Here is a 57469-nt window from a genome sequence, read left to right as displayed (position 1 = left end):
AGATGCCGGCGTAGCAGTCAAGATAGACGATTGTCATGTTAGGCCCTGTTGATCAGCGAAGCCGCGCAGGCCGCGCCGAAACCGTTGTCGATGTTGACCACCGTAACCCCGGCGGCGCAGGAGTTGAGCATCCCGAGAAGCGCCGCGATGCCGCCGAAGGCTGCTCCGTAGCCGATGGAGGTCGGCACGGCGATGACCGGCTTGTCCACCAGCCCGCCCACCACCGTGGGCAGCGCCCCCTCCATGCCGGCCACCACGATGATCACCGAAGCGGCGGCAAGCTCTTCGTGCCGGGCCAACAGGCGATGGATGCCTGCCACGCCCACGTCGTAGATATGCTCGGCCTCGTTGCCCAGAAAACGAGCCGTGACCAGCGCCTCGGCCGCCACCGGCAGATCGGAGGTCCCGGCCGAGACCACCAGGATCGTTCCCCTCCCCTTGGCCTCCGCCGGCCTCTGCTCCAGGGTCAGGCACCGGGCATTGGCGTGGTACAGGGCGCCGAAAAAGGTTCGTTGAATCCGCTGCGCCTTGTCCGCATCGATCCGCGTCACCAGGACGTTGCTGCCGTTTTCCGCCATGGCGCCCATGATGGCGATGATCTGCTCGTCTTTTTTCCCTTCGCCGAAGATGACCTCGGGCATGCCCTGGCGCAATTCCCGGTGGTGATCCACCTGGGCGCACCCCACGTCCTGGAACGGCAACTGCCGCAGCCGCTCAAGGGCCTGCTCGACCGGGACGGTACCCTCTTTGACGGAATCCAGCAATAGTTTGAGTTGATCGGGGGTCATAGTCATTTTACCTCTCGAACCTCGTTTATACACCACGCCCCCAACGCTTTCCACCTGAAATTTCCGTGAATTGCGACAAGGGGAAATCCGTATTATTTGCAAGGACAGAGGCTGTGGATAAAAATTGTTGTTGCAGGTCGGGATATTGGTTTACTGTTATGCCCGATCCAGGGAACCGGGCGGCCCAGGCCGCCGGGAATAGAGCGGACCAGCGAGACACCATGATTATCGACCCCTTGTCACTCAAACTGTTCGTCGCCATCGTGGAAGAGGGCACCATCGCAGGGGCGGCGGAACGGGAGCATATCGCCGCGTCGGCCGTCAGCAAGCGGATCAGCGAGTTGGAGGAGGGCTTCGGGACCCCCCTGCTCCACCGGACGAACAAGGGGGTTGCCCCGACCGATGCGGGGATTACCCTGCTGCAACTGGCGCGAGGGGTCCTGCACGACATGAACAACCTCTACGTGCAGATCAGCGAATACTCCAGCGGCGTGCGCGGCCATGTCAGGTTGTGCGCCAACATCTCGGCCATCAACCAGTTCCTGCCGGCGGAGATCAGGTCGTTCATGGACCTGCACCCCCAGATACACGTGCACCTGGAGGGGGCGATCAGCGAGACCATCATGAAATCCGTGGCCGAGGGGGCTGCGGACGTGGGCATCATCACCATGGGGACCTACCGCCAGGATCTGGAATTCCTGCCGTACCACTCGGACCAGCTCATCGTCATCACCCCCAAGGATCACCCCCTGGCCCAGCGGAGGTCCGTTTCATTCCAGGAGACCCTGGAGTTCGATTTTGTCGGTCTGACCGTGGGGAGCGCGCTCCACAACCAGGTGCTGCGGGCCGCCCAGGAACTGGACCGGACTCCCAAGCTGCGTATCCAGGTGAACAGCTTCGATGCCCTCTGCCTGATGGTGGAGGCCGGCCTGGGCATCGGGATCGTCCCCAAGGGTGCCGCCAAGCCTTATTTCAAAGGACTGCGCATCCGCCCGGTGGCCCTGGATGAACCCTGGGCCCGCCGGGAGTTGAAGCTCTGCGTCCGCTCTTGCGATGCCCTGCACGCCGCCGCCCGGCTCCTCGTCGATCATCTCAGACAACCGGAAACATAGGGGGTTGCCATCGCCGTTCACGATGGCAACGTCACCATATACTGCTTTTATTGGCGAAAAGAATAGGGTATACAGGGAACCATTACAGATTGAAGCGAGGTATGAACCCATGGGTAAAACCACAGCGGAAAAGATCTTTGAGGCGCACCTGGTCGAGGAGCCCTTCCCCGGCACCAAGGTGCTGAAACTGGACGTGGTGCTGTGCCACGAAATCACCACCCCCATCGCCATCGACGACCTGATACGGCGCGGCAAGGACCGGGTCTTCGACCCGTCCAGGATCAAGGCCGTCATCGACCACGTCACCCCCAGCAAGGACAGCAAGACCGCGACCCAGGCCAAGATTCTGCGCGACTGGGCCCGTCGCCACGCTATCCGCGACTTCTTCGATATCGGCGCCAACGGCGTCTGCCATGCCCTGTTCCCGGAGAAGGGCTTTATCCGCCCCGGCAACACGGTCATCATGGGCGACTCCCATACCTGCACCCACGGCGCGTTCGGCGCCTTTGCCGCCGGTATCGGCACTACCGACCTGGAGGTCGGCATCCTGAAAGGGGTCTGCGCCTTCCGCCAGCCCAAGACCATCAAGTTCAACGTCACCGGGACCCTGCCCAAGGGGGTCTACGCCAAGGATGTCATCCTGCATATCATCGGCAAGATCGGCGTCAACGGCGCCACGGACCGGGTGATGGAATTCCACGGCGAGACCATCAGCGCCATGACCATGGAGTCCCGCATGACCCTATGCAACATGGCCATCGAGGCGGGCGGCACCTCCGGCATCTGCCAGCCCGATGCGACCACCGTGGAGTTCCTCTGGCCCTTCATTCAGGGGGAATTCGCCTCCAAGGAGGCCGCGCTGACCGAATATTCCAAGTGGGCCGCCGATGCCGACGCAGAGTACGACCAGGTGATCGAAATCGACGTCGCCACGCTCCAGCCGATCTCCACCTTCGGCTACAAACCGGATCAGGTCAAGTTCGTGGCCGACCTGCCGGACACGCCGCTCGACCAGGTCTACCTCGGTTCCTGCACCAACGGCCGCCTGGAAGACCTGCGCATCGCGGCACACGTACTGAAGGGGAAACGGATCGCCCCCACGGTGCGCGGCATCCTCTCCCCCGCCACGCCGAAGATCTATCAGGAGGCCCTGCACGAAGGGCTGATCGACATCTTCATGGAGGCCGGGTTCTGCATCACCAACCCCACCTGCGGCGCCTGCCTCGGGATGAGCAACGGCGTGCTGGCCGAGGGCGAGGTCTGCGCCTCCACCACCAACCGCAACTTCATGGGGCGCATGGGCAAGGGGGGCATGGTGCACCTCATGTCGCCGGCCACCGCGGCAGCCTCGGCCATCGAAGGCAAGATCGCCGATCCGAGGAAGTACCTGTAAGGGCACAGAAAAAAACCTGCCACAGAGACACAGAGACACGGAGAAAAAAGAAACCGTGAATAGTGAAAGGTGAATAGTGAAAGGTACAAACCACGAAGCCGCCAACTGCTCACTTTTCACTGCTCACTTTTCACTGCTCACTTTTCACTGCTCACTTTTCACTGCTCACTTTTCACTATTCACTATTCACTATTCACCTTTCACGTTATGTTAAAAGGAGTTGACCATATGAAGACATTCGGAGGCCCGGCCCTCTTCCTCGACCGTTCCGACATCAACACCGACGAGATCATCCCGGCCAAGTACCTGACCGAGATCACCAAGGAAGACCTGAAACCCTACATACTTGAAGACCTGAAGCTGCCCGGCTTCGACCCTAAGGGGCCCCGAACGAAATCGGCCCGGGTGGTCGTCTCCCGCGCCAATTTCGGCTGCGGCTCGTCCCGGGAGCATGCACCCTGGGTGTTCGAGGTCAACGGCATCACCGCCGTGATCGCCGAGTCCTTTGCCCGCATCTTCCGCCAGAACATGTTCAACTGCGGCATGGCCGCCATCGAGCTGCCCAAGGCGGACCTGGACCAGCTCTTCTCCCACGCAGGCGACGCTGACGCCGCCATCAGCATCGACATCGAGGCCCAGAGCCTGACCATGAGCGGCGGCGGCAAACAGAAGACCTTCAGCTTCAGCCTGTCACCGTTCGACAAGGCCCTGGTGCTGGCCGGCGGCTGGGTCGATTACGCCGACAAGAACTACTGATCCGGCGAGACAATGTTCCCCACAACGCAAAAAGCCCCGCCGAAAGCGGGGCTTTTTTACGACAGAAACGCAGAACGCCCTGTTAACAGGCTGTTGAAAAACTCAGGTTGTTCAAAAATAGTCAGATCGCCGCACCCGCAGAAAGCCCCGCGGAGGCGTAGCAGCGCTACGCCGCACAAAAGGGCTTTCGAGGACGGCGGCGAGATGGCTGTTTTTCAACAACCTCTTAGAACTGTTTGCTCACCCCCAGGTGAAAGGCCACATCCGGTGCGGTGGCAACCGCCACATCCTCGGAAACGCCGATGTCGAGCCGGTAATCGCCGGGGAGCTTGATCGCCCCGCCGGAAACCAGCATCAAAGACGGCTTGGAGAGTTCGTCCAGGGTACTTCCCCGGTAGAAGGCCGTATGGGCGTTGAGCTGGAACTTGAAGGATACCCGCGACCATGGTCCCCATCCCAGGCCGACGGTGCCAAAGCCGACCAGGTGCTGCTGCTGGTCGCGCAGCACATCCCCATCGCTCATGGCCATCCCTCCCAGGGAGCCGAAGACGCCCAGGGCCCCCCATTCGGTGAAGTTGTTCATGCTGCCGCACAGGGCCAGGGTGGCATCGGTGCTGCCGCTGCCCCGCAGGGAATTGCTGTCGCCGCTGGGCAGCTTGAGGGATGCCCGCAGCGCCAGGCTGTCGTGGGATTCGCCATCCCGGGCCTCGTAGAGTTGCATCCCACCCGTCAGGCTGATATCGCCGAGGCCGGAATCGGCGTGGTCCATCTTGAGCTTCTGTACGCCGTCCTTGGTATAGCTGAAGTGCAACCTCCCCTTCGGGGCGCTGTCCCGCCCCCCCTGGGGCAGGCCGAAAAACTTGTGCCATTCGACGATGAAGCTATCCAGAAAGCCGCCGCCGTAGAGCACATAGGGGATCTCAAAACCCGCATCGAAACGTCCGCCAAAACCATAGCGGGCCGCCAGGGTCCACCGGTAGGATTCGCCGTCCAGATGGATCTGCTCACGGGACGTGGAACTGACGGTGTAATCGCTGGCCACATCCTGCACAAGGCTGACAACGGTCTTCCCGGAAGGGGCGACCGTAGCCTCCGACTGAGGGGGAAGTCCGAAGATCTGTACCAGCGGGCTCTGGTTGACGGTGCGAAAAGGGGTGATCTCCATATCTTCTGCCGCCGCCGGACCGGCCATGGCGAGCAGGAGGAGCAGGGATAGCGGCAGCATCCTATTCATAGCGGATCGCCTCCTCGCCTTCACCGGCTTCGGCGCCCGTCTCGCCGCGGTGCAGGTCGATCACGCGCGTCAAAACCGTAACAGCCCCCAGGATCTTCCGGGTTTCTACGGTATTGGCCGAGATCATGTCGTCCACCTTGCACACGGCTTCTACCGCATTTTCCGCGACGACCAACTGGCGGTAAACGTTTTCCTTCAGCCCCTTGGTCCGCTCGTTGTGCTCGATGACGCCCTGCAGATACAGGCGGTTCTCCTTGGCCTGCTCCTGGGCCGTCATATTTATGCGATGGGCCAGATCCCGCATGTGCTCCAGATTTCTGACGATCAGGTTGGCCCCGTCCTGTTGGTTCTCCGTGCTCTGGGTGATCTGCTGAACCCGTTCGAGGTTCTTCTCGGCCTCCTCGGTGATACGCTGGATGCCGACCGTCTGCTCCGCCGCTTCGGCGGCAATCCGTGCCACCATGTGGGAGGCCTCGTCGGCGCTCTTCTCGATCTTCACCAGTGCTTCGTTGGCCAGAGAGGATATCTTCACCCCCTCTTTGACCTTGTCTTTTCCCTGGGTCACCGATCGCTGCACCGCGGCGGTTTCCTTCTGGATATTGCGCACCAACTCCTCGATTTCGCGCGTGGAGGCCGATGTGCGGGAGGCAAGGGAACGGACCTCCTCGGCGACAACGGCAAACGCCCGCCCCCGCACGCCGGCCTGGGCGGCAATGATCGAGGCGTTCAGGGAGAGGAGCTTGGTCTGCTCCACCACCTCCTGGATGACGTTGAGGAACTCACCCACACGGGCCGAATGCCGTGAGAGTCGGTTGATGGCATCGAAGGACTCCACGTTGCTCTTTTCAATCTCCTGCATTGCCCGCAGCGTGGCGGCCATGTTTCGCAAGCCGCTCTGGGCCTGTTCGCGGACGTTTTCGGAAGCCAAGGCGCCGCGCTCGGCATTGTTGCGCACCTTGGCCTGGGAAACGCTGATCTGGTTGATGGAGGACACGGTTTCTTCGGTCGAGGCGGACAGCCCACGGATGTTTTCGGCGATCTCCCTGATGGCGCGGACCATCTGCTCGATGGAGCTGGAGGTTTCGATGACAAAATCGGAGTACTGATTGATATTGTCGGCAATGCCGTCGGTGGTCGTACTCATTTTGGTTGACAGGGTTTCCTGCTCGGCGCTGCGCCCCGACAGTTCGTCGATATCGCCGATCACCGTGGCAAAGGCGCCGTCCATGCTCTCCATGGCGGTCACGGCATTGCGCACCTGGACAAGCTCCTTCTCGTCGCTGATCGACAGGCTGTGCATGACGACCTTGAGGTTTTCCTCCGCCGCAACGATCTGGGCCAGAAGCTGCCGATGCTCACGCAGCCGTGCGTCCAGCACCTCCATGATAAAGCCGCTACGGGACAGAAGGGATCTCAGGTCGTCGTTTTCTTCCACATAGCCGGATAACTCACCGGACAAACCGAGCTTTTCCACCATGGCGAGTTGTTCGAGGCGGGCGGCGGCAACGCCCCTGGCAAAGATCCTGGCACACGCCAGCGAACTAAAGAGCGCCGTCACAACGACAGCGGCAATGGCCGGGATACCGCCGTCTCCGGCCACCATCAGGCCGCCCGCCGCCATGATCGCTATAACCAGCGAAACGGCCACCATCTTGCTGTTGAGTGCCGACAAGCTTGCCTGCCGTTCGTTTGCCATACATGACCACCCTTGCGAAACGATGTGAAGTTCACCGTTTTTATCATGCCGACCACAGGCTGTCAACGAATGAGGGGCAAACAATATCTTTAATTTCAAAGACATGGAATAAAATCAACTCCGTGCGCCCTCACTGCCGGACAAGCCAACAGGGAGACATCAGCAATGCTTGATTTTTTTGCTCGCCAGTGCGATACTGGCAAAATTATTTACCGAATGTTTTAGGAGGATCACATGTTTGGATTTGGCATGCCCGAACTGATAATCATATTAGTCATCGTTCTGGTCGTATTCGGTGCAGGGAAACTTCCTGAAATCGGCGGTGCGCTGGGCAAGAGCATCCGCAATTTCAAAAAAGCATCCGAAGGGAAGGACGAGATCGAGATCAAGCCCAAGAAGGACGGCGAGGACGACAAAAAAGCCTGACTGGGGTTTGTCAATCCCGGATGAATTACCAAGGGGGAAAGGCGTGATGCCTTTCCCCCTTTTTTTCACTCTCCGCAGTGAGACCGGGCTACGACGCCAGGTATTCGCTGATCTTCTCCGCAAGCGTGCTGTAGATCCGGCGGCACTCGTTCTCGTCCTTCTCCAGCAGTGTGACGCGGAAGCCCTGCAACGGGGTGGAGAACGAGGAGAGCGGCACGACGCAGATACCGGTTGCCGCGAGGATGTGGTAGACGAAACGTTTGTCCGGGGAGACGCCGGGCTGGTTGACCAAGCCGTTCACCAAGTCGCGCACCTCGCTGTTGGCGATGGGGATCGACTGGCGGTTGGTCAAGAGCCCAGCCTTGAACGCAACGGCCATGTAGAATGCGCCGTTGGTGCGGTTGACCTGGAGCTGGGGTACCTCTTTGAGAAAATCGTAGGTAATATTGCTCATCTTCTCGTAGCTGGCGATGCGCTCCGCCAGGTATCCGGCGTAGCCGGGATGCTGCATGATGGCGGGAATGACGGTCTGGGGCAGGGTCGTGGAGCAGACCTCGTTCATCTTGCTGGTCAGGATCAGGTTGACGTACTTCTGGAATTGCGGGTCGTCGTGGCCGTTATACACCTCGATCCAGCCGCAACGCGAACCTGGCCAGGGGAATTCCTTGGAGATCCCCCGCAACGAGATGGCCGGGACGTCGCCGATCACATCGCTGATGGGAACGGCGGTTTCGCCGTTATACACGATGTTCGTGTAGACCTCGTCGGCAATGATGAACAGGTTGTGTTCTTTGGCCACCGCCACGATCTCGCGCAGCGTCTTCTCGGTATAGACCATGCCGGTGGGATTGTCGGGGTTGATGATCATGATGGCGCAGATGTTGGGATTATACTTGATATGGTTGCGCAGGTCATCCAGGTCGGGGTACCAATTTTCCTCGGGTTTGAGCCGGAAAAGGGCCGGGGCGGCATGGGCATGGCCGATCTCCCCCAGGGTATGGGTCGTGTAGGAGGGGGATGGCATCAGCACGCGGGCCTCGGGACGCAGACAGCCATAGATTTTGGCAATGGCATCCCCCAGGCCGTTGAAGAAGATGATGTCCTCCGGGGTGATCTGGGCCCCCCCGCGACGGTTGGTCATGTCGCAGATGAACTCGCGGGTTTCCAGTACGCCGCGGGTGTGGCAATACCCCCAGGTGGCGTCGTCCGCGGCGGCATTGGCCACGATCTCCTTCATCCAGCCAGGGATGACCTCCCCCTTGACGATCGGATCGCCGATATTCTCCCAGTTGATCTTCACGCCGTACTTTTGCAGTTTTTCAGCCACGTTGACAATATTGCGGATCTCGTAGGTCAACTCCCCCGTTCCGGGGCTTACCAGATCGATACGCATAGCCGTCTCCTCTCACTATATAGATACATGCACCCTATCTTTTCCGCTATTCCCCCGCCGGACCGGAAACGGAGCGACGAGAGCGTCGTAAAAACAAAAAAGCCGCGGGCTTCTCTGCCCACGGCTGGTAAAGGTATTCTGATCATACAATGATCACCGGGCAGAACTCACTCCAGCGGCGTCGTTCGCCGCGGCGCTGATAGCTCGTGCTGCTGCAATGGCGGTAATCATCTTAGTAAACATAGGTTTTTTTCTATACCACATCCGACATGTCGGCGTCAATGTTTTTGTGCGCCGGGGTCCATCCCCACGGAGATCAGCAGCCGGCCATCCTCGTCTCGCCAGCGCAGCCAGCCGAGCGTACTCTGGTCCGGCATGGCCAGCGCCCAGTCGCCGTCCAGCTTGACAACCCTGAACGACTGCTTCGCCAATGCCGGCAGCGCCAAGGGCGTCTTGCCCGGCTGCCGGAATATCTGGTAATACTGCTTACGCAGGCCGGGCAGCAACCGGCACGGCTTCCCTTTCAACAAGGCGCTCCATGGCTGAACCTCACCCCGGTGCCGCGGTTCCAGCCACCCCAGGCGGCCCGCATCGTCATAGGCCACCTGCAGCCACTCCCCCTTACGGGCCGTCACGATCAGCGGCACCCTGGAAGTGTTTCCCGTGAAGAGCCACTCGTAGGGGGGCGTCCGGCCGCTGTCCAAGACCCCGATACGCTGGACGGCCGGTTCCTCGTACAGGTAAAACGGCTCCTGCTGAACGCTGCTCTCACCATGTTCCACCGCCAGGAGTAGAACGCCGATGCCGCTGTACGGGCGCATCGGCTGTTGGGAAACCGCTGGTGCGGCCATCAGGAGCAGCAGGGTGATCGCCAGTGCGTAAATCTTCATCGTCGTGACCGCCTCACCCCTGAAAGAGTTCTCTCAGCCGTTCCAGGTACGCCGTTGCTCCGGGCTCATCGTCGCCAGGCGCCCACGCCGCCTTCTCGGCATCGCCGAGCGGCAGGTAGGGCCCGGCCTTGGCCTCGTAGAAGACCGTTCCCGGCTCGAGGCTCACCGCCGTGTGATAGGTGCCGGAGGGGATGTCGGCGGCGAGATGGCCCTGTTCCCGCGAGAGCAGAACCGTTTCCGCAACAGCCCCGTCGTCGGCAAACGTGACAATGCCCAGTTTGCCGTTCATCAGGATGAAGGCCTCATCCTTTTCCGGGTCCAAGTGACGGTGGGGGCGAATGTACGAGGCCGGTTCGACGGCATTCAGGAGGCGATGGCAACGAGATTCGTCGCAGCGATGGATGTTGTGATTTTTGCGCAGACGGGGGGAGGTGCAGGCTTGTTCGGAAAGCTGGCGCAACAGGTCGGTGGTTACTATCTTCATCTATCCCATTCTCCATGATTTACACGACGGACAATCTGCCGCAGCGACAGGGGCGACGAAAAAACCGGTCAAGTGGAATGAAGGGGATAAACGGGATAAAGAAATCACCCAGCTCATCCCCTTCCCCTTGTTGCATGCCGCGTTTTTTATCTTGCGCCCCAGCGACGGTTCTTGAGAACTATGGATCAGCGATCCACCAGGGCTAACTGGTTCCCGTCAAAGTCGGCGATCACCGCCATTTTGCCCCACGGGCTCGACTCCAGCGGTTCCACGAAGGTAACGCCGCCGACCCGCAGGGATTCGCACAGCGCCTCGATCCCCTCAACCCGCAGGGTGATGCCGGTATGGCGTCCCACCAGTTTGCGGGCATCTTCGTGGAGCGCCAACGATACGCCGAGGGTGGTCGGTGTGCCGGGAAAGAACTCCATCACCATCTCGCTCTGCCCGGCGACCGGCAGGCCGAGCAGCTCGGCATAGAACCTCTTGGCCTTGGCCAGGTCGGTGACGAAGATAACCACGTTTTTCATCGATACGGTCATGAAGCCCCATTCTCCAATCGATTAATGTGCCGCTTTTTGCGACAGCCGGTGTACGCACTCGACCATGTGGATGGCGTTCTCGGGGGAAACCGTCGGCAGGATGCCATGTCCCAGGTTGAAGATATGCCCCGGCCGGCCGGCGTTTTCGTCCAGAACCCGCTTGACCTCCGCCTCGATGACCTCCTTCGGCGCGTAGAGTACGGTGGGGTCCAGGTTTCCCTGCACCGCCATCCCCTGGCCGATCAGATCGCGCGCCGTGCCCAGATTGACGTGCCAATCCAGCCCCATCACGTCGCCGCCGGCCTTCTTGACCGAGTCCAGCATGGCGCCGGCACCCTTGACGAAGTGGATCACCGGCGTCTCCATCCGGTTGAGGCCGTTAATCAGTTTGGTGGTATAGGGGAGGACATAGGTCTCGTAATCCGATGGCGCCAGAATCCCGCCCCAGGTGTCGAAGATCTGGATGGCCTGGGCTCCGGCCTTGATCTGGGCGTTGAGATATTCCATGTCCATCATGGTGATCTTTTCCATGAGAGCCGCGTAGACATCGGGCGCAGAGTACATCATGCGCTTGATCTGGGCGAAATCCTTGGAGCCTTTGCCTTCCACCATGTAGCAGGCCAGGGTAAAGGGAGCGCCGCCGAAACCGATCAACGGCACCTTGTTGGCCAGTTCACGGCGGAGGATCTTGATGGTCTCCAGAACATAGGGCACGTCCTGCTCCATCTGTGGGATGCGGAGCTTGTCCACGTCGGCCATGCTTCTGATGGGGTGTTCGAAAACCGGTCCCGGCACGAAATCCAGCTTCATTCCCATCGGTTCCACCGGTGTGAGAATATCGGAAAACATGATGGCGGCGTCAACGCCCAGGATATCCACCGGTTGAATGCTCACCTCGGCCGCAAGCTCCGGGGTTTTGCACAACTCAAGGAAGGTGCATTTCGAGCGCACCGCCATGTATTCCGGCAGGTAGCGGCCCGCTTGGCGCATCAGCCAGACCGGCGTACGGTCCACCGGTTTACCCCAACAAGCATCGAGAAAACGTGTGTTCATATCATCTCCCAGGACGTGATAGCTGCATGTAAAATAGCAAAATAGAGGGGGATTTTAGTTCGACACCACCGGAAAAGTCAAATCAATTTGAGGTCCGGCCAACGCCGGGGCTCACCAAACGACGCCGTCACTCCACCAGAAAGGCATGGCCATCCAGTTCTACCCGGTCGCCGGGACGGAGCTTGCGCCCCCGGCGCAATTCGACGGCACCGTTTACCCGCACATGCCCCTCCCCAATGATCAGCTTTGCCTCTCCGCCAGAACCTACGACATTGACCGCCTTGAGAAAACTGTCCAGCTTGATATGCTCACTCGTAATCTGAAACGACATGCATCCCTTTCCTTTCACTTCGGGCCGGGCGCCCGACAGGCCGTCCGGCGAGAAACAGCCGAAGCCCTGTTGGAGCACTTTCACGAAAACCTGCCGGGAGGTATAATGTATGGGCGTTGTCGGTGTTGGACACAGCATACCGTTGTTTTCGCAAAGAGTACAGTATTCAATCGCCCAGATCGGGACGTAAAAAGGCTGCGCGGCATTTCGCCGCACAGCCTTTCTTTTTCGCGCTACATCCGGGTTGCAGACATCCCGCCACTACCCCTTTTAACCGCCGCCGTTTTCAATGATAAGTTCGAATTGCCTGTTGTAATCATTCACCTGATCTTGAAGCTTTTTCAACTCTTCCGGCGTGTACACGTCCGTTCCCCGGCCGATTTCAGCATTCAGTCGATCAATCCGTTCCTGAATAGAGTCAACGTCTTTCCCACAGTTCATTGCAACCAGCAGACATTCATCCCTCGTCCCTTCCTGCGCCTGCGGAACCTGCGACTCCATTGATCCCATATTTCCTTCATCGGCAAGGATCGGCACGGCCGAAAAGAGCATAGATGCCGCGATTACCGTCATCGTTCTTGCTATGCTGTTCATGGCTTACCTCCTCTGAATTTTTGGTACTACTTATGGTTGTATAGTACCCAATCCGATTTTAAATGTAAATGATTTTGATTATTATTTTCAATTAACCCGATCAGAACCACCTACAGACTAACGTGCCGCCCCTCCCCTATCGCTTGCTGCCACTGCGGTAGAAGTATCGACGCCCCACGAACATCCGGCAGCGGAGCCCTTGCCAATTTTTTCAGTATACTCTTTATGATTATTTAAAAATAGACTATTATTTAAACACATTAATGTTATAGTAGTATCAGCAGCAAGGCAGTACAAACCAGGCAAAGGAGGCTTACTAATCTATGGAAGACACTCCGCCGTGCTGGTTCCAGAAATAGAAGGCGCACGTGGCCCGATGGCAGTACGCATCGGGAAACCGCTTGAAAAGCAAACAAAGAGACACAAAAGAAAAGAAGCCCACCGAACGACTTGGTGGGCTTTTCATATGCCGCGAGAACTCCCCGCGCAAAAACAAAGAGAGCCACGTCACGCGACATGGCTCTCTCTATTTGAACTGCTGAAAAGTGAATTACTTGGCAGCAGGAGCAGCTTCAACAGCAGGAGCGGCTTCTTTCTTTTCGGCTTTAGCTTTTTTGGCTTTCTTTGCTTTTTTGGCTTTTTTCACTTCTTTTTTGGCGGCAGGAGCGGTTTTTTCAGCAGGAGCAGCAGGAGCGGCCGGAGCAGCAGCGTCAGCAGCGAAAACAACAGCAGAGAAAGACAGGGCAACGATTGCGGCTACGATAGTGGAAAGAACTTTTTTCATTTTGAATCTCCTTGGTCGAAGGTGTGTTGATGCTATGCCAAGTACAATGCAGAACTGGTGCCAATAAAAATATTTTTACACATTGCTGTAATTACACTGTATTTTCATTGAGCCGCCAAACGCTCGGCACAAATGCACCTCGTATAAGCCTGCCGCCACCTTGAATGAGGTATTGGAAGGATGTGATGGCTTCAGCCGTGTGGCACTTGGTATATATCTTTGCGATATGCCGGGGGACCTGCTGGCAACGGCAGACGCCGAGGCCGCCAGGCTGATACCGACAGCCGTGGCGGCGACGAACGCACTGGGGAGAAGAGGCTTTGCAGCTATGTGACTCGAGGTGGTTAGTCTAACATCCTGCCGTTTTCTTGAAGATCTTGCTGCTATTCTTGCCGCCCGCCTTCTCGAACTTGCAGCGGATCTCATCACCCTCGACGATGCGTTTGTCCTTGAACTTGTCGAGGGTCAGGTCGTCGGTAATGATGATGGTCACGCTTTCCCCGCTTTTGCCGTCCTTGAGGGTTGCCGTAGCCGACTTGCCGTCTGCCGCCATTTCGATCTTGGAGATGACGCCGACCATCTTCACATCTTCCGCGCTGGCGGTTGTAACGACCGCCAGGGAGGTGAACACCAACAAGGCCGCCATAACGACGGCAGAGAGAATCTTTTTCATGTGCTTGCTCCTTTTTTTACAGTGTAGGTGTGTTTTTTTCCGTCCCCCGGCGGGAGGCGAAAAGGATTCGGACCGGTAAAAAACCGGGGGAGCGGGAGGCACGGTTCCACTCCCCCGGCGTACTGTCCGCATCACGAAAGCGGACATTTCAAACCTGCTAGAAATGCACCTCGAAGGTCGCGTACACGTTGTGCGCGTATTCCAACGGGGTGGTGGTCATCATCTGCCCCTTTACATCGGAGATCTTGACCGGTGCGCCGACCCAGTTATTGCTGCCGGTGTATTCGAAGTCATAGAACTGGTAGCCGAGACGGAAGAAGGTTTTGCTGAAGTAGGAAGAAATCGGTTTCAGGTTCAACTCCTGGATGACGTACCCTTCATACACATTGCCGCGGGTTCCAACCTTTGAGGTCCACATGTCGTCGGCGGCAGGGGCAAAGGTGATCCAGTCCTTGGAGCCGTGGTTGTACTCGAAGCCCAGCTTGGTCTTGGACGGCAGGTCGTACCGAACGCCGGCGGATACGGCCCAGCCGGTCTTGCTGGTCGGAGCTTCCGGATTGAAGAAGCCGCCGGTCATGAGGCCCTGGAAACCGAATTGTGAGGAAACATTGCTGTTGGGATGGGTTACGCTCAGTGCCGCGTCGGTGAAGAAGTTCAGATCGCCCGGGCCGACCTTCTTGAGCGTGCTCATGGCGCCGGCGCCCCACCAGTCGATATCGCCCAGGTTGGTTTTCGGAGCGGTGTTGCCGAAGTAGGTGTTGCTCATGCTCGGAGCATCAAAGATATTGAAACCGCGGTTCCACTGCAGCCAGACGCGCAGCGGGTCGGTGTCGACCGGGATCACGGCGATGCCGAGCATGTCGGTATCGGCGACGGAGTTGGTCGGGGTTGAACGGAAGCCGCTTTCAAAGCCGCGGCCATAGCACACCTTGGCATAGGCGCCGGGGAGCATTTCGATGTCCGGGGCATAGCCGAGGGTCATGCCGTCAAAGGCGTAATCCACCAGGAGCGACGGGGTTCCCCCATTGCCGGGGCGTTCGTTGTTGAGGCGCAGGTTGCTGGGGGCGCCGTTGGTGGAGGGACGACGGCCGACCGAAAACCAAAGCGGCTGATCGGCGATATTGCTCCAGGTGGCGTAGGCCCGGTCCACATCCAGGTAGCTGCTGGAGGGAACATGGCCGAGGGTGCCGTCGAACACGCCGACGCGGTCGGCGAAATAGGGGGCGGAGTTACCGTTGGTGACGGCCTGGTCATCCTGGGCGCCGAAAACCTTGTACATGACGAGTCGGGTATTGACGGTGACATCCTGGGTGGCCTTGGCGTGGAGGTCCAGGCCGAGCCGGTTGGTGTAGAGGGTGGCGTTCTCCGGTTTGTAGGAGGGGACCTGTACGGCAAAGTTTTGCAGGGAACCCAACAGGGCCTGATTAGCCCCCAGAAACGCGTTGGCCTGATTATACGTCTTTACCTGTGCCATCTGTTGTGAAAACGTCATCATCTGGGAAAGGGCCCCAGCCCACTGGGCTGCGGAATATCCATTAACAGGGGCCCCCGAAGCGCTCGCTGAGAAAAAGCTCGATTGCATCTGGTTTTGGGCGTTGCTGAAGGTGGCGTTCACATCGGTAAACGGTTTGGTGCGGCCACTCAGGTAATCGTACCGGAAACGGTAATCCCCGCCGATGGTCAGCCATCTGCCGATGGATTTGTCCTCCACCTTCTTGACCGAGCCCTTCAGGGTTTCAATCTCTTTGTACAGTTTGTCGACCTTTTGCAGCAGTTCCTCATCGGCGGCCTGTGCCGATAGGGGAAGATTCATCCCCGCAATCAACCCGACCAAAAGCATGGACAGCATTCTGTTCTTCACGGTCTCCTCCTTTTTTTGTTTATTCTGACGGCATGCGACCTGCCGCCATTTTCCCGTTTCAATGTTGGTTTACGGCCAGTTTCGCCATTTCCTCCTTTCCGGGCGTCTGACCACCTTGAACTTTTTTTGTCATACGCTATCATATTATCGTAATAATGAAATATTACTTTAAGCACATATATAAGAAATTGAATTAAGCAAGAAAAATGCCCACGATGTGGACGTATTTTCAATATATTGTAACATGCTGATTTTTGAATATTTACTATGGCACTGCTGCTGCAATCTGCGTATCATCGCCGGACAATGTCCCGTGAAAGCACTGCGCGTTTTCCCCGCTTCCAGTGAAACCACCGGTGCCTTATCCATAACTTGCCGAGGGAGGTACGTAATGAGCGCGTCCACAATCCGTTTGGTGTTTATGTTCTGCATCTGCATCCTTGCCCCCGTAATCGCTTGGCCGTTGGACAGCTGCCGGGAGTGTCACGAGGACGGCCAGACGATGAAGAAGCTGGGGTATCCCGGTTTTACGGTCACCCAGGGTGAGGTGGAAACACAAAGCGGCATGCCGGCCACCTGCAGCGATTGCCATCGGGGCAACCCGTCCGCCCGCGTGCCGGGCGAGGCCCATCGGGGCATGGGCCGCCTCATGCCGGTGGCTCGAAAAGGTTTCGCCGTCATGACCTCCCCCCGCAGCTACCCGTTGGAATTCGGCACCAATCCCGCTGCCCGCCTGATCATCAGTACCGACAAAGAAGGAAAGAAGGTGAGGGATGCCTCGGTTACCGCGATCCTGTACCATGACAAGCGGGGTGACACCCTGTCGCAGAATTTCGCCATGATGGAACAATCGTGTGGTAGCTGCCATCGGCGGGAATTCGCCGAGTTCAGCCGCAGCACCATGGCGCAGAACGGCAAACAGAGCCAGTACAAGGGGTGGCTTGACGAACAGCGCGGGCCGCACAACTGCGGGCCGTGGTTTGAGGGGAACGTAACGGCGATGCGGGGCGCAACGGCCCAGTCATTCAGCGACCAAGCCGCTGCCTTGGGACAGAAGAGTTGCAGCGTCTGCCATGTGGGGTGCCTTGACTGCCACTACGCCCCCCAGCCCAGGAGTGGGACCGATCCGACCAAAGGTATGCACACCTTTGTGAAGACCCCCTCGCCGGAGAGCTGTTACGGCAACGGCCGCAGTTCGGTCTGCCATGCCGGACCCGAGGACCGGCGCCGCGGCGCGGGATACTTCGGCGGCAGCTTCTCCTTCCCCGAAGGGGGAACGCCGGATGTCCACGTGGCGGCCAAGGTCGGCTGTCTCGATTGCCACGAAAGCACCAAAAGCAACCCCGCCATCGGCCACGCCATGGTCAGGCGCCAGGCCCAGGACTCCTGCGCCCGCTGTCATGGGGAGATCGTCAGGAACCATGCCGCCTCCCTGCACAAAAACCTGACCTGCGAAGCCTGCCATATCCGTAACGTGGGGGGCTACCAGGGGACCTACTGGGGGCCGGGCAAACTGGCCGGCGCAGCAACCCCCTATTTCAAGTTCAAGGCCTACTACGGGATCATGGCCGAGCCTTTTTTGATCAAAGACCAGAAGGGACGCTGGATCCCGGTCAAACCGTTTCCCATGGCGGTCATGAACCAGACTTCGTCTCCCTTCAAGCCGGGGCTCCACTGGCGCTTCCCCGCCGACCTTCCCGACCTGAAACGCACAGACGACGCTTGGGCCTATGTGGGGCTCTTCGACGGCCTGCCGGAGAACAACAAAGCCCTGCTCTGGATCCAGTTGGACAAGATGTCCCACAAGTACGGCCCCGGCCGCGGCTGCGACTCCTGCCACGGCGACCCCCAGGGGAGGCAGCGGCAGCAGGTTGCCTGGGAGTACGGCGACCCCGGCGCGCTGCCGTTCAACGGCAGCCATGAGGTGGTAGCCGACAAGAGCGGCCTGTTCATCCGCGCCATCCGCTCAGAAAAGATCGAACTTGAACCGGGCTACACCCTGTCGGCCCTTGCCCCTTGGGTCTATCTGAAGGACGCGTGGCAGGTAAAGGGAGATTTTTCCCTCCCTCCCCTCAGGGACCGGAAGGGATATGCCGCGTTGAAGAGCGTTCCTAAGGGCCCCGGAAAGCAGCACATCATCCACTAGATCATTATATATAAATTTATATTGACATATATATTGTATTTTGTATATTTATGAAAATTTCTGTCTCGGAGGGGATCATGAATCTAAACTTGTTGGCAACGGCGGCATTACTACTGTGTGGGCTATCCGGCATCGTCCAGGCGGCGGAGCATCCCGGACGCGACTACATCGAGAAAAACGGATACAAAGGCCCCGGGACCTGTGAAGAGTGCCATCAGGGGACCGCCCACAAGTTTCTTGAAACGGTCCACTGGAAACACGCTTCAAAGGTTGACAATGTGGACAATCTGGAAGCGGGCAAAGAATACGGGATGAAAAACCGCATCTACACCATGTGCAACGGTAACGACATCGTCAACAACCTGAAAGAGATTCCGATGAACGCCGCCGGCAAGACCAAGTATACGGGGTGCAACACCTGCCATCCCGGCAACAACGTGAGTGATGTCGGGAGCACGGGACCCGAGGCAGAGGCGGCCATCGACTGTCTGATCTGTCATTCGTCGGCCTACGACTTCAGCAACCGCAAGCCGTACAAGGATGGCAAAGGGCGGATCGTCATGGGGCAGGACCGCAGCACCAAGGCGGCGCTGGCCATTGCCAAGCCCAAGGTCAAAAACTGCATGGTCTGCCACGAAGCGGCCGGCGGCGGTGTCTACATCAAGCGCGGCTTCGCATTTACCGCGGCGAACGATGTGCATGCCGCAAAGAAGATGGAATGCTCGGACTGTCATAAGGCCAAGGATCACCGTTTCCCCACCGGCTACGACCCCAACAACTGGGCCAATGACGGTACCCGGTTGACCTGCACCACCTCCGGCTGCCACCCGGAGCGCCCCCACAAGGATGACGCCTACAACCGCCATACGGCGCGGATCGCCTGCCAGACCTGCCACATTCCCAGGACCGGGGGGGCGAGCGCCAAGGACTTTACCAAGTGGGAAAAGCAGGCCAACGGGTTCTACGAGCCCTCGACCTTGAAGAAGGAGGCCAACGAAACGATCCCGGTGTACGCGTGGTACAACAGGACCGTCCGGAACGAGCCCCATTTCATCGGCCCCAAGGGGAGCCGGGGGGATGCGGCCAGCAAGATCTACCCCTTCAAGATCTTCCAGGGTAAGGCCTATTACGACAAATTGACCGGCAACCTGCTTGCCATGGACTTTGCCCAGCCCATGGCCAACGGCGATACCCTGGCCGGGGTAGCCTCGGCGGCCAAGACCCTGGGGATAAAGAAGTACCAGGCGGAGCCGGGCTGGCAAACCATCTACTTCTCCAGCAGTCACCTCGTGACGAAGACAAAGGCCCTCAGTTGCGAGAATTGCCACATCGTCAACGGCGTGTTGAACTTCCGTGCCCTCGGTTACAACGAGGCGGAAGTTGCGAAGCTCACCTCACCGGAATTGTATCTGGAAAAGATGCTCAAAAAACAACGCGAGAATGACGATTTTTAGGACGGGACGGCATCCCGTGAAACATGCGGAGGAGACGTTGTAAGGGGGACAGGCGGGGCGGGGCACGCCCCACTGATCCCATGGTTCACCACCGTTTTCCCGGAGAAGGCCCTGAGCCCCCGTGCGACGCACCAATGCGCAGGGGTATCAGGGCCTTTTTATTCGGCCACAGCACCGGGCAGAGGTGGAGGCCCAAACCTTTTAGCAGGTTCATTCGAAAACGGTTTGGCTTGGGCTCAAGACGGCAAAAATGGGGAAACATTGTGCAAATCCTTGTTGCGGTTGACTTCTGCCGCGCCCAGTGTCATGTTTTGCCATCCTTCATGTGTGTGATGCACCGGCCCCCCAGGCGATGAGACTGCTTGGGGGGTTTCCTATTGCGTAAAAGACTCTGATCGTAGCGAGGCCGCATCTCTGTGACCATTAATCAACTTGTAGAACTGATCCGGCATATAGAGGAAGAACACAACTTTTTCAATCGAAAGCCTGGGCAGCGGGTGGTGAAACAGATAACCCCGCACATCAATACGCGTGGCGCCGGCAGGGTGATTGCTGTGGATTTGCAGGGTTACGGCTGGGACAAGGTTTTTGCTCCCCCAAAAGGCCATAAGGAGTTGCCCGTTTCAATGTACCATTCGATCATGGATTTTCTGGACACCCCCGTGGAGGACCGCTGAAATTTCAGCTTCTGAAATGCGGGATGACCGAGCGCGACAACCACGCATTGACGAGGAGGGATACGGTTCTTAAAACGCTGCTTCGTTATTCTCATGCATGTCCTGTGGCATGTTTCATCCCTCTTCCTTTAATTGTGTTTTGATGTACCAGCCCCCAGGGGGATTCCCGTCCCGAAGGGCCGTCTCTTTTCTGCTGAAAGCAGGCAGCTGCGGGCCGTTCCCTTGCCCCGCTCGCGGTAACTTCCCATGACACCCTCCCCGCCTTGCGAGGTCCAACACGACGGCCATTGCCTCGCCACGGCGGTGAGCATTGTGGAAAAGGCCGGATCGACGACTTCCGACAGAAGGTTTTCCACCCCATACCGCAGCCAGTATCCGCAACCACCGGCTAGATATATGAACCGCCATCGAAGCCTTCGTCCAGCCAGCCGCGAGACGACCTGGTTCGCTCTCTTCAAAAGCAGCGCATTGGCCCGCAGACCCAATGGTGGAGCGAGTGCGACAAAATAACTCTTGCAGACAAAACTGTGTATTGTTATTGTGTATTCAAACGAACGTTCGATGTACGAACATATCACGCGAGCCCGCGACCCTTTTGGGAACGGGCCATCATGGGGCCTTAGAAAGCAACCATTACACCATAAGGAGAATGAAGGAAGATGTCAGAATTGCTCAAGAGAATCAGAAAAACCAATCTCCACTCCAGGATCAAAAAGGTCGAGGATGTTATTCCCCTGTTCAAAACCGGCATGAACATCGGCTGGTCCGGTTTTACCCCCGCCGGCTACCCCAAGATGGTGCCGATCGCCCTGGCAGACCATGTGGAGAAAAACGGGTTGCAGGGCAAACTGAAATTCAACCTGTTCATCGGCGCCTCGGTCGGCACCGAGACGGAGGACCGCTGGGCCTCCCTGGACATGATCGACCGCCGCTGGCCCTACCAGACCGGCAAAAATATCCAGGCCGGCATCAATGAAGGGCGCATCCGCATGGGGGACAAACATCTCTCCATGTTTGCCCAGGACCTGGGGTATGGCTTCTACACCAAGGATAACGGCGGCCGCCTGGATATCGCCGTCATCGAGTGCTCCGCCATCACGGAAAACGGTGGGCTGGTGCTGACCGCCTCCTGCGGCGCCGTGCCGGAGATCGTGCAGATCGCCGACAAGATCATCATAGAGATCAACACCTCCATACCGAGCTTTGAAGGGCTGCACGATATCATCGAGCCGGTGAACCCGCCCCACCGGCAACCGTATCTCATCAGCCGGGTGGACGACCGGGCCGGTTCCCCGTACGTACGGGTGGATACGGACCGGATCGTGGCCATCATCGAATCGGATCGCCCCGATAACGGCCGTTCCTTCAGCGAGCAGGACGAGACCTCGGAGGCCATCGCGGCCCACATCATCGACTTCTTCTCCAACGAGGTGAAGATGGGGCGCCTGCCCAAGAACCTGCTGCCGCTCCAGTCCGGGGTCGGCTCCATCGCCAATGCGGTTATCGGCGGACTCGCGAAAGGGCCATTCACCGGCTTGAATGTTTGGACCGAGGTGTTGCAGGACACCATGCTCGACCTCTTTGATTCAGGGAAACTGGATTTCGCCTCGACGGTCTCACTTTCCTATTCGGTCGACGGTTTCAAACGTTTTTACGAGAACTGGGACAAGTACAGCAACAAGGTACTGATGCGCCCCCTCTCCATTGCCAACCATCCCGAGCCGATCCGCCGTCTGGGGTGCATTGCCATGAATACCCCGGTCGAGTTCGACATCTATGCCCATGCAAACTCCACCCTCGTGGGGGGCTCCAGGATGATCAACGGTATCGGCGGTTCCGGAGATTTTCTCCGCAACGCCTACCTCTCCATCATGCACACGCCATCGGCCAGGCCGACCAAGACCGATCCCACCGGCATCACCTGCGTTGTGCCCCATGTGCCCCACGTGGACCATACGGAGCACGACCTGGATGTGCTGGTGACAGAGCAGGGGCTGGCCGACCTGCGCGGCCTGGACCCGAAAAGCAGGGCACAGCTCATCATCGACAAATGCGCCCATCCGGACTACAAACCGCTGCTCCAGGAATATTTTGACGTGGCAAAGAAAGAGTGCCTGGCACGCAAGACGGGCCACGAACCGCAGATGCTCGACCGGGTTTTCAAGATGCAGGTCAATCTGGCGAAAAATGGTACCATGAAGATCGACAACTGGGATATCTGAGCCCGACCAGGCGGCAGAAGCCCCAGGGCGCGGTAAAAAGGCCACGCGGGCTGGAAAAACCAGGGAATTCCGCTTTACGTACCTCATGGGCCGGTAGCTGCAGGATCGGGCTACCGGCCCGACATATCTCGCGCAGATTGGAATTGCCATGGTAAAAGCGGACTGCCGCCGCAGACTGATGGAGGTGGGAACACGACTGTTTGCAGAGCGCGGTTTGCACGGCGTCAGCGTCAGGGAATTGTCTCGGGCGGCAGGGGCGAGCATCTCCATGATCTCGTACTACTTTGGCAGTAAAGAAGGCTTATACAGTTCGGTGTTACAGGAGCAGTTTGCCTGTTTCGACCAGATTGGCGATATCCGGCAACAAGGGGCCAGCCCTCTGGCAGTGATAGAGGGCTACCTTCGCTGGACCATCCAGCGGCACCGCAGCAACCCGTACCTCCTGCGATTCTACACCAGCGAGCTCACCAATCCCACGGCGTATTTCGCGACGCTTGTCGCGCCCCCCATCGGCAACGTGATAAAAATCCTTGCGGATGTGATTGAAGAAGGGATGCAACAAGGGCAATTCCGGCCGGGCATCGATGCCGTGAACGCCGCTCTGGCCCTTGCCGGCATGATCAATTATTTTTTCCTCAGCACCCTGGCCACCGAGTCCCTGACCAATCATTCACCCGCTCAGGATGAGCAGTTGGTCAGCCAGTATGCGGCCATCTTTACCCAGGGAATTATTGCCGCTCCGTAAAAACTCCCCTATCGGCCATCTCGGTATAACGAACGCACCTGCCGAATAATAAAAGTCCTAGCGCAACAATCATATTCAGCAAAACGCCTTACTGCGCGGTCAGTACCGAATTAAAATACATCTGCATCGGTTACCGACAAGGGCCCGGCGGTTCAGTCCCGCAACATCTTCAGCCGTCGGTTCAGGGCCGGTTGGGATATACCGAGGAGACGCGCCGCCATGGTCTGATTACCATTAGCCCGATGCATGGCTTCGGCAACAAGAAAGCCAGCCGCATCGCTGAATGTGGGAAGGTCGACAAAACTGGCAAACGGGTTCTGCTTGGGTCGGGAGGCCGTTTCTTCATTAGCAGGTTGGGATTGTCCGACGGCATTGATAAATGAGTCCATAGAAAGCATGCGGCCGCGATGCAAACTAACGGCATCATAGACCATTGCCTTCAGTTCGCGAACATTGCCGGGGAAGTTATAAGTAGTCAGAAACTGAGCCAGTTCCCTGGGAGGGGTTGGTTTCTTTTTTCCCAGTACTTGGGCGGCTTCTCCCATAAAATGGTCTAGCAGCAGGGGGATGTCATCCGGTCGTTCCCGCAATGAGGGCACATACACTTTATGGGTACGGAGGCGGTAGAAGAGATCACGGCGAAACGTTCCCGCCGCTTCCTTTTCCACGAGATTCTGGTGGGTGGCCACTATGATGCGCGCTTTGAGACACTTGGGTTGGTCGCTGCCGAGGGGGAAAAATTCACCCTCTTGCAGCAGTCGCAGTAATTTGATCTGAGAAGCGATTCTCAAGTCGCCAATTTCATCGAGGAAGAGTGTGCCATCGGCTGCCTCTTCGACCATTCCGCGCCTGGGTTGGTCGGCACCCGTGAAAGCACCGCGGACGTGACCAAAGAGGGTATCGGCAAAGACTGCGTCGTCAAGACCGGCAACATTGACCGTCACCAACTTGCCGCAACAACCGCTCAACCGATGGGCAGCCTGCGCTATAAGCTCCTTGCCCACGCCGCTCTCACCGGTGATCAGCAACGGCTGCGGGCTTTTCGCCACCGCCTCCACATAGGTAAAGACGTTCAACATTGCCCGATTTCTGGTGCCGATGGAGGCGAATGCTTCCGGATGACACAATTCGCCGGATACCAGGCGGGTCGAAACCTCCAGGTAATCACGTTGCATCTCCTTCATCCGGACGGCCCGCAGCACTCCCCCCACGATCCTGTCTTCCTCATCGGTTTTGATAAAATATTCGAACGCACCAAGTTTCATGCAACGAACCGCGGTTTCCAGCTGGTTGAGGCCACTAACAACGATGGTGGTAACCTCGGGGTGCTGTTCACTGATCTGTTCGAGGAGTTCTTGCCCGGACAGATGCGGCATGGTGAGGTCGAGAATGACAAGACCTATGTCCCCCCGAGCAAGCAGCCCCAGGACTTCCCGGCTATCCTGGCAGGTGCGGACATTGTTGAGCCCTGCGCAACTCCGCAGGACAAGGGAAAGAGATTTAAGCCAGGCAGGCTCATCATCGACCAGGAGAACACCAAAGGCGGGATAGTTTTGCTGGGTCACGTCATCTGCTCCTCTTCAATTACGGGTATCGACAGGGTCACGGTGGTGCCGGAGCCAATGGTTGATTCAAAGTTAAGATGGCCGCCATGCTCTTTGATGATACCGTCGGATACCGACAAACCGAGTCCCGTTCCACCGCTCTCCCGCTTGGTGGTAAAAAAGGGATCCGTCAGGCGTGGCAAATTTTCCGGGGCTATACCGACACCTTCGTCACGGACCATAAGGATGGCACTCATGGTCGCATGGTTGTACCGGGTAGTGATCGAAATCCCCCTGTCCGCATCCGGCAGGGCCTGACAGGCGTTGAGAATCAGGTTGACAACCACTTGTTCGATCCGCTGGCTGTTGCCCAATATCGGCGGCATCTCTTCAGTATAATCGACATGCAGACGGTTCGTCGACTTGCGGATCGTCGGATCAACGAGCCGTAGCGCCGTTTGAACAACCATATTAAAATCGATGCGCACTTTGTCGGCCACATCATCCCGCCGGGCGAAATCAGTCAAATCACTAACTATCCGCTTGATACGTTTTGCTCCATCCTGCATCGCGTCCAGAATTTTTGGGATCTCATAGCGCATTTCGGAATAAGGAAGTCCGCCGATGGTGAAATCGCCATGCGCCGCGTAATACCCTTCAAGGATGCGCTCCGTATCGCTGTTTGCTCGTTTCAGGATTGGAACGTCGAGCAGGATCAAGCCGGTCGGATTGTTAATCTCGTGGGCTACTCCCGAAACAAGGACTCCCAGTGCGGCCAACTTATCGGCCTGGACAAGCTGTTGCTGATTAATGCGCAACTCCTCCTCGGCATGTTTCCGCTCGGCAATCTCCCGCGTCAGATCGGCAGTACGCACGGCAACCTGCCGGTGCAGCGTTCGCGACCAAAGGGCAAACCCTCCCAGCAACGCTACCAGCGGGACAACGACTAGTGCCACATACTTGGAAATGGTCCTCCAATCGACATGCTCCGGCTCCATCACGCCGAGCCATTTATTGTAAATCAAATCATACTGGCCAGTCTTCCTAAGGATGGCCAAGCCCTCGTTGAACCGGGACAGCAGTTCATCATTTCCTTTTTTAGCGGCATAGCAGAAACGTTGCGTTGCCACATTACGCACCGCCGGAACGAGATTGGACAGTTTCAATTCGCGGATAATATACATGCCTGGCACGATGGCGACGATGGCATAGTCGGTAGTCCCTGCTGCCAAAAAACGCAGGGCATCGGCGGGAGTTGGTGTGAGCTGAAGCCGGCCGGTAAATCCTTCCCGCTCCAACAGGTCGTGCATGATCCCGCCCCGGATGACGGCAACCGACCTCCCAGCCAGCTCAGCGAGTGAGTTTACTCTTGGTGAATCACGACGGGCAAATACTGCGTGGTTGATCATGGCATAAGGCAGAGAAAAATCGACCTCTCTGGCTCGCTCTTCCGAATATGACGTCCCCTCCAGAACATCTACCTGGCCACTCTGCAGAGCGGAGCGCATCTCTGACCATCCGCCGAGCCTAAACGCTACTTTCATCCCCATAACATCGGCAATGGCCTTGGTAAGATCAACGTTAAACCCTGCCGGTTGGCCATTCTTGTCAATAAATTCATACGGGGGGTAATCCCGGTCGCCACCGATGATAATAACCTGGTGTCCATTGGGCGCCGAGAGGCCGTCTGCCTCGGCTTCACCGGCAATGATCGCAATTGAGAACGAAACCATAATGAAAAGGTGGAAAAACCTTTCCACGAAGGGGCACATTCCCGTTCGATGTAAAATTAAGTCATGAAGACGCATAGTTCCATCCCGTACCAAAATAGCAATCCCCTCCACGCATACCTTGCATTGTCGTCATATCACCAGTGAATCCGTAGCAGGAGATAGTGCTCGAATAACGTAGTAGAGCTCGAACAAACACCCATATTGAAAAGTTCGCAGTGCGTTGGTGAGGGGGTGACAAATCATGATAGCCGATTTTGCCATGAGATCGGTCTAACTGAACAGGTATAACGTAATGTTATAAATATAATCTTTAATTATAACAAACTCAAACTATAGAAATAATTAAGCAAAATCAATATTCTTTTACACAGGCTATAGCAGCACGTTATAGAGGCAAAACTCGATACTCCCTGTTTTTATGAATAATATTAGCCATTTATCCGTTTTAACGACTTTGGCACACTCGATGCTCATACAGGGCAAATACAAACGTGAGCTATCAGGCTCATCAAACACAAGGAGGTTGGTATGAAAAGGTTGGGCGTTTTGCTGGGGGTGGCCCTGATCGCGGCCCAGGCTGGCCCTGTTTCGGCGAAGAGCCTTGAGGACGTGCTGAAGGAGAAGGGTGTCATCACCGAGGATGATTACAAGAATATTCAGAAGAGCAGCCCGATTAAATACAAGCTGGGCGATGGGTTCACCTTCACCTCGGCCGACGGGAAGTTCAGCACTTCCATTGGGGGGGTGTATCAGCTCCGCTACACCCTGATGGATCTGGACGATGTTAACAACACCGCCGCCAAACGGGCACAGGACTACAGCAAATTCGAACTGAAACGCATCAAGCTCCACTTCAATGGCTATGCCTATTCCCCTGACCTGACCTACAAGATGCAACTGAATTTCGCCAACATCGCCGGCGGCACCACCAATAACGGCGGCCTACTGGAGTTTGCCTGGCTGAACTACCGCCTGCGCGACGAGATCCAGTTCCGTTTCGGCCAGGACAAGGTCCAGTTCGGCCGGCAGTGGATCACATCTTCCGATGCCCAGCAGTTCGTCGATACATCGGCGGTAACGAGCGCCTTTGTCCCGGGATATGACACCGGGGTGATGATCCACGGCAAGATTGCCGGCGGCCTGGTCAACTACAACATCGGCGGTTATGGCGGGGTGGGGCAGAACACCTACCGCACCACCACGGATAACTCCTTTGCCGCCCGGCTCGCCGTCAACCCCCTGGGCGACGTGAAATACTCCGAATCCGACGTGGAATACAGTGTGAACCCGCTCGTATCCTTCGGCGCCAACTTCTTCCGGGACACTATCTACAACGGCGAAACCAACAACCTCTTCTTTGCCAAGAGCACCAGTTGGTATGGGCTCGGCAGCACCCTCATGACAAAGAAATTCAGCGCCGGCGAACCGCTCGACTTCAACACGGCAGGCGCGGATGCGGTCTTCAAATGGCGTGGTTTTTCGGCCACCGGGGAATACTTTTTCGCAGAAGCCGATGGCCAGACCTCCAAGAACAGACTGCGCGCCGATGGCTTCTACGCCCAGGCCGGCTATTTTGTGATTCCCAAGACGGTGGAGTTGGCCTACCGCTATTCATACATTGACCCGAACCGGGATGTGACCAACGACCACTGGGTGGAGAACACCGGCGCGGTGTCGTGGTACATCAACAAACAAAATCTGAAGATCCAGGCCGATTACACCAATATCCACAAGCAGGCCGCCATCGCCTCCACGAGCGGCAAAAACGCCACCGACGATCAGCAGGTGCGTTTCCAGGTCCAGATGCAGTTCTAATCAGGCCCACAGGAAGAGTACATGACACGCTGCGCCACGTCGGGCAGCGTGTCATGTACTCTACAGGGGGTGACATTTCCTAAATAATTTTGACCAATTCCGAGTCTGCCGCAGGCGCGGTCGTGGTATGCACAGGGCGGACAGGACGTTTACCCAATCAGCCTTCTGGAGAAGATCGACGACCGGGTATCAATCACAAGGGCCACGAAGGCGGCCGGCATCAGCTCAAAACAGCCGGGGATTTGATCATCTTGGCGGCCGCCCGCAAATACGACAAGGACTTCGCTCTGCACGTCAGGGTAATCCGCTTGCCACACCGTGACGGAACTGACGACACGCATTATTGAACATGAGCCTTATGGCGAACTCAACAAATAGTTAAGGAGAAACATTATGAAACGTTTTAAACGGAGTGTGCCGTTGCTATTTTTTCCAGCATTGGTCGTACTGACACCTATGGTGTGGGCCGCCACCGGCGATGGTATGCTTGCCGACCTGCATGCGAAAAAGGAATTCAAATGTGCGGCGTGCCATGGAAACGACAAGAAGATTACGGTCGATGACAACGAAACAACCGTCAACAAGAACTGTACCGCCTGCCACGGCTCACTTGCCGAAATGGCGACGCATACCAAGGAGCACATCAATCCGCACAAGTCTCATCTGGGCGAAATCAATTGTACCACCTGTCATCACGGGCATGCTTCATCGTGGGCCTATTGCCTTAACTGCCATACCTACGATATGAAGATACCCGCTGGCGGGGGGCAACCTTGGCAAAAACTGCCACCGGCCGCGGAAAAAGGAAAAGCCGGCAACCGCCAGGCCGATCAGGCTGATGTCATCATAATTGGTGCGGGAGCTACCGGTTTGACAGCCGCTATTACTGCCCATGACGCCGGAGCAAAGGTCGTGGTACTCGAAAAGCAACCGATCACGGGCGGGAACAGCATGCTGGCCGCTGGCGGAATGAATGCCGCCGGGACGTCTTTTCAGAAGGCCAAGGGGATTGCCGACTCCGTGGAGCTCATGTATCAGGACACCATGAAGGGCGGCCACAACATTAACGATCCCGAGTTGGCAAAGATACTGGCAACAAACTCGGCCGCCTCTGTTGACTGGCTATCCTCCATCGGCGCAGACATGAGTGACGTGGGCAGGATGGGGGGCGCCAGCGTCGCACGTACTCATCGCCCCAACGGCGGATCAGCGGTAGGAGCACACGTAATAGACGTTCTGCGCAGGAACGCCGCCTATCGCAATATCGATATTCGGGTCAACAGCAAGGTAGTCAAGCTTATTGAGGACAAACAGGGGCGAGTTGTCGCGGTTCAGGTGGAAGGCAAACACAGCGGTCTCTATACCATCAAGGCCAAGTCGGTGGTGCTGACCACCGGTGGTTTCTCCGCCAATCCCGAGAAAGTGGCTTATTATCGGCCCGATTATAAAGGGATGACCACATCAAATCAACCCGGCGCAACGGGCGACGGCATTGACCTGGGTGTCGGCGCCGGCGGCGAGTTGAAGGACATGAAGGAGATCCAGATTCACCCAACCGTCGCGGCCGGCAGCCGGATCCTGATCACCGAAGCGGTGCGCGGCAATGGCGCCATTTTGGTAAATCACGACGGGAAGCGTTTCGTTAACGAACTGACGACCCGCGACAAGGCATCGGCCGCTATTCTGGCCCAGAACGGCAAATCGGCGTTTCTGGTGTTCGACGAAGGTATCCGCAAGAGCCTCAAGCAGATCGACGGCTATTTTCACCTGCAACTGGTGAAGGAAGGCACCACCATCCAGGAACTTGCCGCTGCCATCAAGGTCCCGGCGGATGCCCTGGATGCAACAGTGGCGGCCTACAACAAGGCTTACGACGGGAAAAACGATCCGGACTTCAAGCGTCCCGACATCCCCCGTCCGTTGCGAACCGCCAAATACTATGCCATTGAGGTCAAGCCGGGCGTGCACTACACCATGGGGGGGCTTAAGGTCAATGCCGCTGCCCAGGTCATTGCCAAAAATGGCACGCCGATTCCCGGTTTCTACGCAGCGGGTGAGGGAACCGGCGGGGTGCATGGTGCGAACCGTCTGGGCGGCAACTCCATTTCCCAAACCATCACCTTTGGACGCATTGCCGGTGCAAATGCAGCCAAACAAGCCATAGGAAAGAAGTAGACCTGTTTTAAAAGGCGACGGGGCGGCTACTCCGCCCCGTCGCAACCATCGCAGGGGGACCATGATGGGCCGTCCAGCATGCCTCACCATACTGGAAGAACGTAACGTACGCCTCTATCTGGGAGGGCAACTGGTCTCGCTTTCCGGCACCTGGATGCAGTCGGTTGCCCAGGGCTGGTTAATCTACAGCCTGACGCACTCCCCCTTCTGGCTGGCGCTTTCGGCGGTAGCCTTGACTGCGCCAGTTTCCCTGTTGGCTCTCATGGGAGGGGCACAGGCGGACCGCGGCGACCGGCGGCGGCTTTTGATCATCACGCAAGCAGTGGCGTTGCTGCCGGCACTATTGTTGGGTCTCCTGACTCAAAACGGAATGATCACGGCTCCCTGGATCGTGGTTCTGTCCCTGATTACGGGAACGGTCAACGCTTTTGACCTGCCGGCCCGTCAGGCTCTGTGGGGCAGGCTGGTCCAACCGGAATGCCTGTTGAGCGCCCTTTCCCTAAACGCCGTTGTTTTCAACGCAACCCGCATCATGGGGCCATTGCTGGCAGGAAGCATCATTGCCGCCTGGGGCACCGCCACATGTTTTTACCTGAATGCAGCCAGCTTTATGGTTGGCATCGGCACGTTGTTGGCCATGGAACATGCCGCCGACACGCCACCAGCAAAGACGAAGGGAACCCGCAACAGCTACCGGGATGAATTGTACGACGGGCTGCGGTATGTTGCCGCCGAAAAAGACATTGCCCGAATCATTGTCCTAGTGGCGATACTCAGCGTTTTCGGTATACCCTTTGTCCCGTTGCTCCCATTTTTTGCCGATGGTATCCTGCACGTCGGTCCGCAAGGATTGGGTATGCTAGGGTCTTCTTCTGGCGCCGGCGCCCTGGCAGCAGCAGTTGTGATCGCCCTGCGAGGCGAATTACCGCATAAGGGCCGACTGTTGGTGGCTGCAGGTCTGGTATTTGCGGTCTGCTTGCTGGTCTTCGCACGCTCGCAGGCCTACTTCGCCTCCATGCTGGCGCTGCTCTTTATCGGCGCCGGGATCGTTATCCTGCTTGCACTGACCAGTTGCCTGTTGCAGCGGCGCTGTCCCGACGTCCTGCGCGGCCGGGTCATGGGGATATATACCCTTGTACTGATCGGCATGGCCCCCTTTGGTCATTTCCTGATGGGCTTGCTGACCACGACCGTAGGTGCTGCCAGGGCACTCTCCGTCTGCTCGACCATTTGTCTTACCGCCGTACTTGTCATGGCCCGCCCCATCAGTCGGATGGTCTAAGCGAGCCACCTCTTCACGTCAACAGCTGCGGCAGTAACAAATAGGGGTCATGAGCTGCGGCTCACGACCCCTTTTTAAAAACCAAATGGTTTTAAATGATTATGGCGGAAAGGGTGAGATTCGAACTCACGGAGGCTTGCACCTCGGCGGTTTTCAAGACCGCTGCCTTAAACCACTCGGCCACCCTTCCAGACACTCAAGTTCAATTTCTATAGCATACTCTCCCCCGAAATTCAAAGGGTATCAGGCGATCCGCTCCAACCCGCCCATGTAGGGGCGCAGCGCGGCGGGGACAAGCACCGAGCCGTCCGCCTGCTGGTAGTTTTCCAGCACGGCCACCACGGTCCGGCCCACGGCCAGGCCCGAACCGTTCAGTGTGTGGACGAACTCCGGCTTGGCCTTTTCGTCCTCCCGGAAGCGGATGCCGGCGCGCCGCGCCTGGAAGTCGCCGAAGGTGCTGCACGAGGAAATTTCGCGGTAGCAGCTCTGCCCCGGCAGCCAGACCTCCAGGTCATAGGTCTTGGCGGCGGAAAAACCGATGTCGCCGCTGCACAGGGCCATCACCCGGTAGGGGAGTTCCAGCAGTTGCAGGACCTTTTCCGCGTTGGCCGTCAGCTTTTCCAACTCAGCCGCCGACTCGGAGGGGTGGGTGAACTTGACCAGCTCCACCTTGTTGAACTGGTGCTGCCGGATCAGCCCCCGGGTATCCTTGCCGTAGGAACCGGCCTCGCGCCGGAAACAGGGGGTGTAGGCGGTGTAGCAGATCGGCAGGTCGGAACGCTTGAGGATCTCGCCCCGGTGGATATTGGTCACCGGCACCTCGGCCGTGGGGATGAGGAAGTATTCCGGGTCCGCCAACTTGAACAGGTCTTCCTCGAACTTGGGCAGCTGGCCGGTGGCGGTCATGGAGTCGCGGTTGACCATGAAGGGGGGCAGCACCTCCACGTAGCCATGCTGTTCCGTATGCAGGTCGAGCATGAAGCTGGTCAGGGCGCGTTCCAGACGCGCGCCGGCGCCCCGGTAGAGGGTGAAGCGCGCGCCGGTGATCTTGGCGGCCCGCTCGAAATCCAGGATGCCCAATCCCTCGCCGATCTCCCAATGGGGCTTGGCCGGGAAATCAAGAGGCTTCGGCTCGCCCCAGCTCCTGACCACCACGTTGTCGTTTTCCGATTTCCCCAGCGGCGTTGTGGGGTCGGGCAGGTTGGGCACGGTCATGAGGACGCCGGTCAACTCGTCATCCACTTGTTTGAGCTCTTCATCCAGCGCCTTGATCCTGCCGGATACCTCGCGCATCTCCAAAATCTTGTCCTGGACCAGGCTCTTGTCCTTGACCTTGCCGATCTCCTCGGAGACCGTGTTCTTGACGGCCTTGAGCGATTCGCCCTCCCGAAGCAGCGCGAGGCGCCGTCCATCCAGATTACGGAACCGTTCCAGGTAGGGGGCGCCCCCGCGGGTGGCCAGACGGCGTTCGGCCTCGTCCAGGTTTTCACGGATAAATTTCATGTCAAGCATCTGAAACACCTTTATTTTTAGGGATTAAAAGTGTATTTTTTAGCACCTGCATCACGCCACGTCAATGTAAAAGAGCCCCATGAAACGGTTACCGTCCCTCGCCATACCGATCATCGTCCTGCTCCTGGCCACGCCGTTGTGGGCCCATGCCCAGGAGATCGTCATCGGCGCCGTCGGCGACATCATGCTGGCCGGCCGATGGGCGCCGTTCCTGAAGAGCAAGGGGTACGACCATCCCTTTGGCGGGGTGACGGAGGCCCTGGCCATGAGCGACATCAACCTGGCCAACCTGGAATCCCCCATCGCGAACCGGGGAAGAGAATTCACCGCCAAGAAATTCCGCTTCCGGGCCGAGCCGGAGGTGGCCAAGGCCGTGCGCAAGGCCGGCTTCAACCTGGTCACCCTGGCGAACAACCATAGTATGGATTTCGGCGCCGAGGCTTTGACCGAGACCATGGCCAACCTGGAAACGGCGGGCATCACCTGGATCGGCGCCGGCGAGAACCTGACCGAGGCGCGCAAGATGGCGATCTTTACCGTCAAGGGAAAGAAGATCGCCTTTCTGGGCTATTCCCTGACCCAGCCGGTGGAGTTTTTCGCCGCCCGGCAGCGCCCCGGGACCGCACCGGGTTATGACACCATCTTTACCCCCGATATCGTCCGGGCACGCAAAGAGGCGGATTACGTGATCGTCTCCTTCCATTGGGGCAAGGAGGGGCACACCATGCCGACCCCCTTGCAACGCAGCATCGCCCATAAGGCCATCGACGCGGGCGCGGACGTGATCATCGGCCATCACCCCCATGTCTTGCAAGGCATCGAGCGCTACGGAAAAGGCATCGTCTTCTACAGCCTGGGCAACTTCACCTTTGCCAGCAAGAGCGCGGCAGCCGACCAGAGCGTCATCATCCGCCTGCGCCTGGACGACACGCGGCGCGAGGCGGAAATACTGCCGCTGGATGTGCTCAACCGGCGGGTGGGGTTTCAGCCCCGGCTTTTGTCGGGGAAACCGGCCGCAGGCGTTATAGAACGATTGAATTCCCTGTCGAAAGCGCTTACAACAGAGATCAAATCCCACGATAATTCATACTTTGTGAGTTTCTGACATGAAAATCCTCTTTACCACGCTCCACGCCAAATACTCCCACGCCTCCCTGGCGCTCCCCTGTCTGGCGGCATACTGCCGCGACATCCCCGGCGTAACCGCCGTCATCCGGGAATGGACCACCAACGAACCGCGCGAGCAGCTTTTGCGCCATATCATGTCCGAGCAGGCAGACATGGTGGCCTTTTCCTGCTACATCTGGAATATCGAGAAGACCCTGCGCATCGCCTCGGACATCAAGAAGATCGCGCCGGATACGCGCATCGTCCTGGGCGGCCCGGAGGCCTCCTTCAACATCTTCGAGTTGATGCACGAGAACCCGGCTGTGGACTTCGTGGTCAAGGGCGAGGGGGAGCGGGTCTTCCATCAGTTGACCGCAACCCTCATGGAGCACGGCGGCAGCAACCGGCTGGAGCGCTCCCTGGGGGAGATCGACAACCTGTATTTCCGCGACGGCGACGACATCGTCTCCGGCCCGCTCGGCAAACATTTTCTGGAACTGGACACGGTTCCCTCCCCTTTCGAGGCGGGGCTGGTGGACCTGAAAAAGCCCTTGATCTACTACGAGACCTCCCGCGGCTGCCCGTTCTCCTGCGCCTTCTGTCTCTCGGCCGCCGAGGGGCACGTCCGCTCCTTTGGCCTGGAGCGCATCAAAAGCGACCTGACCCTCCTCATGGGGCACAAGGTGGCCAATATCAAGCTGGTGGACCGCACGTTCAACTTCGACGCCCAGCGGGCCAACCAGATCTGGGAATTCATCCTGGAGCACAACCAGGGCAGCCACTTCCATTTCGAGATCGCCGCCGACCTGTTGACCGAAGAGAACCTGAACCTGCTGAAGCGCGTCCCGCCCACCATGTTCCGCTTCGAGATCGGCGTCCAGTCGGCCTCGGAAACCACCCTGCTGCGGGTCGGGCGCAAGGCGAACCTGGGCCGTATCTTCGACGCCGTCCGCCGCCTGCGGGCCGAAACCAACATCGAACTGCACCTGGATCTGATCGCCGGGCTGCCGGGGGAGGACTTCACCGGCTTTCTCGCATCCCTGCGCGCCGTGGCCGACCTGAACCCGCACATGATCCAGATCGAACCGCTCAAGGTGCTCAAGGGCTCGGCCATGCGGGAGATCGCCAGCCGGGACGACTACCACTTCTCCGGGTTCCCCCCCTACACGATCCTGCGCAACCCGTGGCTCGCCTTTGCGGATATCAGCCGCATCGAAACCATCGGGCGTCTGCTGGACCTGTTTTACAACCATGACGGTTTTACCGCGACGCTGGCGCTGTTGCGGCGCACCATCGACACGGCCTCCCTTTTCGACCGCATGGCGCGCCAGGCGGGCAACGACAACCTCTCCGGCCTCTCCACCCGCCGCGTGTACGAACTGTTCGCCCGTCTGGCGGAGCCGTTGGTGGACGACGCGACGCGGCGCCTGCTGCACGACGCGCTCTTCTTCGACTATTGCCGCCACGAGATGCCGCTCATGGGCAAGCTCCCCTCCTTTGCCGCCGAACGCCAGGCGGACTGCACCTGGCCCGGCCTGCGCGACCTGCCCAATCCCCCGGACCTGCCGGCGGACAGCCGGGTGAAGGCCTTCCGCTGTACGTTTTTGAAGGATTATCGTAGCGAGGAGTGGAAAAACGGGGCGGTGGGGATTACCTTCGTGTACGCCTCCGGGGCGGGGCGGGGGTTGCAGGTGTTGGTGGTGTAGGTTATTTCCTTCTTTGCCAGAGGGGAAAGCAGAGATTGCCTGGCTTGCACGACAGGCAACCTTCCGACCTAACGAGATTACGTTCGCCTTTTGTGAAATGTGTGGGGCTGACACTTGTTGGTTCCCAGATTAAAAAGGTTGGAGAGCAGGAAGGGGCAAAACAAAGGTTATCGGTGGCGCTTCTGGAAGTTATGGAAAATCTCCGTTTTCCTCTTGACAAAACTTATCATGGATGTCCTCCGGAATTACGCCTTACCTCTATAACAAGGGAATCCCGATTCGCGGCATCTTTTCCATCTCCAACAAATATGCACGTATGGCTACCAAGATCGTTCCAGGTATCCGGTGCGACTTTCTCGAAAACCCTGAAGTTGGCTCCAATCCTCAAGCTGGAAAGTATCTGGGCCGTCTCCGGTGCTGCTTTGTAGAAACAGAAGCACAGCGTATCACCCTTCCTGTAGTTGAACCGCTTTCTGCGCCGGTCAAGGCTGAAAAGCATGGATTTAAGCTGCCCTTCCTCGACATAAGCAGCCCGTATCTTCCGGTGTATCTGAAACACCTCCTGCCATTTCATCACAGCCACTGTCATTACCTCCACTTAAACACTAGATGCTACTCATAGTCTGTAGACTTGAAGTCTTCATTGTTAGAAATTATCCCAGAAAATATAACGGAGCTACTTAATGGGCTTGCGAAAACCCAGTTCAGGACTCACACAGATTCTTTCGGAAAACCTGCGATTCCTCAGAAATCAACGAGGTCTCTCACAAGAAGAACTCGCGGAAGTTTGCGGCATCCACAGGACGTATGTGGGGTCGATCGAAAGAGGTGAGCGCAACGTGACCCTGAGTTCCCTTGAGCTTTTCGCATCTGCCTTGAACGTGTCAGTTCCGCGACTACTCATGAAAAATCTGGGAAACAATGACGACGACAATCAAGACGCCGGATGAGTATGTAAATTCAATCAGAAATAGTTGCCTTTCGATTTATCAGCCCGTCACTATCGGTGGAGATCACTGGATACCAACCCCCACATTGGAACTCATCCTGAACCGAGAACTCGCCGGAATCAGCCTTGCCGGGTTGCCACTACGAACTCGGTCGAAAGTAGTCAAAGAGCACATTTGTAAAGCTCTTGGCTATCCCATCCCCGCTTCGTTCAAGAAAACCCATCCGCGCTTTCCGGGACAAGATTTCGATACCTACACACAGAAGTCGAACAATCTCCAAATTTGGAACGAGGAGATTACTCCGACTCGCCGCTATGTGGTAATCGGGATTTCAGAGACAGACAAAATTACCCGTGTAAAAGTCCTCTCCGGTGATTCCCTTGCCCGTTACGATACCACCGGAACTCTCACCCAAAAGTATCAGGCGCGGCTCACATCCGGAGCGACACCAACGGAACTTGTTGTCAACGTAGACACCAATATCATTCTGCCGCAAGTAGCAGCAGGGGTTTCAATGGCTATGTACAACCCGACCAATTATCCATTGCCGGGGCAGCTGCTCCCGATTCGGGAACTCTTCGGCAAGCTATCTCCCCTCATAGGCCAGAAATTCCCTGACCGTGGCCGTGTCCAAGAACGGAACCGGGGAGCTGATTTACACCGCCTCGTCTGCCAAGCTCTCGGCTATCCTGGCTACCAGGACAACGGCCAGTTCCCGGATGTGCTCCACCAACTGCTGGAAGTGAAACTGCAGACTTCCCCAACTATCGACCTTGGGCTAGTGACACCCGATAGCACCTCTGCCCTTGATGTGCCGATGTTGAACAACCATCAGGTGCGGCACTGTGATGTGCGGTATGCGCTGTTCTGCGCGACCACGGATGGCCTCGAAGTCGTGATTACTCATTTTTTCCTGACCACCGGAGCCGCCTTCTTCAGCAGGTTCCCGCAGTTCGGCGGGAAGGTGCTCAACAAGAAGCTCCAGCTTCCGCTACCCGGTGACTTCTTCGACTAACCCGAATGCTTGCCACACCATAGCATTTAGCTGCTTTACCAAACCCGTTGCATCTGCCGTGTCTATTTCTTCGTGGATGCGTTTCGCTAGGGCGATAATTTCAGTCGAAAGCGGCGTATCATGGGCAGGGAGGGGGAACTTCTCAACGTATTGAGTAATGAACCTTCTCCGTCCCGCGTACAACTTGTTGTTGAAGCTGTAATCGTAAAATGACTCGATGAAGGTGGAATTTGCAACTGCTGCCGCCAGCCATACCAAGTCGGTGTTTTTGCCTTCCACTACCAGCCAGTAGCAATCCCCGTTTACCACTCCACCACTGTCATCAACCCAGAAGGTCGGCTTTTCGGAGATATCCCGGAAAACCAGTTTCGGATAATTCCATGCAGCCGGGTCTTGCGGCACCCAGATTTCGTACCACTTTCTTCCTGCCTCAATAACGTATTTCCGTCCTTCCAGCGCCGTTTTGTGCTCCAGCAGATACTTCTCGGAATTCGGGTGTCGCGTGATGTCGATACAGCGCCGATTCCCGTTCACCACCTCATGGGGATAGAGAATCTTCGTATCCTTCTTCGGCGGCAATGCCCGGAAGCTCCGCGCAACGTGGTGCGTGATGAGGGGCCTCAACAGTTCCGGGATATGCCCGCCTGTAGCCGCTTCCCAATCCGACCTTATGAACACTTTGTCAGCTGTAGTTTTCACGCCTACCCGAATCTTGCCGACATCTCCGAACATTTTCCATGTGTGAGCTTTTACAGTATCAAGCCATGCGTCATTTGTCGTAGTGGCGATACGCCATACGCTGTCGTGCATTGGCCCACTATCCAGAGTCCCATGCTGCACCTTGAAAGCCCTGCCGTCATCAAGCCCTACGATTCCGTCCGTGGTAAGGGCTTCGATAGGATTGGCGGCTTGGACTTCCGGTTTCTCAGTACATTGATAAATAGAAGTAAAAACCGGCTCATAATGGACAGCACCGTTGCTGCCGTGCGCCAGCAGAACGGCAGGGAGTACAGCAGCTTCAAACAGCTTGGTGTCACCGAAATCCCATACTTTCATCAGGTTGAATCCGTCCAGGATGGCTTTGCGGGCAGAGCCACCAGATTTGGTTGTCATGAATCTGTTGGAAACGATGATGCCCGCGACGCCTTTGGGCTTGAGAACTTTCGCCATGCCGATGATGAAGGCGTAGTACAGGTCAATCCGGCCTTCCAGCCCGAATTCCCGTGCCAGAATCTTAGCCCTGTCTGCGCCAAGAATCTGGGTTCTGACATATGGCGGATTGGCAATGATGATATCATATTTTAGAAGCGAGTTCTGCCCGAAGAGGCTGGTTTGACTTGAAGTCTCATAGCACTCAAGCACATGTGAAAGGAAGTCTTCGTGCTGTAGGTGCAAAACTGCATTGGGGTGTTTGCGGGAGAGGGTAGCCGTCGCGTTGTTGATAGCCTCTAAGTTGGTGTCATAGCCATAGACGTGGATAGTCTGGTTAGCCTTCTGCGGGATACGCTCTAGCAGGCTATCGAGTAGCTGTCCGTCACCAATGGCCGGGTCAAAGATGTTAAGTATGTCATTGTCCGGGACGATACCGGCGTTGATAATCTGAGTGGCTACGAAATCTGCCAGTAATTGAGGCGTGTAAGTGGCTCCATCCGACTTCTCTTTTGCGACCTTCTGGTACCTTCTTTTCGGCTTCGAATCCATGCTTTCTCCCGTACAAACCATACCTTAAAGTATGCAAAAAGCCCTGAAAAGTCAAGGTAAAGGGAACTAACGATACTGCAATGGCAAGCTCAAAACATGTCTAATGTTAATTTTTTGGAACATCAGCACAGAGCTGCTAAATCAACTTGAAAATGCCCCATGGGACTAAATAAGGACACTCCCTATTCTTCTAAACCGAGGCCGCACTTTTTTGAGCCATTGCGGCTGATCCAAACGAAATCCCAGCATATCCACAAAGCTTATTGAAGCCCAGCCACTATCCCCTCAATACAACAAATACCCGCTCCGCACCACCTTGAACCGTTCCAACTCCTTATCCCACCGCCTAACCAGATCAAGGGGGCTAACCCCCTTCTGCCGCAGCAGACGCCACGCCTCCCGATCCCCCACCTCGGTGCCGAACCCTTCATAAACCTTGAACTGCCGGGGATGGGTCTCGTAGAAGGCCTGGGCTAGGTGCAGCCCGGCCAGGACGGGATCGAGCCGGTCCCGGTCCAGGCTGGCGACGCAGACGCCGGAGCAGCGCTTGCCCCGATAGGGGTGCCCGGCCGCGGTCGGCACAAAACTGCACGGGGTAAAGCTTATGCCGGGGATATGGCGGCCCGCCAGGTTGCGCGCCACGGCCGCGCCGTCCGCCCAGGGGGCGCCGTAGGCCAGAAAGGGGCGCTCCGTCCCGCGCCCCACCGAGAGGTTGGCCGTTTCCAGGGTCCCCGGCCCGGGGTAGAGGATGGCGGCCGAGAGGCTCTTCATGTTGGGCGAGGGGTTGATCCAGGTGAGGCCGGTTGCGTCGTAATACATGGAGCGCCGCCACCCCTGCATCGGGACGACGGTCAGGCGGCAGCCAATGCCGAATTCCGTGTTGAAGAGCCGCGCCAGCTCTCCTATCGTCATGCCGTGGCGGGTGGGGATGGGATGGATGCTGGTGATGGCGCCGCAGCCACTCGCCCGCTCGGGCAGGGGCGTGGTCGGGATGGCGCCCTCTACCCGCTCACCCCCCAGGGGGTTGGGGCGGTCCAGGACCACCATGGGGATACCGGCGTCGCGGGCCGCGCGCATGGCGAGGGAGAGGGTGCCGATGTAGGTGTAGAAGCGGGTGCCGATATCCTGGATATCGAAGACCAGTATATCCACCCCCCGCAGCATGGCGGGTGTGGGGCGGCAGGTGGCGCCGTAGAGGCTGTGCACCGGCAGGCCGCTGGCCCGGTCGATGGCCGACGCGACCTTGTCGTCCGCCTCGCCCCGGATGCCGTGCTCGGGGCTGAACAGGGCGGTCAGGCGGCAGCCGGGAGCCCTATTGATGATGTCGATGGTGCTGCGACCGTCCCGGGAACGGCCGGTGTGGTTGGTGATCAGGCCGACCCGTTTCCCCTGCAGGAGGTCGAAACCGCGCTGTTCCAGCACATCGATGCCCGGCAGGACCGGGCCGGCGGCGGCAAAGAGTTGCGCCGGGAGACACGGGATCATCAGGAGGAACAGGAGGACTCGGATGACGGCCACGCGGCCGGTCCTGTCACTCACCGCTCTGTTCCTCCCAGGCGACCGGTTCCATGGTCACCCTGGTGCCCAATTCGGCCAGCAGCTCATCCATCTCCTCCACGAAGCCGGGCATGAGGGCGATACGGATGATGCCGTCCACGTTGTCCACGGTGCTCATGGTGTTCATCCCCTCATAGGCCTCCAGGATGAACTTGAGGTAGACCATATCCCGGTGCTTGACCCGGAAATAACGGCAGACGGCATCGGACAGGGGCACTTCGGGGGAAAACAGGCTGGGTGAAGGAGGTTGAAAACGCATCACGGGATCTCTTCCCCCTGGATGGCCACCAAGCCCGCGCGGCCGGGAATCTCACCCATGAAGAGCCGGCACGCCGGCACGTTGGAGACCTGGCGCGCCGCATCGCCCAGGGTGATGCAGCGGATGCCCTCTGCCGCGAAACGCTCCAGCAGGCGGACAAAGGAAGCCCGGATGGCGCCCCCCTCCAGTTCGGCGTGGATGGTCAGCACGTTGAGCCCATCCTTCACCTGCGCAAAGTAGTAATCGTGGATGTTTTCGGGGGTGACGCCGTTCTCGCCCAGGATCTCGTCGGCGGTGGGCAGGGTGGTGGGGATCTGGAGGGTGCGGAAGCGGCGGCCGTCCATGACCGGGTAGAAGGGGTGGGTGCCGCGCCCGTCGCTGCAATAGCTCAATCCCATGGCGTCCTGCACCTCCAGGGAATCGGGCGACACGGTCCAGCCGGGGGCCGCCGTGGTTACGGCGCGATGCCCCAGGATTTTCTCGAACTGGCCGCCCGCCAGGCCCAGCTCCATGGCGGTCACGCGCTTGGGAAACCAGGGGAGGTAATCGTGCCATTTGACATGGTCCCAGCAGTGGATGCCGACCTCGTGGCCGCGCTGTTCCGTTGCCTTTAGCACGTCGGGAAAGGCTGCCCCGATCATGGGCGCCGGCAACAGCGTGCCGTAGAGCATGGTTTTGATGCCGTAGGCCGCGGGCGCCTTGGTGCGCAGCATCTTTTTCAGGAAGCCCTTGCGGGTGAAGATCCGCCGGATGGCCTTGCCCGAATTGTCCGGCCCCAGGGAAAAATAGAAGGTGGCCTGGCCCCCGAAACGGGCCATGTCCTCCAAAAGCGCCGGCACGCCGTCGCGCGTCCCGGCATAGGTATCCACATCCACCTTCAATGCAACGATCTTTTCAGCCATGGAGCGTCCGTCCCCTACTCTTCGTTTGCGATAGGGCCGGAGTTTATCAAGGTTTGCCCGCCGTGTACAACCCAAATATGGCGCTAGTACCTTGTAACAGTTGAATCAACGGGGAAATAGTCCCCTCCCCCCTTGCGGGGGAGGGTTAGGGTGGGGGAGGTTGCCATGTAATGAGCCCATGGCAGCTTCACCCACCCCCTAACCCCCTCCCGTCAAGAGAGGGGGAACCTTCCGAAATATTTAACGTTACCTGGTTCCAGCATCGCCATACCGCCCGTCTTGATGTTTTCTTGATGCCGTGGCCGGACATCTTGATACTTTCTTGATGGCGGGAGTGGTAGATTGAAAAACTTACATCGCAAGGTACACTAGAGTTGAACGGTCGTAATGCGGCAATGGTGCAGGCCACAGCCTGGGGAGAAACAGATGGAGCCGGAAAACGATCCCGCCGACAGCGGCATCTTCAAAAAGATCGCCCGCGCCGTATTCGGAAGCCCAAAACTCATCAAGGACCCGCATCTCTTCCACAAGATGTCCCTCATTCCCATACTCGCCTGGGTCGGCCTGGGGGCCGACGGCCTCTCTTCATCGGCCTACGGCCCCGAGGAGGCCTTCCGCGCCCTGGGGCAGCACACCTACCTGGCGATCCTCCTGGGGCTGGCCACGGCCTTCACCGTCTTCATCATCTCCTACGCCTACTCGCGGATCATAGAGCACTTCCCCCACGGCGGCGGCGGCTACATCGTGGCGACCCACATGCTGGGGGAGAAGGCGGGGGTGGTCTCGGGCAGCGCCCTGCTGGTGGACTACGTGCTGACCATCACCGTGTCCATCGCGGCCTGCGTGGATGCCATGTTCAGCTATGTCCCCCACCAGTTCCACCAGTACAAGGTCCCCTTCGCCTGCTTCCTGGCGGTGGTGCTCATTATCCTGAACATCCGCGGCGTCAAGGAATCCATTTCCGTACTGGCCCCGATTTTCGCCACCTTTGTGGTTACCCACATCCTGATGCTCCTGGACGGCATCTTCACCCACACCGACCGTTTCGCCCCGCTCGCCCGGGATTTCCAGAGCGGGCTCCACCATGATCTCTCCACCATCGGCTTCTTCGGCATCATGTTACTATTCCTGCGGGCCTACTCCCTGGGCGGCGGTACCTATACCGGCATCGAGGCGGTCTCCAACGGCCTGCAGATCATGCGCGAACCGCGGGTGCAGACCGGCAAACGGACCATGGTCTACATGGCCACTTCCCTGGCCTTCACCGCCGGGGTGCTCTTTCTCTGCTATTCGCTGATCGGCATCAGGCCGGTGGAGGGCAAAACCCTCAACGCCGTGCTGGCCGACGGCCTGTTCAGCGATTGGCCCATGGGGCATGCGATAGCCTTCATCACCATCTTCTCGGAAGGCGCCCTGCTCCTGGTGGCCGCCCAGACCGGCTTCGTGGACGGACCGCGGGTCATGGCCAACATGGCGGTGGATTCCTGGTTCCCCCACCGCTTTGCCGCCCTCTCCGTCCGGCTGACCATGCGCAACGGCATCATGCTCATGGGCACGGCGGCCATCGCCCTGCTGCTCTATACCAGGGGATCGGTGGATGCGCTCATCGTCATGTACTCCATCAACGTCTTCGTCACCTTCTCCCTTTCCCAACTGGGCATGTCGCGTTTTTTCATCCAGCGCCGCAGGGAAGACCCGAAATGGCTGCAACACCTGAGCGTACATCTCGTCGGCCTGGTAATCTGCGCCACCATCCTGGTCATCACCACGGTGGAGAAGTTTGCCGAAGGGGGATGGCTGACCCTGCTGATCACCTCGGTGGTCATCGCCCTCTGCTACCAGATCAAGGGGCATTACACCAGGGTGCGCCAGGGGATCGCCCAACTGGACGACACCTTGCTGGACTTTCCCATCACCCGTCCCTATAACGACGCCCCCCTGAACCGCAACGATACCACCGCCATCCAACTGGTCTCCGGCTACAGCGGCTTTGGCGTGCACACCCTGCTCTCGATCCTGACCATCTTCCCCCAAACCTACAAAAACGTGGTGTTCGTCTCCGTGGCGGTGGTCGATTCCGGCTCCTTCAAAGGTGCCGAAGAGGTTGAGGCCCTGGAGGCCTCGGTCAAGGCAGGATTGGAAAAATACGTTACCCTGGCGCGACGCCTCGGCTTCGCCGCCGATTATCGCATGGAGGTGGCCACCGACGTGGTGGAAACCGTTACCGGTATCTGCAAGCAGGTCCACGAGGAGTACCCGCGCTCGGTGGTCTTCACCGGCCAGCTCACCTTCAGGCTGGAAAAGTTCTACCACAGGATGCTGCACAACGAGACCGCCTTCGCCATCCAGCGGCGCTTGCAGTGGGATGGCCTCACCACGGTCATCCTGCCCATACGGATGAGGAGCTGAAGCCGTCTTGATACCTTCTTGACGCGGCTGCCCCCCATTTTGACACACACCTTATGAGGCCCCTGATATCCTGTAATCGTAGCAGAAAAACGTACAGGAGGCGGGCCATGAAAGTCTATCAGTTCAACCCGGAAAACGGTATCTATGCGGGCGAGCTGTTCGAAGATGATGAGATGCTGAAATACGTGGAAGGCATCACCACCATCGCACCGCCCCCCTATGGGCCGGGACAGGTGCCGGTCTTCGACCCGGATAAGCGGGCCTGGGACACCATGCCTGTCACGCCGCCCTGCCGGAAGCCCCCCCAGGTTCATTAGAATTCCACGGTGGACACCCCTGGGCAATCGGCTATAATGGAATCATCCCATCCTCCCACAATGAGGCTTATCCCATGCCCGCTAACGGCGACGACAACCGCCCCTCCCCCGAAACCCTCCTGAAGCTCGCCCAGGCGGAAGAAGCCGAGGCAGAACAGGCAAAACAGGGAAAATTGAAGATTTTCCTCGGCTATGCCGCCGGGGTCGGCAAGACCTTCGCCATGCTGGAAGCTGCCCGCCAGCGCCGGAACGAGGGGCGCGACGTGGTGGCGGGGTATGTGGAGTCCCATGGCCGCTTCGAGACCGACGCCTTGCTGGCGGGGCTGGAAATCCTTCCCCGGAAGGAGATCATCCATCAGGGGGTGCGGCTCCCCGAGATGGATCTGGACGCCCTGCTGGCCCGCAAGCCCCAGATCGCCCTGGTGGATGAACTGGCCCACAGCAACGCCCCCGGATCACGCCACGAAAAACGCTGGCAGGACGTGGAGGAACTCCTGGCCGCCGGCATCGATGTCTTCACCACGGTCAACATCCAGCACTTCGAAAGCCTGAACGACGTAGTGGCCCAGATCACCGGCGTGGTCGTGCGGGAGACCCTCCCCGACCACCTGCTGGATACCGCCTTCGATATCAGGCTGGTGGACATCCCTCCCGAAGACCTGCTGCAACGCCTCCACGAGGGAAAGGTCTACATCGCCGATCAGGCGGCCAAGGCCATGGAGAAGTTTTTCAGGCCGGGCAACCTGATGGCGTTGCGGGAACTGTCCCTGCGCCGCACCGCCGCCCGGGTGGACGACCAGATGCGGGCCTATATGGAGACCCAGGCCATTACCGGCCCCTGGGCCACCACGGAGCGGCTCCTGGTCTGCGTCAGCGGCAGCCCGTACAGCGAGAAACTGATCCGCGCCACCTGCCGTCTGGCGGAAGAGTTGAAAGCCCAATGGTATACCGTCTATATCGAGACCCCGGGCAGCGGCAAGCACGTCAGGGAGAACCGGGAGCATGTGTGGCGCGACCTGCGCCTGGCCGAGAGCCTGGGCTCCCAGGTCGCCTCCGTCACCGCCCCCACGGTTACCGATGCGATCCTGGACTACGCCACGCGGCACAATGTCACCAAGATCGTCATGGGCAAACCGACCAGGCCGCGTTGGCGCGAACTGGTGATCCCGCCTGTCGTGGATCAAGTCATCCGCCACAGCGGGGCCATCGACGTGGTGGTGGTCAGTTTCGAAACGGTGGAAAAACCTGCCCCCCATGCGGCTCAAGCGGCCCAGAGCCCGTTCGGGTTCCGCGGCTACTCGGCGACTCTCATGCTGGTCATCGCGGTTTCGGTGGTGTGCGAGTTTTTCAGGCCCTTTCTGGACCCGACCAATATGGTCATGTTCTATCTCCTGGCGGTGGTGGTCGCGGCGGTGCGGCTCGGCCGGAAACAGGCCGTGGTCACCTCACTTCTGGGGGTATTGGCCTTCGATTTCTTCTTCGTCCCCCCCCGCCTCACCTTTGCCGTGGCCGACACCCAGTACCTGATCACCTTCATTGCCCTGTTCATCGTGGGCGTGGTCATCAGCACGCTGGTGGCCCGGTCGCGGGAGCGGGCCGAGGCGATGCGGGCCCGTGAGGTGCAGACCGCAAGCCTCTACTACCTGAGCCGCGACTTGGCCGCAGCCGTGGATATCGGCGCCGTCATGAAGGCGCTGATCAGAAATGTGGAGGAAGCCCTGAATGCGCACGTGGCCCTGTTTTTGCCCGAGGGGGAACGGCTCGACGTCATGGCGGCAAGCAGCGGCCTGATCATCGACGCAAAGGAGCAGGCCGTGGCCGACTGGGCCTTCCGCAACCGCCACCCGGCCGGGCGCGGGACCGATACCCTTGTATCCGCCGACCTGCTCTACCTCCCCCTGCAGACCCCGGCCAGCGTGCTGGCCGTCATGGGAGTGCGCCTGGAAAACGACGTGGAGTACCGTTCCACCGAGAGCCGGCGGCTCTTGGACGCCTTTGCCACCCAGGCCGCCATGGCCATGGAGCGGGTGCAGTTCTCGCGGCAGGCCGAGCAGGCCCAGATACTCCAGGCGAGGGAAAACCTGGAGCGCGCCCTGCTCAACTCCATCTCCCACGATCTGCGCACCCCCCTGGCATCGGTTACCGGCGTCCTCACCAGTCTCAGGGACGAGGGGGCGCATCTGAGCGACCCGGCGCGGCGCGAACTTCTGGATACCGCCTGCGGCGAAGCCGAGCGCCTGAACCGTTTCGTCGGCAACCTGCTGGACATGACCCGCATCGAAGCCGGCGCGATCAGGCTCAACCTGGAACCATGCGACGTGCAGGACCTGGTGGGATGCGCCCTGGCGGTTCTGGAACCGCGCATCGAAAACCGGGAGATCTCGTTCAGGATGCTCCCAATCATGCCACTGGTGCCCATGGATCTGGTTCTGATGACTCAGGTTCTGGTCAATCTCCTGGAGAACAGCGTGAAATACTCGCCCCCCGCCACTCCCATAGAGATTGCCGCCCGTACCGACGCCACCCGGCTCATCATAGAGATAACCGACCACGGCCCCGGCGTCCCCGAAAAGGATCTCCAGCGCGTCTTCGACAAGTTCTACCGCATCCCGGTTCCCGAGGGCGCCGGGGGAACCGGCCTGGGGCTCTCCATCTGCAAGGGGATCGTCGAAGCGCACGGCGGCACGATCAGGGCGGAGAACCGTCCGGGGGGAGGGCTCGGGATCGTGCTGCACCTGCCGCTCAATCCGGGCAGCCTGCCGGGCTTGTAGGGTATGAACAGAGTATCCGGGAGTGGTTGCCCGGTCACATCCTCCGGGAGGGTATCCCCTCCGCGGCATTCAAGAAAGAGCACGACTGACGGAAAGGGCGCGCGACATGGCCGATGAAAAGAGTTCCCTCTTGCCCCGCATCCTGGTAATCGACGACGAACTGGCGATACGCCGTTTTCTCCATACCATTCTGTCCAACGAGGAATTTTCCCTGCACGAGGCGGAGGGCGGTCACAGCGGGCTGGCGGCGGCAGCCGCATTCCGGCCGGATGTGATCCTGCTCGACCTGGGACTGCCGGATCTGGACGGGATCGAGGTCATCAGGCGCATCCGCGAATGGTCCCAGGTCCCGATCATCGTGCTCTCGGTGCGGGAGCGGGAAGACGACAAGGTCGCTGCCCTGGACGCCGGCGCCGACGACTACCTCACCAAGCCGTTCGGTGTCGGCGAACTGTTGGCCCGCATCCGGGCCTCACTGCGCCGCACGCTCCAACAGGCCGCGGAACCGATATTTACCAGCGGCGGCCTCATCCTCGACCTGAACCTCCGCCAGGTAACCGTCAACGGCGTCGAAATCCCCTTGACCCCAACCGAGTACGACCTGCTCAGGCTGCTGGTCACCCATGCCGGCAAGGTACTGACTCACAGCCAGATACTCAAGCAGATATGGGGCATCGCCTACCAGGAACAGCCCCACGTACTGCGGGTGAACATCAGCAACCTGCGCCGCAAGATCGAGGCGGACCCTTCACGCCCGCGCTACATCGTTACCGAACCGGGCGTGGGATATCGGCTCAAGATCATTGAATAATAACGATGCTTTCTGTGGGGCGCAGCCATGAAGATCTACCTCTTCGACCCGGAAACCGGCCTCTATCTCGGTCAGGATTATGCCGACACCTCGTCGTTTTCCGGCATCTGCGAGCTGCCGGAAAACGCTACCACCACCAAGCCGCCCGAAGGCGGCCCCGACCAGGTGGCCGTGATGAACCGGCAGACCATGGAATGGGAGCTGCGCCGGAAGCCCCTCCAGAAAAAACATTGAGCGCATACGCCTCCGGTGGTATAAGTTGTAATTTTTCGGAGGCATTGCGTGGTAAAACATGTGGAGGCCGACTCCTACTGGGGCGGCATCATCAAATCAATGGGGCTGGTGTTCGGCGACATCGGTACCAGCCCCATTTATACCTTGACCGTCATCATCGCCTTGACCAAGCCGACCCAGGAGAATGTCTTCGGCATCATCTCCCTGATCGTCTGGACCCTGATGATCCTGGTCAACATCGAATACGCCCTCCTGGCCATGAGCCTCTCCCGCAAAGGCGAGGGGGGGACCATCGTGCTGCGCGAGATTCTGGTGCGCATGATCAAGCCGGGCCGCCAGATGGTCTTCGTGACCTTTCTCTCCTACCTGGGTGTCGCCCTGCTCCTGGGGGACGGCGTCATCACTCCGGCCATCAGTATCCTCTCGGCCGTGGAAGGGGCTCTGCTGATCCCCGCCCTGAGCGGCCTTTCACAGGGCACCATCATATTTGCCGCCGCCGTCATCGCCATAATCCTGTTCATCTTCCAGTTCAAGGGGACCGACAAGGTGGCCAAGGCCTTCGGGCCGATCATGCTGGTCTGGTTCGCCTCCCTGACACTTTCAGGTACCCTCTCCCTGACCTCCTTTCCCGGCATCATCGCCGCCATTAGCCCCCACTACGCCATCGCGTTCCTGGCCAAGAACGGCCTGGCCGGTTTCTTTGTCCTGTCGGAGGTCATCCTCTGCGCCACCGGCGGCGAGGCGCTCTATGCCGACATGGGGCACCTGGGGCGCAAGCCGGTCAAGCGGGCCTGGTATCTGGTCTTTGTCGCCCTGGTGATCAATTACCTGGGCCAGGGCGCCTTCATCATCACCCATCCCGATGCCAAGAACATCCTGTTCGGCATGGTCCAGTCCCAGTCGGCGCTGCTGTATGTCCCCTTTCTGGTACTGACCATCATGGCCACGGTGATCGCCTCCCAGGCCTTGATCAGCGGAGTATTCTCCATCGTCTACCAGGGTATCACCACCCGTATCCTGCCGCTGTTAAAGGTGGATTACACCTCCCATTACCTCAAATCGCAGATCTACATCGGCGCCGTCAACTGGCTCTTGCTGGCCTTGGTGATCATGATCATGCTGATCTTCAAGAAGTCCGACAACCTGGCGGCGGCCTACGGCCTGGCGGTGACCGGCACCATGACCATCACCGGCATCATGATGGTCATGATCTTCTCCCGCACCAAGAAGAAGTGGAAGGTGCCGGTGGCCCTGTTGGTGACCCTGATCGACGCCGCCTTCCTGACGTCGAATCTCCACAAACTCCCTGCCGGCGGCTACTGGTCGCTGATTCTGGCATCCATCCCCCTGGGGGCCATCCTCATCTGGACCAAGGGACAGCGAGCCCTGTACCGCGCCCTGAAGCCGCTGGACCTGGAAACCTACCTGATGAGTTACGAGCAGATCTACCACAAGGGGCACATAGCCGGAACCGGCCTGTTCTTCGTCAAGGAGTACAACACCATCCCGCCGTACCTCGTGCACTGCACCATCCGCAGCAATATCATCTACGAGCGCAATGTGCTGATCTCCATCATTCGCACGGATGAACCCTATGGCCTGAAAAGCAACCTCACCACCGGCCTGGGAACCGGCCTGGACGCCTTTGAAGTCATCGCCGGCTACATGGAGATGTTCGACATCGAACAGTTGCTCAAGGATAAGGGCATCCTGGAAAAGGTCATCTTCTACGGCATCGAGGACATCGCCACCGCCAACCCGGTCTGGAAGGTTTTCTCCGCCATCAAGAAGCTGACCCCCAACTTCGTGCAGTTCAACAAACTCCCCGCAGCAAAGCTGCAAGGGGTCATTACCCGTGTTGAGATGTAGGTCATGAAAGCCTAGCTTTTATTGACCCTTTTCAACGCAGAAAGAACGTCATCCAATCATGATCAACTGGTTATTGCTGGTGGTCGCCCTGGGCATTATCCTGCTGGGGGCGACCGTTTTTACGAACGGCCTGGAGTGGTTCGGCAAGAAGATGAACCTGTCGGACGGCGCCGTGGGGAGTATCTTTGCCGCCATCGGCACGGCCCTGCCCGAGACCCTGGTGCCGATCATCGCCATCCTGTTCGGCTCCAAGGACGCCGGCCACGAGATCGGCGTGGGGGCCATCATCGGCGCCCCCTTCATGCTGGGCACCCTGGCCTTCTGTATCAGCGGGATCGCGGTCATGGTCAACCGCAGCAAGAGGGACGACTACCCGGTCATGCGGGTGGACACCATCGTCATGCGCCGCGATATGGAATACTTCCTGGCACTCTATGCCCTGGCCATCGCCGCCTCGTTTTTGGGCGGACACCCGGTGATCAAGACCTTCATCGCCCTGGTGCTGCTCCTGGTCTACGGCGGTTACGTGCTCAGGACCCTGCGGGGGGGCAACGGCAACCACGAGGTCGAGGAGGCCGACCTGGACCCGTGCTATTTTGCGCCCAAATCCAATGATCCCCATATGAGCATCATCACGTTTCAGATACTCGGGTCACTGCTCCTGATTGTCTGGGGTTCGTATATCTTTGTGGAAAAGGTCCAGATCATCTCGGCCCAGATGGGGATTTCGCCGTTCGTGCTGGCCATGATCATCGCCCCGATCGCAACCGAGCTGCCGGAGAAATTCAACAGCGTCATCTGGATCAGCAAGGGGAAGGATACCCTGGCGATCGGCAACATCACCGGCGCCATGGTCTTTCAGGGGGCGGTCATCACGGCCATCGGTATCCTGATGACCGAATGGCGGCTGGACGCCACGGCCTTGACCACCGTGGGCATCACCTTCGCCTCGGTGGGGGTGGCCTACTGCCAGATCCGCTGGAAACGGCACCTGACACCGGGGACGCTCTTGGTGGGGGGGATTTTCTACCTGGCGTTCATCGCGTCTATCGTCATGAGGAGCATCTGATCCCCTGCCGGCTGGCGCGCCGCTCCAGTTCGGCGTCGATCAGGTTGAGCACCTCGAACTTGTGCAGCGACCAGAGGGGCGCCACCAGGTTGTCCCGCCCGCCGTCCCCGGTCAGGCGGTGGATCAGGATCGCCGGATCGAGCAGTTCCAGGAAATCGCACACCAGTCCGGCGTAGCCGTCCCGGTCCAGCAGTTCCACCTCGCCCCGCCCGTACATCTCCGCCAGGCGGGTCCCCTTCATCACATGCAGCAGATGCAGCTTGACGCCGTCCACGCCCAGGCGGTTCAACTCCCCCGCCATGGCCAGCATCTCCTCCCGCGATTCGCCGGGCAGCCCCAGGATCACATGGGCGCAGACCCGTATCCCCCGGGCCTTGGCCCGCTCGAGGGCATCCACGAAACAGGCGTAGTCGTGGCGGCGGTTGATGAGCGCCAGGCTCTTGTCGTGGATGGATTGCAGCCCCAGCTCCAGCCAGAGATAGGTCTGTTCCCCCAGCTGTGCCAGGTAATCCAGCACCGGGTCGGGCAGACAGTCGGGGCGGGTGGCGGCGATGATCCCGACCACGCCGGGAACCGAGAGCGCCTCGTCGAACAGCGCCCGCAGATGTTCCACCGGTGCGTAGGTATTGGAATAAGCCTGGAAATAGGCGATGAACTTCTCGGCCCGGTACTTGCGGCGCATGACCTCCTTGCCGTCCTCAACCTGGGCGGCCACCGAGAGTTCGGGACGGATGCTGTAGGCGCCGGAGCCCGACTCGCCGCAGAAGATGCACCCCTCCCGGTCCAGGGTCCCGTCCCGGTTGGGACAGGTAAAGCCGGCATCCACGGAGATGCGCTGCACCTTGCAGCCGAAGACCCGCTTCAATTCGTCGGAAAAGGTATTGTACCGTTTGGCTTGGGACACTAGTAGGTCTCTGAAAACTCAGGTTGTTCAAAAATAGTCAGATCGTCGCACCCGCAGGAAGCCCCGCGGAGGCGTAGCAGCGCTACGCCGCACAATTCAGCTTGCTAAATTGGACCGCGAAGGCGCCCGAAGGGTGAGGCCAAAGGCCTCAGTCACAAAAGGGCTTTCGAGGACGGCGGTGTATAATTATGCGTGAGCATAATTATCGGTGACGGAGCGATAGCGTAGTCATCCCGTTTAACGGGACGCCGATAGGCGCTAAGATGGCTGTTTTTCAACAACCTGTTAGTGCTTCTTCTCCGGCCGCTCCACCCAGCACTGCTCCACGGCCAGGGATTTGAGGAACTCCCCGGCAAAGAGGAACTTGCCCAAGGGGACCGGCACGCTGATGAAATCCTTGCCGCGCCCCACCGTGAGCGCATAGCCGCTCTTACCCCCCCGCTCCCACTTTTCCACGGCCAGGGTGGTCACCGTCTCCGCCGCCTGCTCGTTGCCCGCAAACTTGTGGGGGGCGAGCTTTTCCTTGCACGGGGCCGAGGAGGCCGCCACTTGGGCGATCATCACCCCCAAGGCAAAGGCCTCGTCCGGTTCGCAGATAAAGCGGATCTGGGTCACCTCATCCGGCTTGGTCTTGGGGGTCAGCTTGAAAAAGCGCACCTGCACCCTGCCGGCCCGTTCCGTGACCAGCCCCCCCTCCTCGTGGGCCTTGAACGCCTCCCGGATCTCTACCCCGGTAGACTGGGAAAAAATCTCGGAGCAGCGGTACCGTTTCAGGTCATTGGCCTGTGGCATGACATCCTCCTTTTCGGGTTCGGAATTGTGCCTGCAAGGGGCAGCCTACGCCCCGATGATCTTCACCAGCACCCGCTTTTTCCGCATGCCGTCGAACTCGCCGTAGAATATCTGCTCCCACGGCCCCAGATCCAGCTTGCCGTCGGTCACCGCCACCACCACCTCCCTGCCCATGATGGTCCGCTTGAGGTGGGCGTCGCCGTTATCCTCGAAGCCGTTGTGGCGGTAACGGGAATAAGGTTTCTCCGGCGCCAGCCCCTCCAGCCACTCCTCGAAGTCCTGGTGCAGGCCGGATTCGTCGTCGTTGATGAACACGCTGGCGGTGATGTGCATGGCGTTGCAGAGCAGCAGTCCATCGCGGATGCCGCTCGCCTGAAGACACTCCCCGACCTGGGGGGTGATGTTGATCATCTCCCGGCGGCTCCGCGTCTCGAACCATAACTCATTGCGATACGTCTTCATGTCCCCCCCTCAGGAATACCGGTTGCGCTTGACCTTGCCATACTGCAGCTTATCGGCCGGCACCGTTTTTTTGACCTCGCCCGGATGGCCGATGCCGACGATGCACTCCACCACGATATGCTCCGGCAGGCCCAGGAGCTTGCGGATATACTCCTCCGCCGAGCTGTCGGCGTCGTGCCTGCGCTTGCGCATCTGGGCCCAGCAACTCCCCAGGCCCAGGGAGAGGGCGGCCATCTGCACGAGGATGGCCGCTATGGAGCAATCCTCGACCCACACATCCGACACGGTGCTGTCGGCGCAGACCACGATGGCCAGGGGCGCGTTTTTGATGAATTGGGAACCATGCTCCTTGGAGCGGGAGAGCTGCTCCAGCAGTTCCCGGTCATCCACCACCACGAATTCCCACGGGTTCTTGCCGCGGGACGAAGGAGCCCGGAGCAGCGCCTCCACCAGCAGGTCCACGGTTTCCGGGGCCACCGGCTCCGGGGTAAAGGCACGGATACTGCGGCGTTTCCTCAACAGTTCCATCATGTCGCTCATAGGGTCTCCTTCTCTGTTGGTAGTGTTTTTACAGGGTCTTTCAGAAGCGGCGGACCACGAAGCTGCCTTGGCGCAGCCGCCGTTCCAGCCAGATTCCCAGCCACCTCTTGAGGAGCGTGCGGGTGGCGGGAATGAGGAAGAACAGGCCGATGAAATCGGTGAAGAAACCGGGGGTCAAGAGGAGAATCCCCCCCGTCAGGATGAGGGCGCCGTCCAGGATCTGGGCCCCCGGCATGCGCCCCGCCGCCAGTTCGTCCCGGATGGCGGCGACGACCCGGAACCCCTGGGACCGGGCCAGCCAGGCCCCGGCCAGGGAGATGGCCAGCAGGACGGCCACGGTCGGGAGCGCGCCGATGACCCGGCCGATCTTGATCAACAGCCAGACCTCGATGATCGGGACAATGGTAAATATCAGGAAGAGACGCAGGAGCATGGGTCACCCCCTGCCCGGCGCGCGGTTGGCGCGGCCCGGTACGGTGCGTTGGGGACGCAAAAGGAGGCGGGTTTGTCGCGTGGCGGATGTCATGGCGTAGTGAACCATGGGAATGCTCCCGCTGTCAAGAGCGGCACGGAACGATGTTGCAACTTTCCGACGTGGCGTCGAACACCACCCGGGCCTTCCCCTCCCGCAACTGCCGGAGGACCTGCTCGATCTTCTGGTCGAGGGTATAGCTGACCTCCCCCGACTCCTCCCACTCCCTGGTCACAAATTCGCTGATCAGGTTGCGCAGCGTGTCGGGATTGATCTGCTCATAGGGGACTTCCACCCCCTCTTCCCGGTGTTCGGTCTGCTCTGTTGACGTCATGTTGTGCTTCGCTCCTCTTCCCTATTCCGGTTCTGCCAGCAGCAGCCGGTTCTTTGGGGTGATATCACCCGGAATCCGCTGAGTAAATACCCGGTACCCCTGGGAACGGAGCCGGGCCACCCGGGCCGCGTCCAGGGCCAGCGGGCCGTCCAGCCATCCTTCCAGCCCCCCAAGGTCGGCCCCTTTCAGGTCGTGGCAACAGGGGAGCACCGCCACCCTGGCCCGCGCCTCCACCGCCCGCTCCAGGACCAGGTCCGTCAACCCGCCGCAGGCGTGGGCCGACACCACCACATCGTCCCGGTGCAACGCTACCGTTTCTAGATCGGCCTCCACAAACCGGGTGCGCCCGTGCAGGCGCGGCCAAGCCGCGTCCAGGGCAGTTGCCAGGGTCGCGGCGCTCTTGGGTATCCGGCGATCCACGGCCAGGGCCAGGGGCGAGCTGTCGTCCAACAAGAGCAAAATCTGAGCCAGCAGCCCGTGGCCGCAGGCCAAGTCCACGATCCGCCCGCCCCGGAAGCGGCGGCGCACCCGGCGGGCCACCTCCCACGCCTCGTACAGCTCCTTGCGCGGCAGGCAGCCGGCAGCGCACACCGCCCGACCCACGGCGTCGAACAGGGTATCGCCGCCGAATTGGGGGAGGAGCTTTTCCGTAAGTCGATTGCGCGAGGAGCGATCCATGGTTCTCTACTTTCGTGGTTCCCGGTATGCACAAGTCCCCTCCCCCAGCGGGGGAGTGCTCGGAGGGGGGCTTGTGCTTACACCCTGCTCGCCTCGTTCTTGTGGTAGACGTTGAAGAAGATCACGCTGTTGTCCCCCACCTCGCGGCAGAAGCCGCATTTTTCTTCCAGGGTCTTGGCCTGTTTGCGGCAGACCTCGCACCAGTTGTAGATGAGGCGGTACTCGCTCCGGCCCACGTACTTCTTGAGGCGGCCGTGGTGTTCGCCGTGCATCCAGCCGTCGGCGTCGCCGGGGTTGTTGAGGATGCGGTCGATCACGTCCAGGATGCGGGTATGGCCCGGCGGGTCGTGTTTCTCGATCTTTGCCAGCTTGGCGGCGAAATCCGGGGTGGGGAAGTAGGTGAAGAGGGGCATGGTTCACTCCTTAGCGGCGTGAGGGTAAAAACCAGTGGGCTAGTGTTTCGCGATTAAATATGCACAACCTCGGGTAGGGGCGCATTGCATGCGCCCTGATTGGGCGAACAGCGGTTCGTCCCTACGGTTCAACGTCAATAGGGGCGCAACTGCGCGCCGCAGCCGATGTGCCAGTGGAGATGTTTGGAAGATTGGTACTCCCCCAGATTGGTGTACACCCGGCAGGCCCCGAAGCGCTCCATGAAGTCGCGGGCGATCGTCTTGGCCGTGCGCAGCAGTTCCAGGAGCAGGTCGTTGTCCGCCTCTTCCAGGGTGATGAGGGATTCGATGTGGCGTTTGGGGAGCAGCACCACATGGTGTTCCCAGAGCGGGTTGGTGTGGTGAAAGGCAAAGACGTGTTCGTTCTCCAGGTACACCGGCACGTCGATACGGCCTTTCAGGATCTTGTCGCAGTAGAAGTCACAGGTGGATGTGGTCATGGTGGCACCCTCATGGAAAACTTTACATTATCCCGCCAGCCCCCACCTGTCAACGTTACAGAGCATCCTCCCCTGGCTCAAAAGCCTCGCCACTCCTCCGCCAAAATCCGCCCTCGCCCAAACCAGGCACCTCCAACCACCCGGCAAAGGAAAAGCCCACCAAGAGATTCGGTGGGCTTCTGTAATTTTTCGTTTCTTTGTTCCTTTTGCAAGGATGTATCCGATTCAACCTGCCATCGGACTATGTTTTTCAGCTATGACTTCGCGATCCGGTCGGGTGGAGTGTCTTCCATAAATAGTAAAACCTCCTCGCTACAGTTTGTACCTCTTTGTTGCTGATTTGACTATACCACCGGATCGGATAATTTACAGTCTGTTAAAAAAAATATCTTCCGGGTATACTCAT

The 57469-nt window shown here is 58.9% G+C and carries 54 protein-coding genes and 1 tRNA gene (1 of these 55 cut by a window edge); 23 read left to right on the top strand and 32 right to left on the bottom strand.

From position 1 onward, the window contains the following. Positions 1 to 37 carry the beginning of a nickel pincer cofactor biosynthesis protein LarC gene (gene larC, locus F6V25_RS02310; RefSeq protein WP_151126833.1) on the bottom strand. The gene continues 1151 nt to the left of window position 1, outside the view, so only the first 37 of its 1188 coding nucleotides appear in the window; it begins with the start codon at positions 35 to 37; the stop codon falls past the left edge of the window. A gap of 1 nt (position 38) precedes the next feature. Then, positions 39 to 788, bottom strand: a complete 750-nt coding sequence (larB, locus tag F6V25_RS02305; RefSeq protein ID WP_151127215.1) for a nickel pincer cofactor biosynthesis protein LarB — start codon at positions 786 to 788, stop codon at positions 39 to 41. Positions 789 to 1009: 221 nt separating this feature from the next. On the opposite strand from larB, the gene F6V25_RS02300 reads away from it, so the two are divergent. The 3 genes from F6V25_RS02300 (at position 1010) to F6V25_RS02290 (ending at position 4049) form a co-directional block, all read left to right on the top strand. Next, positions 1010 to 1900: a LysR family transcriptional regulator gene (locus F6V25_RS02300; protein ID WP_151127213.1), complete on the top strand. Its 891-nt coding sequence runs from the start codon at positions 1010 to 1012 to the stop codon at positions 1898 to 1900. Between the two features lie 109 nt (positions 1901 to 2009). Then, the gene (locus F6V25_RS02295; protein WP_151126831.1) at positions 2010 to 3293 is read left to right on the top strand and encodes a 3-isopropylmalate dehydratase large subunit; all 1284 of its coding nucleotides are present in this window, start codon (positions 2010 to 2012) and stop codon (positions 3291 to 3293) included. Positions 3294 to 3521: 228 nt separating this feature from the next. Continuing rightward, positions 3522 to 4049 (top strand): 3-isopropylmalate dehydratase small subunit, encoded by a 528-nt coding sequence (locus tag F6V25_RS02290; protein WP_151127211.1) that lies wholly within the window; start codon positions 3522 to 3524, stop codon positions 4047 to 4049. 226 nt (positions 4050 to 4275) lie between these two features. Here F6V25_RS02290 and F6V25_RS02285 read toward each other — a convergent pair whose 3' ends face one another. Next, positions 4276 to 5283, bottom strand: a complete 1008-nt coding sequence (locus F6V25_RS02285; protein ID WP_151126830.1) for a DUF3187 family protein — start codon at positions 5281 to 5283, stop codon at positions 4276 to 4278. Beyond that, entirely contained in the window at positions 5276 to 6979 is a 1704-nt protein-coding gene (locus F6V25_RS02280) for a methyl-accepting chemotaxis protein (protein ID WP_191966042.1), read from the bottom strand. Before F6V25_RS02280 ends, F6V25_RS02285 begins: the two co-directional genes overlap by 8 nt. A gap of 234 nt (positions 6980 to 7213) precedes the next feature. Between F6V25_RS02280 and F6V25_RS02275 the strand changes: the two genes are divergently transcribed. After that, positions 7214 to 7405, top strand: a complete 192-nt coding sequence (locus tag F6V25_RS02275; protein ID WP_149307327.1) for a twin-arginine translocase TatA/TatE family subunit — start codon at positions 7214 to 7216, stop codon at positions 7403 to 7405. Positions 7406 to 7493: 88 nt separating this feature from the next. Here the strand turns inward: F6V25_RS02275 and F6V25_RS02270 are convergent, their stop codons facing one another. The 10 genes from F6V25_RS02270 to F6V25_RS02225 form a co-directional block, all read right to left on the bottom strand. Further along, the gene (locus F6V25_RS02270) at positions 7494 to 8798 is read right to left on the bottom strand and encodes a pyridoxal phosphate-dependent aminotransferase (RefSeq protein ID WP_149307328.1); all 1305 of its coding nucleotides are present in this window, start codon (positions 8796 to 8798) and stop codon (positions 7494 to 7496) included. A gap of 278 nt (positions 8799 to 9076) precedes the next feature. Next, positions 9077 to 9688, bottom strand: coding sequence for a hypothetical protein (locus tag F6V25_RS02265; RefSeq protein ID WP_151126828.1), 612 nt, complete (start codon positions 9686 to 9688; stop codon positions 9077 to 9079). Positions 9689 to 9701: 13 nt separating this feature from the next. Continuing rightward, positions 9702 to 10172 carry a WbuC family cupin fold metalloprotein gene (locus F6V25_RS02260; RefSeq protein ID WP_151126827.1) on the bottom strand — a complete coding sequence of 157 codons (471 nt, stop codon included), beginning with the start codon at positions 10170 to 10172 and terminating at the stop codon, positions 9702 to 9704. Positions 10173 to 10357: 185 nt separating this feature from the next. Then, entirely contained in the window at positions 10358 to 10711 is a 354-nt protein-coding gene (locus F6V25_RS02255; RefSeq protein WP_151126826.1) for a VOC family protein, read from the bottom strand. A 21-nt stretch (positions 10712 to 10732) separates the two neighbouring features. After that, positions 10733 to 11764: a uroporphyrinogen decarboxylase gene (gene hemE / locus F6V25_RS02250; RefSeq protein WP_151126825.1), complete on the bottom strand. Its 1032-nt coding sequence runs from the start codon at positions 11762 to 11764 to the stop codon at positions 10733 to 10735. A 127-nt stretch (positions 11765 to 11891) separates the two neighbouring features. Further along, the gene (locus F6V25_RS02245; protein WP_420849953.1) at positions 11892 to 12179 is read right to left on the bottom strand and encodes an RNA-binding S4 domain-containing protein; all 288 of its coding nucleotides are present in this window, start codon (positions 12177 to 12179) and stop codon (positions 11892 to 11894) included. Between the two features lie 186 nt (positions 12180 to 12365). Next, a complete protein-coding gene (locus F6V25_RS02240; RefSeq protein WP_151126823.1) occupies positions 12366 to 12689 on the bottom strand; it encodes a hypothetical protein in 324 nt (107 codons plus the stop codon). A 550-nt stretch (positions 12690 to 13239) separates the two neighbouring features. Then, the gene (locus F6V25_RS02235) at positions 13240 to 13473 is read right to left on the bottom strand and encodes a hypothetical protein (protein WP_151126822.1); all 234 of its coding nucleotides are present in this window, start codon (positions 13471 to 13473) and stop codon (positions 13240 to 13242) included. A gap of 349 nt (positions 13474 to 13822) precedes the next feature. After that, a complete protein-coding gene (locus F6V25_RS02230) occupies positions 13823 to 14146 on the bottom strand; it encodes a hypothetical protein (protein WP_151126820.1) in 324 nt (107 codons plus the stop codon). Positions 14147 to 14303: 157 nt separating this feature from the next. Next, positions 14304 to 15995 carry a DUF3373 domain-containing protein gene (locus F6V25_RS02225; protein WP_151127209.1) on the bottom strand — a complete coding sequence of 564 codons (1692 nt, stop codon included), beginning with the start codon at positions 15993 to 15995 and terminating at the stop codon, positions 14304 to 14306. A 403-nt stretch (positions 15996 to 16398) separates the two neighbouring features. On the opposite strand from F6V25_RS02225, the gene F6V25_RS02220 reads away from it, so the two are divergent. The 5 genes from F6V25_RS02220 (at position 16399) to F6V25_RS02200 (ending at position 23251) form a co-directional block, all read left to right on the top strand. Continuing rightward, entirely contained in the window at positions 16399 to 18153 is a 1755-nt protein-coding gene (locus F6V25_RS02220) for a cytochrome c3 family protein (RefSeq protein WP_151126818.1), read from the top strand. Positions 18154 to 18230: 77 nt separating this feature from the next. Next, positions 18231 to 19607, top strand: a complete 1377-nt coding sequence (locus F6V25_RS02215) for a cytochrome c3 family protein (RefSeq protein ID WP_151126816.1) — start codon at positions 18231 to 18233, stop codon at positions 19605 to 19607. A 416-nt stretch (positions 19608 to 20023) separates the two neighbouring features. Next, positions 20024 to 20284, top strand: coding sequence for a hypothetical protein (locus tag F6V25_RS02210; protein ID WP_151126814.1), 261 nt, complete (start codon positions 20024 to 20026; stop codon positions 20282 to 20284). A gap of 659 nt (positions 20285 to 20943) precedes the next feature. Further along, entirely contained in the window at positions 20944 to 22506 is a 1563-nt protein-coding gene (locus F6V25_RS02205) for an acetyl-CoA hydrolase/transferase C-terminal domain-containing protein (RefSeq protein ID WP_151126812.1), read from the top strand. Positions 22507 to 22654: 148 nt separating this feature from the next. Then, a complete protein-coding gene (locus tag F6V25_RS02200; RefSeq protein WP_151126810.1) occupies positions 22655 to 23251 on the top strand; it encodes a TetR/AcrR family transcriptional regulator in 597 nt (198 codons plus the stop codon). A gap of 152 nt (positions 23252 to 23403) precedes the next feature. Here the strand turns inward: F6V25_RS02200 and F6V25_RS02195 are convergent, their stop codons facing one another. Further along, a complete protein-coding gene (locus tag F6V25_RS02195; protein WP_151126808.1) occupies positions 23404 to 24816 on the bottom strand; it encodes a sigma-54-dependent transcriptional regulator in 1413 nt (470 codons plus the stop codon). Further along, positions 24813 to 26528 (bottom strand): transporter substrate-binding domain-containing protein, encoded by a 1716-nt coding sequence (locus tag F6V25_RS02190; RefSeq protein ID WP_476739183.1) that lies wholly within the window; start codon positions 26526 to 26528, stop codon positions 24813 to 24815. Before F6V25_RS02190 ends, F6V25_RS02195 begins: the two co-directional genes overlap by 4 nt. A gap of 528 nt (positions 26529 to 27056) precedes the next feature. Between F6V25_RS02190 and F6V25_RS02185 the strand changes: the two genes are divergently transcribed. The 3 genes from F6V25_RS02185 (at position 27057) to F6V25_RS02175 (ending at position 31800) form a co-directional block, all read left to right on the top strand. After that, positions 27057 to 28343: a porin gene (locus F6V25_RS02185; protein ID WP_151126804.1), complete on the top strand. Its 1287-nt coding sequence runs from the start codon at positions 27057 to 27059 to the stop codon at positions 28341 to 28343. Positions 28344 to 28736: 393 nt separating this feature from the next. Beyond that, positions 28737 to 30518: a flavocytochrome c gene (locus F6V25_RS02180; RefSeq protein WP_151126802.1), complete on the top strand. Its 1782-nt coding sequence runs from the start codon at positions 28737 to 28739 to the stop codon at positions 30516 to 30518. 61 nt (positions 30519 to 30579) lie between these two features. After that, positions 30580 to 31800, top strand: coding sequence for an MFS transporter (locus F6V25_RS02175; RefSeq protein ID WP_151126800.1), 1221 nt, complete (start codon positions 30580 to 30582; stop codon positions 31798 to 31800). A 102-nt stretch (positions 31801 to 31902) separates the two neighbouring features. Here the strand turns inward: F6V25_RS02175 and F6V25_RS02170 are convergent. Continuing rightward, positions 31903 to 31990: transfer RNA gene (locus F6V25_RS02170), tRNA-Ser, on the bottom strand. Positions 31991 to 32043: 53 nt separating this feature from the next. After that, positions 32044 to 33312 carry a serine--tRNA ligase gene (gene serS / locus F6V25_RS02165; protein ID WP_151126798.1) on the bottom strand — a complete coding sequence of 423 codons (1269 nt, stop codon included), beginning with the start codon at positions 33310 to 33312 and terminating at the stop codon, positions 32044 to 32046. 79 nt (positions 33313 to 33391) lie between these two features. On the opposite strand from serS, the gene F6V25_RS02160 reads away from it, so the two are divergent. Both F6V25_RS02160 and F6V25_RS02155 read left to right on the top strand, forming a co-directional pair. After that, on the top strand, positions 33392 to 34417 hold the full coding sequence (locus tag F6V25_RS02160; protein ID WP_151126797.1) for a CapA family protein: 1026 nt from the start codon (positions 33392 to 33394) through the stop codon (positions 34415 to 34417). Position 34418: 1 nt separating this feature from the next. Beyond that, entirely contained in the window at positions 34419 to 36125 is a 1707-nt protein-coding gene (locus tag F6V25_RS02155) for a B12-binding domain-containing radical SAM protein (protein WP_151126795.1), read from the top strand. Between the two features lie 226 nt (positions 36126 to 36351). On the opposite strand, the gene F6V25_RS02150 is transcribed toward F6V25_RS02155, so the two are convergent. Further along, a complete protein-coding gene (locus F6V25_RS02150) occupies positions 36352 to 36714 on the bottom strand; it encodes a hypothetical protein (RefSeq protein WP_151126793.1) in 363 nt (120 codons plus the stop codon). 94 nt (positions 36715 to 36808) lie between these two features. Between F6V25_RS02150 and F6V25_RS02145 the strand changes: the two genes are divergently transcribed. Continuing rightward, on the top strand, positions 36809 to 37075 hold the full coding sequence (locus tag F6V25_RS02145; RefSeq protein WP_246166930.1) for a helix-turn-helix domain-containing protein: 267 nt from the start codon (positions 36809 to 36811) through the stop codon (positions 37073 to 37075). After that, entirely contained in the window at positions 37047 to 38090 is a 1044-nt protein-coding gene (locus F6V25_RS02140; RefSeq protein ID WP_151126791.1) for a restriction endonuclease, read from the top strand. The genes F6V25_RS02145 and F6V25_RS02140 overlap by 29 nt, the downstream gene beginning before the upstream one ends. Here the strand turns inward: F6V25_RS02140 and F6V25_RS02135 are convergent. From F6V25_RS02135 to F6V25_RS02120, 4 genes are all read right to left on the bottom strand, one after another. After that, positions 38067 to 39791, bottom strand: coding sequence for an N-6 DNA methylase family protein (locus F6V25_RS02135; RefSeq protein ID WP_151126789.1), 1725 nt, complete (start codon positions 39789 to 39791; stop codon positions 38067 to 38069). The genes F6V25_RS02140 and F6V25_RS02135 overlap by 24 nt on opposite strands. A gap of 285 nt (positions 39792 to 40076) precedes the next feature. Then, entirely contained in the window at positions 40077 to 41330 is a 1254-nt protein-coding gene (locus tag F6V25_RS02130; RefSeq protein ID WP_151126787.1) for an exo-beta-N-acetylmuramidase NamZ family protein, read from the bottom strand. Next, positions 41323 to 41607, bottom strand: a complete 285-nt coding sequence (locus F6V25_RS02125) for a DUF4911 domain-containing protein (RefSeq protein WP_151126785.1) — start codon at positions 41605 to 41607, stop codon at positions 41323 to 41325. Before F6V25_RS02125 ends, F6V25_RS02130 begins: the two co-directional genes overlap by 8 nt. Next, complete coding sequence (locus F6V25_RS02120) at positions 41607 to 42509, bottom strand: polysaccharide deacetylase family protein (protein WP_151126783.1); 903 nt, start codon at positions 42507 to 42509, stop codon at positions 41607 to 41609. Before F6V25_RS02120 ends, F6V25_RS02125 begins: the two co-directional genes overlap by 1 nt. 426 nt (positions 42510 to 42935) lie before the next feature. On the opposite strand from F6V25_RS02120, the gene F6V25_RS02115 reads away from it, so the two are divergent. The 7 genes from F6V25_RS02115 (at position 42936) to F6V25_RS02085 (ending at position 51989) form a co-directional block, all read left to right on the top strand. Further along, positions 42936 to 44918, top strand: a complete 1983-nt coding sequence (locus tag F6V25_RS02115; RefSeq protein ID WP_151126781.1) for an APC family permease — start codon at positions 42936 to 42938, stop codon at positions 44916 to 44918. A gap of 107 nt (positions 44919 to 45025) precedes the next feature. Next, positions 45026 to 45235 (top strand): hypothetical protein, encoded by a 210-nt coding sequence (locus F6V25_RS02110; protein WP_151126779.1) that lies wholly within the window; start codon positions 45026 to 45028, stop codon positions 45233 to 45235. A gap of 74 nt (positions 45236 to 45309) precedes the next feature. Further along, positions 45310 to 48006 (top strand): sensor histidine kinase, encoded by a 2697-nt coding sequence (locus F6V25_RS02105; RefSeq protein WP_151126777.1) that lies wholly within the window; start codon positions 45310 to 45312, stop codon positions 48004 to 48006. A 106-nt stretch (positions 48007 to 48112) separates the two neighbouring features. Next, positions 48113 to 48817: a response regulator gene (locus F6V25_RS02100; RefSeq protein WP_151126775.1), complete on the top strand. Its 705-nt coding sequence runs from the start codon at positions 48113 to 48115 to the stop codon at positions 48815 to 48817. Between the two features lie 27 nt (positions 48818 to 48844). Beyond that, positions 48845 to 49051, top strand: coding sequence for a hypothetical protein (locus tag F6V25_RS02095; RefSeq protein WP_151126773.1), 207 nt, complete (start codon positions 48845 to 48847; stop codon positions 49049 to 49051). A gap of 99 nt (positions 49052 to 49150) precedes the next feature. Next, the gene (locus tag F6V25_RS02090) at positions 49151 to 50920 is read left to right on the top strand and encodes a KUP/HAK/KT family potassium transporter (RefSeq protein WP_151127205.1); all 1770 of its coding nucleotides are present in this window, start codon (positions 49151 to 49153) and stop codon (positions 50918 to 50920) included. 58 nt (positions 50921 to 50978) lie between these two features. Beyond that, positions 50979 to 51989 carry a sodium:calcium antiporter gene (locus F6V25_RS02085; RefSeq protein WP_151126771.1) on the top strand — a complete coding sequence of 337 codons (1011 nt, stop codon included), beginning with the start codon at positions 50979 to 50981 and terminating at the stop codon, positions 51987 to 51989. Here the strand turns inward: F6V25_RS02085 and mnmL are convergent. The 9 genes from mnmL to F6V25_RS02040 form a co-directional block, all read right to left on the bottom strand. Next, positions 51973 to 52893 carry a tRNA modification radical SAM protein MnmL/YtqA gene (gene mnmL, locus F6V25_RS02080; protein WP_151126769.1) on the bottom strand — a complete coding sequence of 307 codons (921 nt, stop codon included), beginning with the start codon at positions 52891 to 52893 and terminating at the stop codon, positions 51973 to 51975. The genes F6V25_RS02085 and mnmL overlap by 17 nt on opposite strands. A gap of 285 nt (positions 52894 to 53178) precedes the next feature. Beyond that, positions 53179 to 53685 (bottom strand): hypothetical protein, encoded by a 507-nt coding sequence (locus tag F6V25_RS02075; RefSeq protein ID WP_151126767.1) that lies wholly within the window; start codon positions 53683 to 53685, stop codon positions 53179 to 53181. A 45-nt stretch (positions 53686 to 53730) separates the two neighbouring features. Then, positions 53731 to 54147, bottom strand: coding sequence for a secondary thiamine-phosphate synthase enzyme YjbQ (locus F6V25_RS02070; RefSeq protein WP_151126765.1), 417 nt, complete (start codon positions 54145 to 54147; stop codon positions 53731 to 53733). 9 nt (positions 54148 to 54156) lie between these two features. Beyond that, the gene (locus tag F6V25_RS02065) at positions 54157 to 54687 is read right to left on the bottom strand and encodes a nitroreductase family protein (RefSeq protein ID WP_338045576.1); all 531 of its coding nucleotides are present in this window, start codon (positions 54685 to 54687) and stop codon (positions 54157 to 54159) included. 40 nt (positions 54688 to 54727) lie between these two features. After that, the gene (locus F6V25_RS02060) at positions 54728 to 55120 is read right to left on the bottom strand and encodes an FxsA family protein (protein WP_151126763.1); all 393 of its coding nucleotides are present in this window, start codon (positions 55118 to 55120) and stop codon (positions 54728 to 54730) included. Positions 55121 to 55244: 124 nt separating this feature from the next. Beyond that, positions 55245 to 55493, bottom strand: coding sequence for a YheU family protein (locus F6V25_RS02055; protein WP_151126761.1), 249 nt, complete (start codon positions 55491 to 55493; stop codon positions 55245 to 55247). A 21-nt stretch (positions 55494 to 55514) separates the two neighbouring features. Next, entirely contained in the window at positions 55515 to 56171 is a 657-nt protein-coding gene (locus F6V25_RS02050) for a methyltransferase (RefSeq protein WP_151126759.1), read from the bottom strand. Between the two features lie 77 nt (positions 56172 to 56248). Next, positions 56249 to 56584, bottom strand: a complete 336-nt coding sequence (locus tag F6V25_RS02045; protein WP_151126757.1) for a type II toxin-antitoxin system RelE family toxin — start codon at positions 56582 to 56584, stop codon at positions 56249 to 56251. Positions 56585 to 56718: 134 nt separating this feature from the next. Then, positions 56719 to 57063 carry an HIT domain-containing protein gene (locus F6V25_RS02040; RefSeq protein ID WP_151126755.1) on the bottom strand — a complete coding sequence of 115 codons (345 nt, stop codon included), beginning with the start codon at positions 57061 to 57063 and terminating at the stop codon, positions 56719 to 56721. Between the last annotated feature and the right edge of the window lie 406 nt (positions 57064 to 57469).

It is taken from the genome of Oryzomonas japonica (genome assembly GCF_008802365.1).
In the GTDB taxonomy this organism is placed as follows: Bacteria; Desulfobacterota; Desulfuromonadia; order Geobacterales; family Pseudopelobacteraceae; genus Oryzomonas; species Oryzomonas japonica.
This window is presented reverse-complemented; position numbering and strand designations above follow the sequence as displayed.

Excerpts from the sequence above, each read along its gene's own strand:
- larB (WP_151127215.1), bottom strand. The coding sequence starts at position 788 with ATGACCCCCGATCAACTCAAACTATTGCTGGATTCCGTCAAAGAGGGT.
- F6V25_RS02300 (WP_151127213.1), top strand. The coding sequence starts at position 1,010 with ATGATTATCGACCCCTTGTCACTCAAACTGTTCGTCGCCATCGTGGAA.
- F6V25_RS02295 (WP_151126831.1), top strand. The coding sequence starts at position 2,010 with ATGGGTAAAACCACAGCGGAAAAGATCTTTGAGGCGCACCTGGTCGAG.
- F6V25_RS02290 (WP_151127211.1), top strand. The coding sequence starts at position 3,522 with ATGAAGACATTCGGAGGCCCGGCCCTCTTCCTCGACCGTTCCGACATC.
- F6V25_RS02285 (WP_151126830.1), bottom strand. The coding sequence starts at position 5,283 with ATGAATAGGATGCTGCCGCTATCCCTGCTCCTCCTGCTCGCCATGGCC.
- F6V25_RS02280 (WP_191966042.1), bottom strand. The coding sequence starts at position 6,979 with ATGGCAAACGAACGGCAGGCAAGCTTGTCGGCACTCAACAGCAAGATG.
- F6V25_RS02275 (WP_149307327.1), top strand. The coding sequence starts at position 7,214 with ATGTTTGGATTTGGCATGCCCGAACTGATAATCATATTAGTCATCGTT.
- F6V25_RS02270 (WP_149307328.1), bottom strand. The coding sequence starts at position 8,798 with ATGCGTATCGATCTGGTAAGCCCCGGAACGGGGGAGTTGACCTACGAG.
- F6V25_RS02265 (WP_151126828.1), bottom strand. The coding sequence starts at position 9,688 with ATGAAGATTTACGCACTGGCGATCACCCTGCTGCTCCTGATGGCCGCA.
- F6V25_RS02260 (WP_151126827.1), bottom strand. The coding sequence starts at position 10,172 with ATGAAGATAGTAACCACCGACCTGTTGCGCCAGCTTTCCGAACAAGCC.
- F6V25_RS02255 (WP_151126826.1), bottom strand. The coding sequence starts at position 10,711 with ATGACCGTATCGATGAAAAACGTGGTTATCTTCGTCACCGACCTGGCC.
- hemE (WP_151126825.1), bottom strand. The coding sequence starts at position 11,764 with ATGAACACACGTTTTCTCGATGCTTGTTGGGGTAAACCGGTGGACCGT.
- F6V25_RS02240 (WP_151126823.1), bottom strand. The coding sequence starts at position 12,689 with ATGAACAGCATAGCAAGAACGATGACGGTAATCGCGGCATCTATGCTC.
- F6V25_RS02235 (WP_151126822.1), bottom strand. The coding sequence starts at position 13,473 with ATGAAAAAAGTTCTTTCCACTATCGTAGCCGCAATCGTTGCCCTGTCT.
- F6V25_RS02230 (WP_151126820.1), bottom strand. The coding sequence starts at position 14,146 with ATGAAAAAGATTCTCTCTGCCGTCGTTATGGCGGCCTTGTTGGTGTTC.
- F6V25_RS02225 (WP_151127209.1), bottom strand. The coding sequence starts at position 15,995 with ATGCTGTCCATGCTTTTGGTCGGGTTGATTGCGGGGATGAATCTTCCC.
- F6V25_RS02220 (WP_151126818.1), top strand. The coding sequence starts at position 16,399 with ATGAGCGCGTCCACAATCCGTTTGGTGTTTATGTTCTGCATCTGCATC.
- F6V25_RS02215 (WP_151126816.1), top strand. The coding sequence starts at position 18,231 with ATGAATCTAAACTTGTTGGCAACGGCGGCATTACTACTGTGTGGGCTA.
- F6V25_RS02205 (WP_151126812.1), top strand. The coding sequence starts at position 20,944 with ATGTCAGAATTGCTCAAGAGAATCAGAAAAACCAATCTCCACTCCAGG.
- F6V25_RS02200 (WP_151126810.1), top strand. The coding sequence starts at position 22,655 with ATGGTAAAAGCGGACTGCCGCCGCAGACTGATGGAGGTGGGAACACGA.
- F6V25_RS02190 (WP_476739183.1), bottom strand. The coding sequence starts at position 26,528 with ATGGTTTCGTTCTCAATTGCGATCATTGCCGGTGAAGCCGAGGCAGAC.
- F6V25_RS02185 (WP_151126804.1), top strand. The coding sequence starts at position 27,057 with ATGAAAAGGTTGGGCGTTTTGCTGGGGGTGGCCCTGATCGCGGCCCAG.
- F6V25_RS02180 (WP_151126802.1), top strand. The coding sequence starts at position 28,737 with ATGAAACGTTTTAAACGGAGTGTGCCGTTGCTATTTTTTCCAGCATTG.
- F6V25_RS02175 (WP_151126800.1), top strand. The coding sequence starts at position 30,580 with ATGATGGGCCGTCCAGCATGCCTCACCATACTGGAAGAACGTAACGTA.
- serS (WP_151126798.1), bottom strand. The coding sequence starts at position 33,312 with ATGCTTGACATGAAATTTATCCGTGAAAACCTGGACGAGGCCGAACGC.
- F6V25_RS02160 (WP_151126797.1), top strand. The coding sequence starts at position 33,392 with ATGAAACGGTTACCGTCCCTCGCCATACCGATCATCGTCCTGCTCCTG.
- F6V25_RS02155 (WP_151126795.1), top strand. The coding sequence starts at position 34,419 with ATGAAAATCCTCTTTACCACGCTCCACGCCAAATACTCCCACGCCTCC.
- F6V25_RS02150 (WP_151126793.1), bottom strand. The coding sequence starts at position 36,714 with ATGACAGTGGCTGTGATGAAATGGCAGGAGGTGTTTCAGATACACCGG.
- F6V25_RS02145 (WP_246166930.1), top strand. The coding sequence starts at position 36,809 with ATGGGCTTGCGAAAACCCAGTTCAGGACTCACACAGATTCTTTCGGAA.
- F6V25_RS02140 (WP_151126791.1), top strand. The coding sequence starts at position 37,047 with ATGACGACGACAATCAAGACGCCGGATGAGTATGTAAATTCAATCAGA.
- F6V25_RS02135 (WP_151126789.1), bottom strand. The coding sequence starts at position 39,791 with ATGGATTCGAAGCCGAAAAGAAGGTACCAGAAGGTCGCAAAAGAGAAG.
- F6V25_RS02125 (WP_151126785.1), bottom strand. The coding sequence starts at position 41,607 with ATGCGTTTTCAACCTCCTTCACCCAGCCTGTTTTCCCCCGAAGTGCCC.
- F6V25_RS02120 (WP_151126783.1), bottom strand. The coding sequence starts at position 42,509 with ATGGCTGAAAAGATCGTTGCATTGAAGGTGGATGTGGATACCTATGCC.
- F6V25_RS02115 (WP_151126781.1), top strand. The coding sequence starts at position 42,936 with ATGGAGCCGGAAAACGATCCCGCCGACAGCGGCATCTTCAAAAAGATC.
- F6V25_RS02110 (WP_151126779.1), top strand. The coding sequence starts at position 45,026 with ATGAAAGTCTATCAGTTCAACCCGGAAAACGGTATCTATGCGGGCGAG.
- F6V25_RS02105 (WP_151126777.1), top strand. The coding sequence starts at position 45,310 with ATGCCCGCTAACGGCGACGACAACCGCCCCTCCCCCGAAACCCTCCTG.
- F6V25_RS02100 (WP_151126775.1), top strand. The coding sequence starts at position 48,113 with ATGGCCGATGAAAAGAGTTCCCTCTTGCCCCGCATCCTGGTAATCGAC.
- F6V25_RS02095 (WP_151126773.1), top strand. The coding sequence starts at position 48,845 with ATGAAGATCTACCTCTTCGACCCGGAAACCGGCCTCTATCTCGGTCAG.
- F6V25_RS02090 (WP_151127205.1), top strand. The coding sequence starts at position 49,151 with ATGGGGCTGGTGTTCGGCGACATCGGTACCAGCCCCATTTATACCTTG.
- F6V25_RS02085 (WP_151126771.1), top strand. The coding sequence starts at position 50,979 with ATGATCAACTGGTTATTGCTGGTGGTCGCCCTGGGCATTATCCTGCTG.
- F6V25_RS02075 (WP_151126767.1), bottom strand. The coding sequence starts at position 53,685 with ATGCCACAGGCCAATGACCTGAAACGGTACCGCTGCTCCGAGATTTTT.
- F6V25_RS02070 (WP_151126765.1), bottom strand. The coding sequence starts at position 54,147 with ATGAAGACGTATCGCAATGAGTTATGGTTCGAGACGCGGAGCCGCCGG.
- F6V25_RS02065 (WP_338045576.1), bottom strand. The coding sequence starts at position 54,687 with ATGAGCGACATGATGGAACTGTTGAGGAAACGCCGCAGTATCCGTGCC.
- F6V25_RS02060 (WP_151126763.1), bottom strand. The coding sequence starts at position 55,120 with ATGCTCCTGCGTCTCTTCCTGATATTTACCATTGTCCCGATCATCGAG.
- F6V25_RS02055 (WP_151126761.1), bottom strand. The coding sequence starts at position 55,493 with ATGACGTCAACAGAGCAGACCGAACACCGGGAAGAGGGGGTGGAAGTC.
- F6V25_RS02050 (WP_151126759.1), bottom strand. The coding sequence starts at position 56,171 with ATGGATCGCTCCTCGCGCAATCGACTTACGGAAAAGCTCCTCCCCCAA.
- F6V25_RS02045 (WP_151126757.1), bottom strand. The coding sequence starts at position 56,584 with ATGCCCCTCTTCACCTACTTCCCCACCCCGGATTTCGCCGCCAAGCTG.
- F6V25_RS02040 (WP_151126755.1), bottom strand. The coding sequence starts at position 57,063 with ATGACCACATCCACCTGTGACTTCTACTGCGACAAGATCCTGAAAGGC.